A 57,671-nucleotide genomic window follows, 5' to 3' on the forward strand; every position below is an offset into this window, starting at 1 on the left:
GACTCACGGACCAGACGTCGTACGTGGGCGCCGTCGGCGCGTACGGCGAGGTGGTCGTCCTCGATGCCGCCGGCCAGCAGGACCGCGAGCCGTCGCACCTCGTCGGGGCCGGGGTGGGTCGGCAGGTCGGCGATGCCGCCCCAGCGCTGCGGCTGCTCCAGGCCCAGGACCTGACCGAGGCCCCAGAGCCGGGCCTGGCCCGGGTGGGTCAGGGGTTCGTCGGGGTGTACGGCGACGGCACCGCTCGTCACGCACCACAGCGGGGCCGGGACACCCCGGGTGTCGAGTGCCCGCAGGAGTTCCAGGGTGGCGGTGAGGGTCGCCGTACGGCCGGACGCGGGGCGTTCGTCCAGGGCCAGCAGGGACAGCACACCGGTGTCGGCGGGGGTGACGGCCTCGCTCACGGCGCGGTAGGTGTCGCCGGGGGCGGCCGGGTCCGTGACGACGGTCTTCACCCGGGCCCCGCCGAACCGCAACGCTTCCAGGCAGGCACCGGCCTGCGGCGCTTCCGCGTGTCCTTCGGGCACGACCACCAGCCAGTCGCCGGTGGGTGCGGCGGCGGGCGGTTCGGGCAGCGGCTGCCAGCGCAGTCGGTAGCCGAAGGTGTCCAGGGCCCGCTGTTCCTCGCGGGCCCGGCGCCAGCCGGACAGGACGGGCAGCACCTCGCGCAGTGCGGGACCGAAGCCGTCGGGGGCGTCGCCCGGGTCCGCGCCGAGGGCGGCGGCCAGCCGGGCCGGGTCGCCCTCGGCGACAGCCGCCCAGAAGGCGCCGTCCACCGGTCCGTCCGCCTGCGCGGCACGGCCCGGGCTGGGCAGCCAGTAGCGGGTCCGCTGGAAGGCGTACGTGGGCAGGTCGACCCGCTGAGCGCCGGGGGCGCTGTGCAGCAGCAGCCGCGGCCAGGCCACCTCGGCGCCGGCGGTCCATGCCTCGGCGAGCGAGGTGAGCAGCCGGTCGGGGCCGCCGTCGTCGCGCCGGAGGGTGCCGACGGCGGTGGCGGGGCGTCCGGCGCGGTCGGCGGTGCCGTCGACGCCGGCGGTGAGCACGGGGTGTGGGCTGGTCTCGACGAACAGGTCGTGTCCGTCGGCGAGCAGCCGGTCGGTGGCGCGGTCGAAGGCGACAGGTTCGCGGAGGTTGCGGTACCAGTAGTCGGCGGTCAGCCGCGTTCCGTCGATCCGTTCGCCGGTGACGGTGGAGTAAAGCGGCACGTCGCCCGGCCGGGGCCGTACCCCGGCCAGGGCGGTGAGCAGGTCGTCGCGCACCTGTTCCACCTGGGCCGAGTGGGCTGCGTAGTCGACCGGGATGAGCCGGGCGCGCACGCCTTCCGCCTGGCAGGCGGCGACCAGGGAGTCCAGTGCGGCGGGCTCGCCCGCGACCACGAGGGCGTCGGGGCCGTTGACCGCGGCCACGCAGACCCGGTCTCCGAAGGGGGCCAGGAGGGCGCGGGCCCGTTCCTCGCCGACGGCGAGGGAGGCCATGCCACCCGCCCCGGACAGCCGGCGCAGCGCCCGGCTGCGCAGCGCCACGATCATCGCCGCGTCCTCGAGGGTCAGAACGCCGGCCACGCAGGCGGCTGCGATCTCGCCCTGGCTGTGTCCCACCACGGCGTCCGGTCGCACCCCGGCCGCCTGCCACTGCGCGGCGAGCGCGACCATCACGGCGAACAGGGCGGGCTGGACGACGTCGACCCGCTCCAGGTCGGCGGCGCAGCCCAGGACTTCCCTCAGGGACCAGTCGACGTGCGGGGCGAGGGCCCGCTCGCACTCGGCGATCCGCGCGGCGAACTCCGGTGCGCTGTCGAGCAGTTCGACGGCCATCCCGGCCCACTGCGAGCCCTGCCCGGGGAAGACGAACACGGTCCTGCCGGCACCGCGGGCCCGGCCCTGCACGGGGGCGGCCGGTCCGGCGGCCAGCCCGCCGAGGGCAGCCAGCAGCCGGGTACGGTCCGCGCCGATCACCGCGGCGCGGTGGGGCAGCGCGGCACGGGTGGTCGCGAGGGTGTGAGCGACGTCGGCCGGGGCGAGCTCGGGGTGCGCGGTCAGGTGGTCGCGCAGGCGGCGGGCCTGCTCGCGCAGAGCGGCCGGGGTGCGGGCGGACAGCAGCCAGGGCAGCGGGGTGGAGGGGGCTTGTGCCGGCGCGGCGGCCCGCGGCGCGAGCTGGGGAGCGGACGCAGCTTCCGCCGGGGCCGAAGGCCCCCGCTCCGTGTGCGAGGCGTCCGCCTCTGCCGAGGCGTGGGGCGTGTTGCCCGCCGCCTCTGCGACCGCCTGCGCGTCGGCCGCCGCCGAGCCCACAGGGATACGGTCGGCCGCCACCGGCGAGGCAGGACTGCTGCCGCCCGCCCCGGCGACCACGTTCGCATCGGCCCCCACCGCCGAAGCCACAGGCGGACCGTCAGCAGCCTCCACCACCGCGCTCACATCGTCCGCCACGGCCGAGGTGTGGGGCGTGTCGCCCGCCGCCTCTGCGACCGCCAGCGCGTCGGCCGCCGCCGAGCCCACAGGGATACGGTCGCCCGCCACCGGCGAGGCAGGACTGCTGCCGCCCGCCCCGGCGACCGCGTTCGCATCGGCCGCCACCGCCGAAGCCACAGGCGGACCGTCGGCAGCGTCCACGACCGCGTTCGCGTCGGCCGGCATCTCCGAGGCCGCGGGCGTGCTGTCGGCGACCGCGTGCGTGTCGGCCGCCAGCGTCGAGGCCGCAGGCCCACGGTCGTGCGCCGCGCCCGCTACCGCGTGCGCATCGGCTGCCACCGCCGGGACCGCAGGCGTACGGTCGGCCGCCTCCGCCACCGCGTTCGCGGGCTCCGCCGACTCCAGGACCACATGCGCGTTGGTGCCGCTCATGCCGAAGGCGGAGACGCCGGCACGGCGGGGGCGGCCGGTGTCCGGCCAGGGGCGTGCGCGGTCCAGGAGACGGACGGTACCCGTCGACCACTCGACCTGCGGGGTGGGCGTGTCGGCGTGCAGCGTGCGGGGCAGCAGGCCGTGCCGCATGGCCAGGACGGTCTTCATCACTCCGGCGACGCCGGCGGCGGCCTGGGTGTGTCCGATGTTCGACTTCAACGACCCGAGCCACAGCGGTCGTTCACGCCCCTGCCCGTACGTCGCCAGCAGCGCCTGGGCCTCGACGGGATCGCCGAGGGCCGTGCCGGTGCCGTGCGCCTCGACCGCGTCCACGTCCTCGGCGTGCAGGCCCGCGCTGGTCAGTGCCTGGCGGATGACCCGCTGCTGGGCCAGCCCGTTGGGGGCCGTCAGCCCGTTGCTGGCGCCGTCCTGGTTGACGGCGGTGCCGCGTACGACGGCGAGGACCGGGTGGCCGTTGCGGCGCGCCTCGGAGAGCCGCTCGACCAGGATGACGCCCGCTCCCTCGCCCCAGCCGGTGCCGTCGGCGCCGTCCGCGAACGAGCGGCAGCGGCCGTCGGCCGAGAGGCCGCCCTGCTTGCCGAACTCCAGGAAGACGTCCGGGGCGGCCATCACGGCGGCGCCGCCGACGAGTGCGAACGAGCAGTCGCCGGAGCGCAGGGCCTGCCCGGCGAGGTGCAGGGCCACCAGTGAGGAGGAGCAGGCGGTGTCCACCGTGACCGCCGGGCCTTCCAAGCCCAGGGTGTAGGCGATGCGGCCGGACGCCACGCTGGTGACGTTGCCGCTGAGCAGATGGCCCTCCACCTCGTCGACGGCGGCAGCGGGCCCGGTGCCGTAACCCTGGGAGGCGACGCCGACGAACACGCCGCCCCGGCTGCCGCGCACGGAGAGGGGGTCGATGCCGGCGCGTTCCAGCACCTCCCAGGAGACCTCCAGGAGCAGCCGCTGCTGCGGGTCCATCGCCAGCGCCTCACGCGGCGAGATCCCGAAGAAGGCGGCGTCGAAGTCGCCCGCCTCGTCGAGGAAGCCGCCTCCCGAGGTGGGAAAGGCCTCGGCCGCCTCCCAGCCCCGGTCGGCGGGGACGGGGCCGATGGCGTCCACCTCATCGGCCAGGAGCCGCCACAGGTCCTCGGGGGTATGCACGCCGCCCGGGAAGCGGCAGGCCATCGCGACGACCGCGAGGGGGTCTCCCGCGAGGTCCGCTTCCCGCACTTCCACGGGAGGCACGGCATCGGCATCGGCATCGGCATCGGCATCGGCATCGGCATCGGTGCCGGTTCCCGTGAGATCGGCGTGGATGCGGTGCGCGAGGTCCGTCCCGGTGGGGTGGTCGAAGAGGGCGGTGACCGGCAGGTTCAGGCCGGTGGCCCGCACGAGACGGTTGCGCAGTTCGACGGCCGTGATGGAGTCGAACCCGATCTCGCGCAGCGGGCGTTCGGGATCGACGCGGTCGGAGGAGGTGTGGCCCAGGATCCGTGCCGCCTCCTGGCTGACGAGTTCGACGAGCAGCCGCCGGCCCTCCGCCGCGGGCAGGGCGGCCAGTCGCTCCTGCCAGGACTGCGTGTGTTCCTGCGGGCCACTCGCCTGCTCCGGCTCGACCGTCACCGGTTCCAGCAGCGGGCTGGGCCGCGCGGAGGTGAACACCGGGACGAACCGCGCCCAGTCCACGTCGGCCACCACGGCGTGGGTCTCGCCCGCGCCGAGGATCCGGCCCAGCGCGCCGAGCGCGAGGGCGGGCGGCAGTCCGGTCAGGCCGTGGCGGCTCAGCGCACGGCCCGCCTCGCCCGCCGCCATTCCGGTGCCCTGCCAGGGCCCCCAGGCGACGGAGGTCGCGGGCAGGCCCGCGGCCGTACGGCGGGCGGCGAGCGCGTCGAGGTGCGCGCTGGCGGCGGCGTACGCGCCCTGGCCGCCGCTGCCCCAGGTGCCGGCGATGGAGGAGAAGAGCACGAAGGCGTCGAGCGGTGTGTCCGCGAGCAGGTCGTGCAGGTGGTCGGCGCCATCGGCCTTGGGGGCGAGTTCGGCGCGCAGTTGTGCGGGGGTGCAGTGCTCGATGCGGGTGTCGGTGACGGTTCCGGCGGCGTGGAACACCGCGCGCGGTGTGTCGCCGTCCGCGCGGAGCCGGTCGAGGAGCGCGCCGAGGCGGGAGCGGTCGGCGACGTCGCAGGTCTCGATCGTCACCCGGGTTCCCGAGGCCTGGAGTTCCGTGCGGAGTTCGGCCGCTCCCGGGGCCTGCGGGCCGCGCCGCCCGGTCAGCACCAGATGCTCGGCACCCCGCGCGGCCAGCCAGCGGGCCACCTGAGCGCCGATCCCGCCGGTGCCGCCGGTGACGAGTACGGTGCCCTGCGGCGCCCAGGTGGACAGGGCGGCCGGGGCCGAGGGCACGATCCGGCGGCCGAGCGGACCGCTGCGCCGTAGGGCGATCTGGTCCTCGGGGCCCGCCTCGCCGCTCAGGCAGGCGCAGAGTGTGCGCAGGGCGGCGGCGTCGGGACGCTCGGGGAGGTCGACGAGACCGCCCCAGCGGTCGGGGTGTTCCAGCGCGGCGACCCTGCCCAGGCCCCACACCTGTGCCTGCTCGGGGTCGGGTGCCTCGTCCGGGCCGGTGGCCACCGCACCGGACGTGGCGCACCACAGCCGGGCCCGGCTGCCGTGGTCCGCGAGGGCCTGGAGCAGACGCACCGTCAGCGGGAGTCGCCCAGTGAGGGAGAGGACACCTGTGACGCCGTCCGAAAGGTGCTCGGTGAGTTCCGGCCCTGTGATGTCGGGTGCGGTGTGCAGGACGGTCACCCGAGCGCCGTTCTCGCCGAGCGCGCGGCCGCAGGAGGCGACGAGTTCGGCGTCGGCGTCGTCGGGTGCGACCAGCAGCCAGGTGCCGTCGAGGCGGCCCGCGGCGGGGGTGGGCAGCGGCTGCCAGTCGACGCGGTACTGGTGGCGGGCGGCCTCGGTCTCCTCCTCGTGCCGGGAGCGCCAGGCCGTCAGCGCGGGCAGGACCTCGCTCAGGGGCGCGTGCTCGGTGACGCCCAGCGACTCGGCGACGGCCGGGGCGTCGGCCCCGCCGATCAGGTCCCACAGGGGGTCGGTGCCGCCGGGTGGCGTGGCCTGCGGCCAGAACCGTTCGTGCTGGAAGGGGTAGGTGGGGAGGTCGACGTGCGGGGCGGACGGCGCGCTGCCGGCGCCGGCCGGCCAGTCCACGGCCACGCCCCTGACATGGAGCCGGGCCAGGGCGTCCAGGACGGCGGGGCCCTCGGGACGGTCCTTCGGCAGCAGAGGGACCGCCTCGCCGCCCGGAAGGCACTCGGCCAGCAGGGCTGAGAGAGCGCCGCCGGGGCCGGCCTCCACGAAGGTCGTGGCGCCCGCGTCCGCCAGCGCCCGGACACCGTCGAGGAAGCGCACGGTGCCCCGCACGTGCCGCACCCAGAAGTCCGGGGACGCCAGTTCCTCCGCGGTGGCGGGCCTGCCGGTGAGGTTGGAGACGACGGGGATGCGGGGTTCGCCGTACGACAGTCCGGCGGCGACCTCGCGGAAGGCGTCGAGCATGCCGTCCATGCGGGGTGAGTGGAAGGCGTGGCTGACGGGCAGGCGCCGGGTGCGGCGGCCCCGGGCGCGGAAGGTCTCGGCCACGGCGAGGACGGCGTCCTCGTCGCCGCTGAGCACCACGGACCGTGGCCCGTTGACGGCGGCGACCGCGACCGCGCCGTCCAGGTGGGCGGCGACCTCGTCCTCGGCGGCCTCGACGGCCACCATGGCGCCGCCGTCGGGAAGCTGTTCCATCAGTGCGCCGCGTGCGGCGACCAGGGCGCAGGCGTCGGGCAGGTCGAGGACTCCGGCGACGTGGGCGGCGGTCAGTTCGCCGACCGAGTGCCCGAGCAGCAGATCCGGTACGACGCCCCAGTGGCCGAGCAGCCGGAACAGGGCGACTTCCAGGGCGAACAGGGCGGGCTGGGTGTAGCGGGTGCGGTCCAGCAGGCCCGCCTCATGGCTGCCCTCGGCGGCGAAGAGGAGGTCTCGCAGGGGCACATCGAGGTGCGGTGCGAAGTGGGTGAGCACCTCGTCCAGGGCCTCGGCGAACACGGGCTCGTCCCGGTAGAGGCGGGCACCGGTGGCGGGCCGCTGGCTGCCCTGGCCGGGGAAGAGGAACGCGGTGCGGCCGGTGGCCACGGTGCCCGTGAGCAGTGCGGTGGCCGGTCCGCCGGCGGCCAGGGCGTCGAGGGCGGCGCGGGCCGCGGTCCGGTCGGCGGCGGTGACGGCGGCGCGGTGGTCGAGGGCCGAGCGGCCGACGGCCAGGGCGCGGGCCACGTCGGGCAGCGGGAGGTCGGGGTGGGCGTCCAGGTGGGTGGCGAGCCGGGCGGCCTGGGCGCGGAGGGCGGCCGGGGTGCGTGCGGACAGCAGCAGCGGCAGAGGCGGTACGGACTGTGAGCCGGCGGACTGGGGCCGTACAGGACGGGAGTCGACGAGCTGAGGGCTGACGGGCCGGGGCTGCCCGTCGGCCGGGCTGATGGGCGCCTGCTCGACGATCACGTGGGCGTTGGTGCCGCTGATACCGAACGAGGAGACGCCCGCGCGTCGCGGCCGGCCGGTCCGCGGCCAGGGCGTCGCCTCGGTGAGCAGCCTCAGGCCCGCGGTGTCCCAGTCGACGTGGGGGCTCGGTTCCGCGGCGTGCAGGGTCGCGGGCAGGACGCCGTGGCGGAGGGCGAGGGCCATCTTGATGACTCCGGCGACACCCGCGGCGGCCTGGGTGTGACCGATGTTGGACTTCACCGAGCCGAGCCACACCGGCCGGCCGGCGCCCCTGCTCTCGCCGTACACGGTCTGCAGGGCCTGGGCCTCGATGGGGTCGCCGAGCCGGGTGCCGGTGCCGTGTGCCTCCACCGCGTCGATGTCGTCGGGTGCGAGGCGGGCGTCGGCGAGCGCGGCGCGGATCACGCGCTGCTGCGCCGGTCCGTTCGGGGCGGTGAGCCCGTTGCTGGCGCCGTCCTGGTTGACGGCGGTGCCGCGCAGCACGGCGAGGACACGGTGTCCGTGGCGTTCGGCGTCGGACAGCCGCTCCAGGAGGAGCATGGCGACACCCTCGGCCCAGCCGGTGCCGTCGGCGCCCGCGCCGAACGCCTTGCAGCGGCCGTCCGGGGCGAGGCCGCGCTGCCGGCTGAACTCGACGAACAGCTTGGGTGTGGTCATGACGGTGACCCCGCCGGCCAGGGCCTGGGCGCACTCGCCGCGCCGTAGTGCCTGGGCGGCCAGGTGCAGGGTGACCAGCGAGGAGGAGCACGCGGTGTCGACGGTGAGGGCGGGCCCGTCCAGGCCTAGCGCGTAGGACACCCGGCCGGACATCACGCTGGCCGTGTTGCCGGTCAGGGCGTGCCCCTCGGACACGTCGGGGGCGCCGTCCAGGCGCAGCGGGTAGTCCTGGCCGTTGGTGCCGACGTACACGCCGACGGGCCGGCCGCGCAGGGAGGCCGGGTCGATGCCGGCGTGCTCGACGGTCTCCCAGCAGGTCTCCAGCAGGAGCCGCTGCTGGGGGTCCATGGCCAGTGCCTCACGCGGGGAGATGCCGAAGAACTCCGCGTCGAAGCCGCCGACGTCGGTGAGGAATCCTCCGCTGCGGCTGTAGGTGGTGCCGGGCCGGTCGGGGTCGGGGTGGTAGAGCCGGGCGGTGTCCCAGCCTCGGTCGGCCGGCCAGTCGGCGATGACGTCGCGCCCCTCGCGCAGCAACTCCCAGAAGGCTTCCGGGCCGTGGGCGCCGGGGAACCGGCAGCCGATGCCGATGACGGCGATCGGTTCGTCGTGCGCGTCCGTCGTGCCGGTACCGGCGGTGTGGTCGCCGGTGTCCGGCCCTGCGTCGCCGGGGGCCAGTTCGGTGAGCAGGTGGGCGGCCAGGGACTGGGGCGTGGGGTGGTCGAACAGCACGGTCGCCGGCAGGCGCAGTCCGGTCGCGGCGCCGATACGGTTGCGCAGTTCCACCGCGGTGAGCGAGTCGAAGCCGAGCTCGGCGAAGGCCCGGGCGGCCGGGATGTCGGAGCCGGCCCGGTGCCGCAGTACGGCCGCCGCATGGGTGCGGACGAGGTCGGTGACGTACCGGACGCGCTCGGCGGCGGGCAGGGCGGCCAGTTCGCCGCGGACCGGGCGCTCCTGCGCGGCCGGGGCCGACTCAACCGTGCCGGAGGGCAGCGCGCTCAGCAGCGCGGTGCCGGGCAGCGCGACGGCCTGCTGGAAGCGGTCCCAGTCCACGTCGGCGACGACGGCCAGGTCGTCGCCGTCCGCCAGGGCAGCGGAGTAGGCGCGGACGGCATCCTCGGGGTCCATCGCGGCGATGCCGAGGGACTTCAGGCGCTCGGCGGTCTCGGCCTCGACCAGGCCGCCGCCGGCCCAGGCGCCCCAGGCGATGGCCGTCCCCGGCAGCCCGGCCGCCCGGCGCTGTGCGACCAGCGCGTCGAGTGCGGCGTTGGCGGCGGCGTAGTTGCCCTGGCCCGCGCTGCCGAGGACACCCATGAAGGAGGTGAAGACCACGAAGTCGGCGGGCTCCAGCGCGGCGGTGGCCTCGTGCAGTGCGCGGGCGGCGGTGACCTTGACCCGCATCAGCGTGGCGAGCCGGGCGTTGTCGAGGGTGTCGAGGGTGCCGTCGTCGAGGACTCCGGCGGCGTGGATCACGGTCGTGAGGGGCGACTCGGCGGGGACGGTGCCGAGCAGCGCCCGCAGGGCCGTCTCGTCGGCCACGTCGCAGGCGGCGATCGTCACCCGGGCGCCCAGCTCGGTGAGTTCGGCGTGCAGGGCGTCGGCTCCGGGGGCGTCCGGGCCGCGCCTGCTGACCAGCAGCAGGTGGTCGGCGCCGCGTGCGGCCAGGTCACGGGCCACATGGGCGCCGACGCCGCCGGTTCCGCCGGTGACGAGCACGGTGCCGTGCGGGGCCGGGCTGCGCGTGACCTCACGGCGCCCGGTCACGGGCAGGAGCCGCCGCCCGAACACACCGGAGGACCGCACCGCGACCTGGTCCTCGTCCGTCACCTGGGCCAGCACCGCGCAGAGCCGGCCGCCGGCCCGCTCGTCCACCTGGGCGGGCAGGTCCACGAGTCCGCCCCACTGGTCCGGGCGTTCCAGGGCGACGGTCCGTCCGAGCCCGGCGACCGCGGCCTGCGCCCACGCGCCGGGCTGCTCGCCGCCGCCGACGGCGACCAGGCCGCGCGTCGCGCACCACAGGGGCGCCGAGATGCCGCTGTCGCCGAGTGCCTGGACCAGGGCGAGGGTGAGTGCCAGGCCGCCCGGCACGTCGGGGTGGGCCGGGTGCGGGCGCTCCTCGTCGGCGAGCAGCGACAGCACTCCGGCGACCGGGCCGTCGGCCAGGGCGGCGCGCAGTGCCTCGGTGAGGAAGGAGCGGTCGTCGTCCGGGCCGGACGCGGTGATGACGACCGGGTCGGCGCCGGCGGCGGCCAGTGCGTCGACCACGTCCTGCCCGCCGGTGTGTGGGGGACGTACGACGATCCAGCGTTCGGGGAGTGTGGCCGACGCGGCGAGGGAGAGGGGCCGCCACCCGATGCGGTACCGCAGTGCGTCGGCACGCCGCTCGCGCAGCCGTCGCTCCCGCCAGGCGGACAGGGCCGGCAGTACCTCGCCGGCGGCGTCGGGTGCCACGCCGAGGGAGCGGGCGACGGTCCCGGTGTCCTCGCCCTCGATCTCCTGCCACAGCCCGGCGTCGGCCGCATCGGCGGCGGGTCCGGGATCCGCGGCGGTGGGCGGGTTCAGCCAGTAACGGCTGCGCTGGAAGGGATAGGTGGGGACCTCGACCGTGCGGGCTCCGGTGCCGTCGAACAGGGGCTGCCAGTCGACGGGGACGCCGTGGGCGAACGCCTCCGCCAGCGAGCGCACGACGCGCTGCATGCCGCCCTCGCCGCGCCGCAGGGTGCCGAGCGCGACTCCGCCGGTGTCCTGGACGGTCTCCGAGACGCCCATGGTGAGCACCGGGTGCGGGCTGACCTCGACGAAGGCGGTGAACTCCGCGGCGGCCAGGGCACGTACGGCGGGTTCAAAGCCGACGGTCTCGCGCAGGTTGCGGTACCAGTAGTCCGCGTCCATGCCCTCCGTGTCGAGCCATCCGCCGTCGGCGACCGTGGAGTACAGGGGGATACGGCTCTTGGCGGGCCGCAGTCCGGCCAGAGCACCGAGCAGCTCCTCGCGGATCTCCTCGACGTGGTCGGAGTGGGAGGCGTAGTCGACGTCGATACGCCGGGCGCGTACGTTCCTTGCCTCGCAGTCGGCGAGCAGGGCGTCCAAGGTGGCCGGGTCGCCGGAGACGACGGCGGCCGTCGGGGCGTTGAGAGCGGCGAGCGAGAGTCCCGGGCGTTCCACGACGAGTTCGCGCACCTGGTCGGGCGGCAGGGCGAGGGAGACCATGCCGCCGCGTCCGGCGAGCGCACCCAACGCCCGGCTGCGCAGGGCGACGACCCGTGCCCCGTCCTCCAACGACAGCGCACCCGCCACCACGGCGGCCGCGATCTCCCCCTGACTGTGCCCCACCACCGCATCGGGAACGACCCCGTACGACCGCCACACCTCCGCCAACGACACCATCACCGCGAACAGAGCGGGCTGGACCACGTCCACGCCCTCCCAAGCACGCCCCGACCGCACCGCCTCCGTCAGCGACCAGTCCACGAACGGCGCCAACGCCGCCTCGCACTCGGCCATCCGCGCCGCGAACACCGGCGAGGAATCCAGCAGTTCGGCCGCCATTCCCGCCCACTGCGACCCCTGCCCCGGGAACACGAAGGCGACCGAGCCGGTGACAGCCGCCTCGCCCTCGGCCACGTCCGGGCTGGGGGAGCCTGCGGCCAGCGCGGTGACCGCGTCGACGATCGTCTGCCGGTCGGTTCCGCACACGACGGCACGCCGGTCGAAGAGGGGGCGTGTGGTCAGCAGGGAGAAGCCCAGGTCACGCAGGGCGTTGCCGGGCTCCCGGAGGAAGGGGAGGAGGCGGCTCGCCTGGTCGCGCAGCGCTTGCGGCGTGCGGGCGGAGAGCACGAGCGGTACAGGCCGGTCGTCCGGGGCGACGAGTTCGGGGGAATCAGCGGGAGCGGCCTCTTCGACAGAGGCATCTTCGAGAGGGGCCTCTTCGAGGATGACGTGGGCGTTGGTGCCGCTGATCCCGAACGAGGACACACCCGCCCGGCGCGGACGCTCCCCCTCGGCCGGCCACTCCCGCGCCTCGGTCAGCAACTCCACACGCCCCGCCGACCAGTCCACATGCGGCGTCGGCTCCTCCACATGCAACGTCCGCGGCAACACCCGCCGGCGCATCGCCTCGACCATCTTGATCACACCAGCCACACCCGCAGCCGCCTGCGTATGCCCGATGTTCGACTTCAACGACCCCAACCACAAAGGCCGTTCACGCCCCTGCCCGTACGTCGCCAGCAACGCCCCCGCCTCGATCGGATCACCCAACCGCGTCCCGGTCCCGTGCGCCTCCACCACATCCACCCCGGACGCCGCAACCCCCGCAGCCGCCAACGCCTCCCGGATCACCCGCTCCTGCGCCCGACCACTCGGCGCCGTCAACCCGTTCGACGCCCCGTCCTGATTCACCGCCGACCCACGCACCACCGCCAACACCCGATGCCCAAGCCGCCGCGCATCCGACAACCGCTCCAGCACCAGCACACCCACACCCTCGGACCAACCCGTACCGTCCGCCGACGCCGAAAACGACCGGCACCGCCCATCCGCCGACAACCCCCGCTGCCGCGAAAACTCCACAAACGTCCCCGGCGACGACATCACCGTCACCCCACCCGCCACCGCCAGCCCACACTCCCCCGCCCGCAACGACTGCACCGCCAAATGCAACGCCACCAACGACGACGAACACGCCGTATCCACCGTCACCGCCGGACCCTCAAGCCCCAGCACATAACTCACCCGCCCCGACAACACACTCGCCGCACCACCCGTCAGGCGCTGGCCGTCGACGCCTTCCACGGGGAGGTGCAGGGCGCGTCCGTAGTCGTGGTACATGACTCCGGCGAAAACGCCGGTGCGGCTGCCCCGCAAGGACAGCGGATCGATGCCGGACCGCTCCACCGCCTCCCACACCGACTCCAGCAACACCCGCTGCTGCGGATCCATCGCCAACGCCTCACGCGGCGAAATACCGAAGAAGTCCGCATCGAACTCCCCCGCGTCATGCAAGAACCCCCCAAAACGCGTGTACGACGTCCCCGGACGGTCAGGATCCGCATCGAACAACGCCTGAAGATCCCACCCCCGATCCACCGGAAACCCCGACACCCCCTCCCCACCCGAAGCCACCAACTCCCACAACCCCTCCGGCGACACCACCCCACCCGGCAACCGGCACGCCATCCCCACCACCGCAACCCCCTCACCGGCGCGGGCCTGGAGGCTGTGGTTCTCCCGGCGCAGGCGGGCGGTCTCCTTCAGGGCGTCGCGCAGGGCCGCGACGACTTCCTGGTTGGCTGGTGCGTGGGTCATGACTTCCCTCTCCCGGTCCTGGTCAGGGCTCGATGCCGTGGCGTGCCATGCGGACGAGGTCCGCCACGTCCATGGCGTCGATCAGGTCGTCGTCGGTATCGCTCGCGGGGGGTGGAGGTGACGGCTCGTCGTCCTGGGGCGGGCACAGCTCCGATGCGAGCCAGGCGGCCAGGGCGTCCGGGCTGGGCTGGTCGAAGACGACGGTCGGTGACAGGCGCAGGCCGACCGCCTTGCCGAGCCGGTTGCGCAGTTCGAGGGCGCTGAGCGAGTCGGCGCCGAGTTCCTTGAACGAGCGGCGGACGTCGACCGCGCGGGCGTCGTCGTGGTTCAGCACGGCTGCCGTCTCGGCCCGTACGAGGGTGAGCAGTTCCTTTTTGCGGGCGTCGGCGTCGAGGCCGGTCAGCCGGTCCGCGAGGCTCGGGGTGTGCTGGGCGGCGGGTTCGGCGCCGGGTTTCGCCGTGGCCGGGGGCCGGACGAGGCCGCGCAGCAGGGGTGGGGCCGCCGGGCCGGCGGCTCGCAGCGCGGCCGTGTCCAGGGCGAGCGGGACGAGGGCCGGTTCGGGGCGGGCCAGTGCCGCGTCGAGGAACCGCAGCCCCTGCTCGGGGTCGAGAGGCCGTATGCCGGCCCGGGTGAACCGGCGGAGGTCGGCCGACCCGAGCTGGTCGGCCATGCCGCCCTCGGCCCAGGGGCCCCAGGCCAGGGAGGTGGCCGGCAGTCCGAGGGCCCGGCGGTGGTGGGCCAGGGCGTCGAGGAAGGTGTTGGCCGCGGCGTAGTTGGCCTGTCCGGCGCCGCCCAGCAGCCCCTGGATCGAGGAGAAGACGACGAAGGCGTTCAGGTCCAGTGCGCGGGTGAGGTCGTGGAGGTTCCAGGCCGCGTCGGTCTTGGGCCGCAGGACGGTGTCGAGCCGTTCGGCGTCCAGGGTCTCGACGACGCAGTCGTCGAGGACGCCGGCCGCGTGGACGACGGCCGTCAGCGGGTGGTCGGCCGGGACGGTCGCGAGCAGGTCGGCGAGCGCGGTGCGGTCCGAGGTGTCGCAGGCGGCGAGCGTCACCTGTGCGCCCAGTTCGGTGAGGTCCGCGCACAACGCGGCGGCGCCGGGTGCGGCCTCGCCCCGGCGGCTGACCAGCAGCAGGTGGCGCACGCCGTGTGCGGTGACGAGGTGGCGGGCGACCCGGGCGCCCAGCGCTCCGGTCGCGCCGGTGATCAGCACGGTGCCGTCCGCGCGCCATCCCGGGGGTGCGGGTGCGGCGGCGGCACGCGTCAGCTTCGGGGCCAGCAACGCCCCGTCACGTACGGCGAGTTGGGACTCGCCCGACACGTCGAGCACCGCCGCGAGGGTACGGGGCGTGAGGGGTTCGGCGTCGAGGTCGAGCAGGGCGAAGCGCTCGGGGTGTTCGGTCCGTGCCGACCGCAGCAGGCCCCACACCGGGGCGTGGGCCAGGTCGGTGACGTCCTCGTCCGGCCGGGTGGCGACCGCGTTCCGCGTGACGACGACGAGCCGCGAACCCGCGAACCGCTCTTCCGCCAGCCACCGCCGGACCAGCGTCAGAGCGCGGGCGGCGGCAGCCCGGGCCCGGTCTGCCATGTCGCTCTGTTCGCGCGCGGACGTCTTCGGCTCGTCGGCGAGGTACGCCAGGACCACCGCGGGCGGTTCGGCGGCGGCCAGGCCCGCGAGTTCCTCGTGGACGGGAAGATCCACGTCGGCCCAGCCCGCCTCACCCGCGATCGCGCATGACGGCCGCACCGTGTCACTGCCGCTCACGGCGGCCGGAAGCGGCGACCAGTCCATCCGCAACAGCGGTTCCCGCCGCCCCGTCGTGAGCTGCCCGGCGTCGACCGGGCGCCTGGTCAGGGCGGCGACCGAGGCGATGAGCTGTCCTGCGTCGTCGGCGAAGGCCAGGGTGAGCGTGTCGGGGCCGGCGGGTGCCAGGCGGACCCGGGCCGTGCGCGCCCCGCCGACGGCCAGGCGCACACCGGTCCAGGCGAAGGGCAACCGCGTGGTGTCGTCCCCCGGCAGCGCGCCCAGTTCGATGGCGTGGAGGGCGGCGTCGAGGAGGGCCGGGTGCAGCCCGTATCCGTCGGCCGGCTCCGGTACCGCCAGTTCGGCGAAGACCTCCGTGCCGCGCCGCCACGCGGTGCGCAGTCCGCGGAACGCGGGGCCGTATCCGAAACCCTGGTCGGAGAGCGTCTCGTACCAGCCGGACAGGTCCACCGGTTCGGCGCCGGGCGGCGGCCAGTGCTCGGCGAAGGCGACGTCCGCCGGCGTGGCGGATGCGGTCGGGGCGACGAATCCCGAGGCGTGCAGGGTCCATTCGGCATCGGCATCGGCATGGGCGCCGGATCCGGCCGGCCGGCTGTGCACGGTGACCGCGCGCCGTCCGTCGGCGTCGCCGCTCGCCGCCTGTATCTGGAGCTCCACGGCACCGTCGTCGGGCAGTACCAGGGGCGTTTGCAGCGTCAGTTCCTCCAGCTCCGGACAGCCGGTTTCCCGGCCGGCGTGCAGGGCCAGCTCGACCAGCCCCGCGCCGGGGAACAGCACGTTGCCCAGCACGGAGTGGTCGGCGAGCCAAGGGTGGGTGAGCGAGGACAGCCGGGCGGTGAGGACGAGCGTGTCGGAGTCCGCGGGGCGTACGGCGGCGCCCAGCAGAGGGTGGCCGCCCGTCGCGAGCCCCAGGCCCGTGGCGTCCGCCGGGCGGGCCGTGACGGCGTGCTCCCAGTAGCGCCTGCGCTGGAACGCGTAGGTGGGCAGTTCTATCCGCCGGGGCCGGTGGGCCTCGTACACGGTGGTCCAGTCGGGTACGACACCGCGCACATGGAGCCGTGCGAGTGCCTCGGACACGGTCCGCTCCTGGGAGTGCCCGCGACGCAGCAGCGGCACGAACTCCGCCGGTTCGCCGTCATCGGTCAGGCAGTCGCGGCCCATGGCGGTCAGTACGGCGTCGGGGCCGATCTCCAGGAACGTGGTCACCCCGTCCGCGCGCAGCCGGCGCACCGCGTCCGCGAACCGTACGGTCCGGCGAGCGTGTTGCGCCCAGTACTCCGGGCCCAGCGCGTCCGCCGTGTCGAGCGGCGCCCCCGTCACGGTGGAGACGATCGGCAGGGCGGGAGCCGCGAAGCCCAGCCGGGTGGCCGCCCGGGTGAACTCGTCGAGCATGGGGTCCATCAGGTGCGAGTGGAAGGCGTGGCTGACCCGCAGCCGTCGGGTGCGGTGCCCGCGGGCGGCGAGCGTGTCGGCGATGTGCGTGACCGCGTCCTCGTCGCCCGACAGGACACAGGAAAGGGGGCCGTTGACGGCGGCGATCCCGGCCCGCCCGCCCGTTTCCGCCACCAGTTCGGCGACCTCCTCCTCGGCCGCCTGGACGGACACCATCGCCCCGCCCTCGGGCAGGGCGTCCATCAGCCGTCCCCGCTGCCCGACGAGTTCGACCGCGTCGGCGAGGGACAGCGCCCCGGCCGCGTGGGCCGCGGCGATCTCCCCTACGGAGTGCCCGGCGAGCCGGTCCGCCCGGATGCCGAAGGTCTCCACGAGCCGGAACAGGGCGACTTCGAAGGCGAACAGGCCGGCCTGGGTGAAGACGGTCCGGTCCAGCAGCGCGGCCTTGGCCGAGTCCGGTTCGGCGAAGACGATGTCCCGCAGCGGGCGGCCCAGGCGATCGCCGAACGCGTCGAAGAGCTCGTCGAGGGCGGTGGCGAAAGCCGGGAAGCGGGTGTGCAGTTCGCGGCCCATGCCGGCGTACTGGCTGCCCTGCCCCGTGAAGAGGAAGGCGGTGCGGCCCGGCACGGGGGTGCCCCGCACCGTCCGCGAGGACGGGCTGCCGTCCGCGAGTGCCTTCAGATCGGCGAGCATCCGGTCCCGGTCGTCTCCGACCACGACCGCGCGGTGGTTCAGGGCGGCGCGGGTGGTGGCGAGGGCATGACCGATGTCGCCCGGCCGCGCTGCGGGGTCGGCGTTCACGTGGGCGAGCAGCTTGCGCGCCTGGGCGTGCAGCGCCGCTTCGGACCGGGCGGAGAGCGGCCACAGGACGGTGCCGCCGGGCCCGGCGCCCGGGGACGCCTCTGCCCCGGTGTGCTCCTCCTCGGTGAACTCTTCGAGGATGACGTGGGCGTTGGTGCCGCTGATCCCGAACGAGGACACACCCGCCCGGCGCGGACGCTCCCCCTCGGCCGGCCACTCCCGCGCCTCGGTCAGCAACTCCACACGCCCCGCCGACCAGTCCACATGCGGCGTCGGCTCCTCCACATGCAACGTCCGCGGCAACACCCGCCGGCGCATCGCCTCCACCATCTTGATCACACCAGCCACACCCGCAGCCGCCTGCGTATGCCCGATGTTCGACTTCAACGACCCCAACCACAAAGGCCGTTCACGCCCCTGCCCGTACGCCGCCAGCAACGCCCCCGCCTCGATCGGATCACCCAACCGCGTCCCGGTCCCGTGCGCCTCCACCACATCCACCCCGGACGCCGCAACCCCCGCAGCCGCCAACGCCTCCCGGATCACCCGCTCCTGCGCCCGACCACTCGGCGCCGTCAACCCGTTCGACGCCCCGTCCTGATTCACCGCCGACCCACGCACCACCGCCAACACCCGATGCCCAAGCCGCCGCGCATCCGACAACCGCTCCAGCACCAGCACACCCACACCCTCGGACCAGCCCGTACCGTCCGCCGACGCCGAAAACGACCGGCACCGCCCATCCGCCGACAACCCCCGCTGCCGCGAAAACTCCACAAACGTCCCCGGCGACGACATCACCGTCACCCCACCCGCCACCGCCAGCCCACACTCCCCCGCCCGCAACGACTGCACCGCCAAATGCAACGCCACCAACGACGACGAACACGCCGTATCCACCGTCACCGCCGGACCCTCAAGCCCCAGCACATAACTCACCCGCCCCGACAACACACTCGCCGCACCACCCGTCAGATGGCGACCCTCGGAGCTGTCGGACGGTGTGCCGCTCAGGTGGGGGTCTCGAAAGCCGAAGACTCCGGCGAAGACGCCGGTGCGGCTGCCCCGCAACGACAGCGGATCGATGCCGGCCCGCTCCACCGCCTCCCACACCGACTCCAGCAACACCCGCTGCTGCGGATCCATCGCCAACGCCTCACGCGGCGAAATACCGAAGAAGTCCGCATCGAACTCCCCCGCGTCATGCAAGAACCCCCCAAAACGCGTGTACGACGTCCCCGGACGGTCAGGATCCGCATCGAACAACGCCTGAAGATCCCACCCCCGATCCACCGGAAACCCCGACACCCCCTCCCCACCCGAAGCCACCAACTCCCACAACCCCTCCGGCGACACCACCCCACCCGGCAACCGACACGCCATCCCCACCACCGCAACCCCCTCACCGGCGTCGCCGAGTGCCGTGAGATGCCCGGCTTCGGCCGGGGCGGGAGCGGTGGTGTCGCTCAGGTGGCGGATCAGGGCGTCGGGGGTGGGGTGGTCGTAGACGAGGGTGCTCGGGAGCCGCTCTCCCAGGGCGCCGCCGAGGAGTTCGCAGAGTTCGACCCCCATGAGGGAGCTGAATCCGAGTTCCTTGAAGGTGCTTTCGGTCGGGATCTCGTCGGCGGAGTCATGTCCGAGGACGGCCGCGACACTGCTGCGGACGAGTGCCGCCGGGTCGAGGTCGGCGTCGCGGTCAGGGGGCGGACCCGCGGCGGCGACGGGGGCCGGCGGAACCGGCAGAGGCGCGCCGTTGCCCTCCAGCCAGTACCGCTTGCGCTGGAAGGGGTAGGTGGGCAGGTCGAGGTGCGGGACCGGGCGCCCGTCCGTCAGTCGCCGCCAGTCGACGGGGATGCCGTGGACGTGGAGTTCGGCGAGTGCGGTGGCGAAGGTCTCCGGCTCGTCGCGGTCGGCCCGGATCGCGGCCACGTGGGCGGCGGCGGTGCCATCGGCGGCGCAGTCGCGGGCCATCGGCGTGAGTACGGCGTCGGGGCCGATCTCCAGGTGGACGGTGACGCCGTGGGCGGGCAGGGCCCGTATTCCGTCGAGGAACCGGACGGCGTCGCGGGCGTGGCGTACCCAGTGGTCCGGCGTGCGCAGTTCGTCGGCGGTGGCGGTGGTGCCGGTCAGGTTGGAGACGACCGGGATCCGGGGCGTGTGATAGGTGAGGCTCTCGGCGACCTGGCGGAAGTCGTCGAGCATGGCGTCCATGTGCGGTGAGTGGAAGGCGTGGCTCACCTTGAGCCGTCGCGTCCTGCGCCCGCGTTCGCGCCAGCGTCCGGCGACCGCGAGGACGGTCTCCTCGTCGCCGGACACGACCGTGGAGGTGGGTCCGTTGACCGCCGCGATCGACACCTGGGAGGTCAAGTCGGCCAGGTCGGGGAGCAGTTCGGACTCCGACGCCTCCACGGCGACCATGGCTCCGCCTTCGGGCAGGGCCTGCATGAGCCGTCCCCGGGCCGCCACGAGCGCACAGGCGTCGGGCAGGTTCAGCACTCCGGCCGCGTGTGCCGCCGCGAGTTCGCCGACGGAGTGGCCGGTCACGACGTCCGGGCGCACTCCCCAGTGCTGGAACAGCCGTTGGAGAGCGGTCTCGAAGGCGAAGAGCGCGGGTTGGGTGTACCGCGTCCGGTGCAGCTCCGCGGTGTCGGCGTCGCCGAGGACCAAGTCCCGAAGGGGACGGTCCAGAAGCGGGTCGAGGTGGGCGCACACCTCGTCGAAGGCCTCGGCGAAGGCCGGGTGAGCTGCGTACAGCGCGGCGCCCATGCCGGGCCGTTGACTGCCCTGTCCGGTGAACAGGAAGGCCAGTCGGCCGCTGTGGACCGTGCCCCGCACGAGGCGCGGTGCGGGCCTGGCCGCGGCGAGGGCGGCGAGCGCGGCGAGGAGGTCAGCACGGCCGGTCGCGACGACCGCGGCCCGCGTGCCGAAGTGGGTGCGGGTCGTGGCGCAGGCGGGCGCGAGCTCGGTCGGCCCCACCCCGGGGTGCTCGGTGAGGAACCGGCCCAGCTGCTCGGCCTGTTGGCGCAGGGCCGCTTCGTCGCGCCCGGACAGGACCACGGGGGCGGGCCGATCGACGGCGGCCGGCCCGGTGGGGAGGACGGACGCGGGCGGCTCCCCTTCTCGGGGCGATGCGGGCGTCTCGCCCGGACTCGTCGGCGTACCGGGTTCGTGCCAGTCCGCCACCACCAGGTGGCAGTTCGTGCCCCCCATGCCGAAGGAGCTCACCCCGGCGATGCGGGGCGTGTCGCCGGCCGGCCAGGCGGTGAGGTCGCGCTGGACCGCAAGGCCCAAGTCGTCCAGCGGAGTCGAGGGGGTGGTGTGGTGCAGGCTCGGCGGGAGGGCCTGGTGCGTGAGGGAGAGGATCACCTTGAGCAGGCCGACGACGCCCGCGGCGGCCTCCAGGTGGCCGACGTTGGTCTTGGCGGAACCCACGGTGAGCGGCTGTCCGGACGTGCGCGGGGTGCCGAGGGCCGCGCCGAGTGCCGTGGCCTCCACGGGGTCGCCCACCTTGGTGCCGGTGCCGTGGAGTTCGACGTAGTGCACGTCGTCGGGCCGGGTTCCCGCGCGTCGGTGGGCGAGGTGGATCACCTCGCGCTGGGCGCCCTCGTCGGGCACGGTGAGCCCGGCGCCCGCGCCGCCCGCGTTGTTGACCGCGCCGCCGAGGATCAGACAGCGCACCGGGTCGCCGTCGGCGAGGGCCCGGTCGAGGGTCTTGAGCAGGACCAGGGCCCCGCCCTCGCCCCGTACGTATCCGTTGGCGCGGGCGTCGAAGGTGTGCGACCGCCCGTCGGGGGAGAGAGCACCGCTGCCCGCGACGACGAGTGCGCTGTCCGGAGCGAGGTTGAGGTGCACGCCGCCGGCCAGCGCCGTCGTGCACTCCCCGGAGCGCAGGCTCTGGCAGGCGAGGTGCACGGCGACCAGCGAGGAGGACTGCCCGGAGTCGACGGTCTGGCTCGGTCCGCGCAGCCCCAGGAGGTACGACAGCCGGTTGGCGATCATGCTGCGCTGGGCGCCGGTCGACGAGTGCCTGGTGATGCCGTCGGCCCCGAGCCGGGCGCGCAGGAGAGCGTAGTCGTCGGCGTCCGCGCCGACGAAGACGCCGGTGTGGCTGCCCGCGAGGTCGCCGGGGACGGTGCCGGCGTGTTCCACGGCCTCCCAGCCGAGTTCGAGGACGAGCCGCTGCTGCGGGTCCATGGCGGTCGCCTCGCGCGGGGAGATCCCGAAGAATCCGGCGTCGAAGAGGTCGACCCGGTCCAGGAACGCGCCCCAGCGGGCCCGCTCGGCGTCGGGCACCGTCGACGTACGGAGCGCCTCGGTGTCCCAGCGGTCGGCCGGCGCCTCGGTCACGGCGTGCCGGCCCGCGGCGAGCAGTTGCCAGAACGCCTCGGGGGTGCCGGCGCCGGGGAGACGGCATGAGTAGCCGGTGACCGCGATCGCGGTACGCGGGTCGATCCCGTTCCTGAAACCGTCTTCGACGGGCATTACTTCCGCTTCCGCCTTTCACGCGCGACGGACGCAGCTTCCCCGGGGAACCGGCGGTCTCCCCCGCATACGCGGCGGGCTTCCCGGGCAGACCGGGCAAGGGAATTGCGAGAGGCCATGAGAGGACTCTGACACCCGCGGATATCGTCTCCATAGCGTCTCCCGCGACAGCCGAACGACCGTCATGGCGCCCCGCAGAAGCCCTCTTTCAAGAATGCCGGGACGTCGGTACCGTGACTCGGCAAGAGCACGTGTCGGCCGCCGCTTGAAGGCAGTCCGACCGAGTCCACCACGGTCTTTTCGGCCATTCTCGGCTTGGAGATAACGGTGTCTTTGGGTTTTCTTTTCGGCGGTGGCGTCGGCACCGAAGTACGCGGCACCGAGATGTACCGCTCCTATCCCGTGATGCGTGATCTGTACAAGCAGATTTCCGACTGGACCGGTCTGACGGTGGGCCAGATCCTGGAGGAGGAACTGCCGACCGCACAGGAGGAGCGGCAGAGCGCGGGGACGATCCGGGAGACCGCGCTGGCGCTGGGCATCCACGACGTACTGGTGGAGCACGGGCTGCGGCCGTCGGCGCTCGGCGGGCTCAGTCTGGGAGCGATGACGGCGAGCTGTCTGGCCGGTGCGATCGGGCGCAGGGAACTGTTCGAGATGCTGGCGCACACCCGCCACACCCCGGAACTGCCGCCTGAGGCGCCGGAGCAGGGGCTCGCCCTGGCCTTCTCCCCCGTCGAGGGCGACCTGGTCGCCGCCTACCGGGGCGAGGGCCGGCCAGGGGTTCATCTGTCCGGGATCTTCGGCGTCACGGCGGACGGCGCCATGCAGATCCTGATGCTCTCCGGGGAGCGCTCGGCGTTGGAGGAACTGGCGGCCGAACTGCCGCCGGGCACGATGGTCCCGCTGCCGGACCGGCCGATCGCGGTGCACTCGCCGTTGCGCGGCCACCACCGCGAGTTCATGGCCCCGTACATCAAGGCGATGCCCTTCACGGCGCCCGAACTGCCGCTGTTCTCCTGTCTGGAGCAGAAGAAGCTCACGACCGCGGAAGAGGTGCGGGACCTGTTCGACCGCAACTCCACGGACGCGATCAGCCTGGTGGACGTGTGCGCCGGCATGAAGGAGGAGGGTGTCCGGCTCGCGCTCGTCATGGGCGGCTCGATCCCCGACGGCATTCTCCGCTTCCCGTTCCCGGTGGTGCACGTCGACCAGCCGGAGCACATTCAGCAGGTGCTGACCAGCGCCTTCGAGCTGGGCATCGACCTGGCCCCCGCACAGACCGGGCGATGACGTTGACTGCCCACACAGCCATCGAGTCCCGGGCCACGGAGTGCGACGCGCTCGTCCGGGGCTGGCTCGACACCGATCTGGACGCCTGGACCCGCCGGGTGGTCGCCCGGCACTTCGATCCGGTGACCGGCAGCCCCTACTGGCTGCGCCGGGCGGCCGAGCTGGACTTCGACCCGCGCGACCTCACCCGCTACGACCAGCTCACGGCCTTCGGCCCGTTCCCCGTGGAGGTCCTGCGCGGCATGGACCCCACGGACCTGGTGCCGCTTTCCGTGCCCCGGCCGCTGACCGGGCGGATCTGGGACACCGGGGGCACCACGGGCACGCCCTGCCGGCTCTTCTACACCCCCGACATGCTGCTGCACCGAGGTGCCTGGCGCCGATGGTCGTTCGTCACCGAGGGCTTTCTGCCGCACCGCACATGGCTGCAGGCGACACCCACCGGGCCGCATCTGATCGGCAACGGCGTGTGGGAGACGGCCGAGCTGTACGACGGCCGGACGTATGCGATCGACATGGATCCGCGGTGGGTGAAGCGGCTGATCCGGGCCGGGCGGCTGGCTGACGCCCAGGAGTACACCACGCACCTTCTGGAACAGATCGCGGACGTACTCGCCCCGGGCCGGGTCGACTACGTGAACACCACCCCGGCCGTCTTCCAGGCGCTGATCCGCCGCTTCCCCGAACTGGTCGCCCCACTGAAGGGCGTACGCCTGAGCGGCACCCAGCTCAGCGCGGACATGTACCGCGACTTCACCGCGGCCATGGACGACGGCATCTGCGGGCGCAGCTACGGCAACACTTTCGGAAACGCGGCGGGGCTGCCCGTGCAACAGAACGCAGAATTAATGCCGTATGTCCCGAATTTCCCCCAGGTGACGATGACGGTCGTCCACAAGGGGGACTGGCCCAAGGTCATTGAATACGGAAAGACCGGCCAGGTTCGTTTGACGGTACTCCACGATGACCTGTTCCTGCCGAACATCCTCGAACGGGACCAGGCCCTGCGCTACGATCCAAAAGGAAAGTGGCCGTCCGACGGAGTGGCCAACGTCACCCCCCTGCAAACAACTTCATCCGCCCCCGAAGGGCTTTATTGACGGCTTATTGATGCCGTTACGAACATTACTGAACAGAAACTTACCGGCGAGTTCCAAGGCAAGGTCGGTTGTGTTACAGCAAGACGTAAGCACCCGGTTGGTCGAGCGAGAGGCCACCCTCTCGGAATTGGACAACTCGCTCGTCGCCTCACGCGGGCGCGCCGGCCGCATCGTGCTCCTGAGCGGCGCGGTGGGCATGGGCAAGTCGGAAGTCCTGTATACCTTCGCCGAGAAGGCCTCGGCTTCCTGTCTCTGGCTCGGGGCCGTGGGCCACGAGCACGAGCGCGACGTCCCCCTGGGCGTGGTCCGTCAACTCGTCCGCGGCCTGCGGCCCCCGCCGTCCCTGAATTCCCAGATGGCCCTGCTGGAGAGTCTGTTGGCGGCAGGGCCGCCCACCTCCCGCCACGCCGTCGTGCTCCAGGCCCGGGTGGCGCACGGGCTGTGCAGCACCCTGTTGGGTCTCGCGGGCACCAACCAGCTGCTGATCGGAGTGGACGACATCCAGCATGCCGACGAGGCGTCGCTGGCCTGCCTGCTTCATCTACTGCCGCACATCCGGACCGCGCCCGTGATGCTGGTGATCGTCCAGCCCGAGGGTGGCAGCCGGCACCCTCTGCTGGACGAGGAACTGCGCCGCCATCCGCACTGCCGGCGCGTACGCATGAACGGGTTGTCGCCCGAGGGCACCGTGGCCCTCACCGAGCAGCGGCTCGGCCCGGAGGAGGCTCGCCGGCTGGGCCCCGTCTACCACTCGCTCAGCGGAGGCAGCCCCCTGCTGTTACGGGCCCTGCTGGAGGACCGGCACGGCCGCTTGACCCGCCCGGGAGGCGCCCCGGACGGGCCGTATGCGGACGAGGAGTTCCGGCACGCCGTCCTCGCCTGCCTGCGCCGCCATGATGCGCTGGTGTCGGGCGTCGCCCGCCTGCTCGCGGCCCTGGAGGACACGGCGACACCGGAACGCCTCAGCCGTCTGCTCGGCACGAGCGCGACGACGGTCCAGCGCGCCCTGACCCAGCTGGAGGCTTCAGGGCTCACGCTCGGAACCGGCTTCCGTCACCACGCGACGCGGGAGGCGATCCTGGAGGATGCGCCCCCGGACGCCATCTGCGCGGCTCACGCTCGCGCGGCACACCTCCTGCACCAGGAAGGGGCCCCTTCCCTCCTGGTCGCCCGGCATCTGGCGGCCGCGAGACACGCCCATGACGGCTGGGCTCGCTCGACGTTGCTGGACGCGGCCGAGGCGGCGCGGCTGTGCGAAGACCTGCCGTTCGCCGTCACCTGTCTGGAGCTCGCCCTCGGCAGCACGGACGACCCCGACGCCCGCGCCGTCACCACGGCGCAGCTGATCCAGCTGGAGTGGCGGATCAACCCCGCGGCGGCCGAGCGGCGCCTCGACTCGATGGTCGAGGCGCCGCTCGACGGCCGGCTGCCGCAGGTTTCCGCGACGTCACTCGTCAAGTCGCTGCTCTGGTTCGGCCGTTGCAGACAGGCCGTAGCCCTGCTCGACCTGCTCAGCGCCTCCGATGACACGTGTCCGCTGCTCCTGAGACAGCTGCACGCCTGGCTGCGTTTACGACATCCGTCCATACTCCCGCGCCCGTCCCTCGCCCCCGGCTCGGAGCCCGCCTCTCCGGGCCAGGAGGCAGCACCGGACGCCGCCGGCTCCGCCGACGCCCTGCTGTCGCTCACTCTGCAGGGCGCAGGCGGGGAATCCACCGCCCGCAGCGCGGAGCGGATCCTGAGTTCATGCCGATTGGAGACCATGGGCGACGTCGACAGCGTGGAGTCGGCGCTCCTCACTCTGCTCTACACCGGCCGGCAGGACCGCGCCGCCCACTGGTCCGCCAGGCACGCGGCGGCCGTGGCCGCCCGCAGTGCGCCGACGTGGCAGGCCAGGCTCAACGCCATACAGGCGGAGATCGCCCTGCGCCAGGGCGACCTGACGACGGCGCTGCACCACGCGCGGTCCGCCATGAGCCTTGTTCCGCCGCGCAGTTGGGGACTCGCCGTGGGGCTGCCACTGAGCGCGCTCGTCCTGGCCGCGACCGCGACGGGCGCGCACGAGGTCGCCGAGGAGCAGCTCCAGTTCCCCGTACCGGAGGAGATGTACGGATCCTGGTACGGGATCCACTACCTGTACGCCCGCGGCCATCATCACCTTGCGTCGAAACGGCTGGACGCCGCGCTGGGGGACTTCCTGGCCTGCGGGGAAAAGGCGAGCGCCTGGAACATGGACCTGCCCACGTTCGTAGGATGGCGCAACGCCGCCGCCACCGCCCATCTGGAACTGGGGCAGCGGGAGGAGGCGCGCAAGCTCATCGAGGAGGAACTGGCCCGGCCGGGCCCGGCGAAGTCCAGCCCTCGGGGGGTGGCGCTGCGTCTGCTCGCCGACCTCGCCGATCCGCGGCGCAAGGTGGCGATTCTCAACAACGCCGTGACGCTCCAGAGGCTGACCGGAGACCGGCTGGAACTCGCCCGTTCACTCGCGGCACTCGGCTCCGCCCAGCGGGCCGTCGGCGAGACCGGTCCCGCCCGGCAGGCGCTGTACCAGGCGCTGCGGCTGGCCGAGCAGTGCGGCGCCACGCCCCTGCACCGCTCCCTGCTGAGCAATGATGCGGACGCCTCCCCTGTGCCACCTGCCGAGGAGGCGGAGGATCCGCTGACCGCAGCGGAACGCCGGGTCGCGTCGCTGGCTTCCTGGGGGCACTCCAACCGGGAGATCGCTGACCAGCTGTGTGTCACCGTGAGCACGGTCGAACAGCATCTGACCCGCATCTACCGCAAGCTCAACGTGACGGGACGGGCCGAACTGCCCGCCGTCTACCAGGATTTCGCCGAGGAGGGCCCAGGCCCGCAGCTGCCCCGGTCCAGCTGACAGGCCCAGCAGACAGGCCCAGCAGACAGGCCCACGGCACGATCGCGGAGGATCCCGGACTCCGCCATCGTGTGTTCGCCGTGGCAAGGGCGGCCGGGAAGCGGGACCAGTCCCTCTTCCCGGCCGCCCTGTGGGTGGTGGCGACCCTGCCGCCGATGGTCAGACGCAGAGGAGGACGATCAGGCCGTTGCACTCGTTGTCGCCGTCGTCACCACCACCATGGCCACGGTGACCTCTTCCCGCACCGTGGCCTTGTGCCGAGCTCGGCTCGGCAGCGGTCGTCTTTGCGGTGAGCTGCACGGCGGGCGTCGCGGTAGCGGCGGAAGCGGCGGGAGCCGCTCCGGCCGCGCAGGCAATGCCCAGCACGGCACTCACCGCGAATATTCGCGGAAGTCGGAAAGCGATCTTGTTGGCACGGCCGGGGCGAGCGGGGTTGTTCCCCTGTGTTGTGTTCATGCAGCCACCTTGCACACCCCTGCGGCCAATTTCGCTCCGAGCGCGGCCGATTGGGTGAGCCATGCGGAATGGGGCACTTCGCCGTTCCGGGGCCGCTTCCCGGGCGCTCCTCCGGAATGACGAACTCGCCGTCCGGAGGCCGGACTTGCGCGCCCCCTCTCAGGCGACAGGAGTGTCCAGGGGGCGCAGCTCGTCCGCGTACGAGACGGAGATGCGGCGCATCAGGCCGTCCGTGGAGATGTCGTACTGGCCCAGGCGCCACAGCGGCGGGGAGTAGGCGTGGAGAGAGACGGCGTCGTCGGTGGCGCCGGTGAGGCGGTGGATGTGTTCCGGGCCGAAGCAGAAGGACGTGCCGGCGTCGACGGTGACGCGCAGATGGCTGCCGCCGATGCGCGGGGTGGACTCCTCGAGTGCGCCCTGTACGACGCTGACGGCGCCGGCGGAGAGGTCGTGGTCGTGCCAGCCGGTGTCGTTCTGCCGGGTCCAGCACAGCAGCCAGACGTCGACGTAGGCGTCGCGGTACAGGGAAGCGTAGTGCCGCTCGTGGTCGGAAAAGGCCACGTGGGCGCGCCAGAGGTCCGGGCGGGCGGCAAGGTCCGTGACGAGTGCCTGGAGTTCGTGCTTGTCGAGGGTCCGCTCGGGCAGGGACTCGTACGTCATGGGTGGCTCCTTTCGGGGCTGCGTCGGGCTCGGGGCACGGTGATTCAGCTGCGGCCGTGCAGCAGGCGGGCGGGGTTGACGGTGCACAGGGCGTGGACGGCGGCGTCCGCGCCGAGGTCGGGGACGACAGGCGGTGCGTAGGGGCGGTCGCTGCCGTTGACGACCACGTCGATGCCGACGGCGCGCACGAGTGCGTCGACGGCCCGGGTGCCGTAGGAGGAGGTCTCGTAGAACACGTCGAAGTCGATCTCGCCGCGTCCGCCGCCGCGTGCCGCGAGCCGTTCGCCGTGCAGGGGCGCGAGGCCCGCGAGGGCGGCGAAGCAGACGCGCAGGGTCGGGTGGCGGGGGCGACCGAAGGCGCGGAAGGCGAACCAGGAGGCGTGCAGCTGCTGCACGTACGGGACCAGGGCCGGCCACCACGGCGGGGTGTCGTCGGCGGGCGGGGCCGCGCCCGGGTGGACGAAGAGGGGCTTGCCGTGGCCGGTGAGGACGTCGAGGAGGGGTGCGCAGTGCGCCCAGCCCGTCGCGTCGAGGAGGGCGGTGGCGGGGAGTTGGAGGCCGACGCAGCCGCGGCGCAGTTCGCGTTCCACCGCTTCGGGATCCGGTGCCGTCAGGCACGGTGAGGCCCAGACGGCGAACGGGGCCGGGAGCGCCAGGGCGCCGTCGTGGAACGCGGTCAGCAGGGGGTCGGCCTCGGCGGGCGGCAGATATTCGATGCCCAGGGGGCTGGAGAGGGACACCAGGGCCAGGTCGAGGCCGTCGGTGGCGGCGAGGCGCGTGCGGGCCTCGGGGTCGTGGTCGGCCGGGTCGACCGCGTAGGGCGGTTCCCCGGCCAGGTGCAGGGTCCAGGCGTCGAGGTACGGAGCGGTCGTGCGGGAGCGCAGCAGCTCGATGAGGCCGGGCGGCCAGATGTGCTGGTGGACGTCGGTGGGCACGCGGCGGTCCTCGCTGAGGATTGCTTTGTTAAGCGTTTCACTGATGCGATTAACTTAACCGCTTAACAACGAGGTGTGTCAACGGTGTCCAGCACGCGGGCCGGGCGCTGCGACCATGTGGCGCAGGCACCCCGGTAGGCTTCCCCGCATGGCCAGGCCCAACAAGCGCACCACCCTCCGGGAGGTGGCCGAGGCCACGGGCCTCTCCACCGCAGCCGTCTCCTATGCCCTGCGCGGCACCCACGTCTCCAAGGAGACCGAGGAACGGGTGCGCAGGGCCGCGGCCGAGCTCGGCTACGAGGCCGACCCGATCGCCCGTGCCCTGGCCAGCGGCAGGACCAGCATGGTCGGCGTCCTCGCGGGCGACCTCCAGGACCTGTGGCAGCAGCAGCTGATGGCGGCCATAGGGCGGGAGCTGCTGGCCGGCGACCGTTACGCGCTGATCCTGGACGCGGGCGGCGACCCCGACCGCGAGCTGGTGCTCGCCAAGCAGCTGCGCGACCAGCGGGTCGACGCGCTGCTGGTGTCGCCCGTGGACCCCTCCGCGAAGGGCTGGGCCGATATCGCCGACGCGCTGCCGGTGGTCGCCGTCGGCGACTCGCTGAGCCGGGCCCGCACGGCCGGGCAGGTCATCTTCGACAACCGGGCCGGCATCGACGCCGTACTGGAGTATCTGCACGGGCTGGGCCACCGCCGGGTGACCGTCCTGACGCCGACCCGGCCCAGCACACCGGACCGGCCGGCCGACGTGTACGTGGGCGAGGCGGCCGACCGGCTCGGGCTGCGGGCCGAACTGGTGCCCTGTCCACAGGAGTTGGGCGAGGCGACAGCGGTGGCGCGGCGCGTGCTGCAGGGGGCGCACTCGCCGACGGCGGTGTTCTGCTTCTCGGACTCGCTGGCGTACGGGGTGTACGCGGCCGCGGCGGAGGACTCCCTGGAGGTGGGCCGGGACGTCTCCGTGGTCGGCTTCGACGACCATCCCGTCTCACGGGTGCTCACGCCGCCGCTGACCACGGTGGACTGGGGGCTGAGCGAGATCGCGGCCCAGGCGGCGCGGCTGACGGTTGCGGCGATCGAGGGCAGGCGGGTGCGCAGGAAGCGGGTGCTGTGTGCGCCGCGGATGCGGGAGCGCGGATCTACCGTGCGGGCCTGAACTCCGGGTGAACCGAAGATAGACTCACGCGGCATGACCGTCTCCCACCCGTATCTGTGCTACGTCGCGATCGGCGACAGTCTGACGGAGGGCATCGGCGATCCGGGTCCGGCGGGCGGGCACCGCGGCTGGGCCGACCGGTTCGCCGAGATCCTCGCGCAGAAGCAACCGCGTCTCACGTACGCCAATCTCGCCGTCCGCGGCAAGACCAGCACGCAGATCAGGGCCGATCAGCTCGGTCCGGCGCTCGCGCTGCGGCCGGATCTGGTGACGGTGACGGCGGGCATGAACGATGTCGTACGGCCGCGCTACGACCCGGAGGCGGTCGCCGCGAACATCGAGGAGACGTTCGCCCGGCTGACCGCGTCGGGCGCGCGCGTCGCCACCATGACCTTTCCGGACCTGGGCAAGGTGTCACCGGTCGCGCGGCGGGTACGGCCCCGCATCCTCGACCTCAATGCGCGGCTGCGGGTGCTCGCGGCTCGGCACGGGGTTGCCGTCCTGGACGTCTTCCCGCATCCGTTCACGGCCGACCCCCGGCTGTGGAGCGACGACCGGCTCCATGCGAGTCCGATCGGGCACGCCCGGATCGCCGCCGGCATGGCCCATACGTTCGACCTGCCGGGGCACGACGACTGGGCCGAGCCGCTGCCTCCGCTCTCCCCGGTCCCGGTGCTGCGTGCCGTGGGGGCCGATGTGCGCTGGGCCGTGGACCATGTCGGGCCCTGGCTGTGGCGGCGGCTGCGCGGCCATGTGCCGGGAGACGGATTCACGGCGAAGCGCCCCGAGCCGACCCCGGTGATGCCGCAGCAGGCGGCCTGAACTGCCTTTCCATCGCCGGGCGTTCGGGCTGACTCGGCGGCGTCCGGCGATGCGGGAGCGTGCCGTCGGTTCCGCCCCAGGTCGCCCTCGGCGGCGGGCGCGGCGGCCGCCAACTGGCGTCCTCCACCAAGACCGTCACCGTTCCCTCGCCGACTCTCAGCCTGCCTCCGGAGCGATCGCACTTTCTTGCCGTGTGCGTCTGCCTCGAACAGCCCGCCTCATCTTCGAACGCGTGCACGCCCTGGGTCGTTGGACGGCTCGATGTGGCAGGTATGCCACCGACCGCGCCGGGTGCGCTGTCACCGGTGAGCCGTACCTACGGCTCGGTACGGCCCGCAATGCCCCCTTGTGCCGGGCCGTTGCCCGCCGGGGCGGGCAGGTGAATCCCCCGTCGCCAGCCGCCCTGCGCTCTCCTTGAGCGGCCGGGCCCGGGAGATCAGGTCGGGTCTGCCGGTTCGGCCCGCACGCGCTGGGCCACGTCGCGCAGTTTGATGTTGTGGTTCTGGGAGATGCGGCGCAGCACGCTGAAGGCCTCGTCGGCGCTCAGCTTGTGGCGTTCCATGAGGATGCCCATGGCCTCCCCGATGGCGTGGCGGGTTTCCATGGCGTGCTCGAGCTGGTCGATGGTGCGGGCGTCGGCAAGGGCGACCGCGGCGTGGGAGGCCAGCAGCCAGCCGGCGGTCTCGATGTCCTCGCCGAAGGCACCGGGCCGGCGGGCGTAGAGGTTCAGCGCGCCGAAGTCGTCGTTGTCGGTGTAGAGCAGTAGCCCCGTCATGCTGCCGACGCCCAGCGGCCGGGCCCGCGTTGCGAACCGCTCCCAGGTCGGCTGGGGCCGGGTCATGTCCGCGATGCGGTAGATGCGTTCGCCGTCCTTGCGGCGGGCCAGATCGAAACATGGGCCCTCGCCGAGCTCACCCTGCAGGCGGTCGCATTCCTGCACCGCCCTTCCGCAGGCGGCCAGGGTCACGGCCCGGCCCTTGCGTACTGCCAGGATGCCGGCCGCGTCACAACCGTCCACCAGCTTCACCGCGGACGCGGCTATAGCATCCAGCGTCGCCTGAACCGAGTCCTGGGCCAGCAGATCCCGCGCGAGCAGCGCCATCCGCTCGGCATAATCCCGCCACTCCACCGCCACCACCCGCCTCCGCCTGCCGGTGCAGCCACCGTACGCGACCTGGCCGCATCCCGGCACTGAGCAGCGTGCCCGCGCACCGCCCAGCAGTGCCACGGGCGAAAGGTCCGGTCAGCCGGGGCCATCCTCGATGCTATTCCACGGCCCCATCCACGGCCCCATCCACGGAAAGGACCATGCACGATCGCTTCCTTCAGGCATCCGAAATGTAACGTGCGGAAGGAGATTTCGGCACGTGCCCGAATAGGCCGCCATATTTAGGTGCTTCAGATCAGGGTGTAACACGGCAGTGCTCGTCGGACGCTGACGTAGGGAGAATCGGGCCACTGGGCGAGGTTGAATCTCGGCGCCTTGGAGGGCCTGCCGACAGCGCATGCACAGATCGGAATTCATTGTGAACAGCACCGACCCGGCGTCCGGATACCAGGCATACGACCGGCCTCCAGCGCCCGACCGCCCCGCACGTAACCCTCACACCGCGCGGCGGGCGGCTCTCGCGATCTGCACGATCGCCGACGTCGCGGCCGCTTTCCTGGGACTGTGGATCGTGCTCTACCTCCTGGACGCCAACCAGGCGAACCCGTTCGTTGAATTCGTGCACGGAACGGCGGACTGGCTGTCCGGATGGGCACAGGACATTTTCACAATGGACACGGAAGGTCTGCGCGTCGCCCTCAATTATGGCCTCCCTGCCGTCATCTATTTGGCGATCGGCCACGGGATCGCAGCCCGGCTCAACCGGGCCTGACAGCCCAGCAGACCGCACCCGAATCCGGCGTGAACAACCAGACGCGGAAATCCCAAAGACGGGGGCGCGGGTTTCACCGCACGACTGGTGAGCCGGCGGTACCGGGCTGAATAGATCACCACAGTGGAAGGACCAGCGCCATGGCACCCACCCCCAGTGAAGCCGATCAGGCACCGATCTATGAAGACCTGGTGCGAGAACGAGGTGACGTCGTGGCGGAGGCCCAGACGTCCGCCGAGCACACCCAGCACCGGGCAGCACAGCTGCTGAGCAGCAACCACGCCGAGCCTGCCCACCGGCACCAGGCGTAACAGATGGTGGAAGCGCCGCCTCCGGACGACAAGGCGCCCTCCGAATCGCCTTCGCGCCTTCGATGGACAGGAGCTCTTGGCAACCTCACCGAGGGGCTGGCCGGCACGCCTGGCTGAGCCGGGCGGAGGCTCGGGAAGGGCTCGGGCAGACGCATCCGCCCGGTACCGGGCGCACGCGAGGCAGACGAGGCGAAAGGACTCGGACCGGCGCGGAGGTGTGTGACAGTCACGCTCGAGTGCACCGAGTGGCCCGCCGCTTTCCCCCGCTGCGACGGGCGACCCCTGTTCAGCGCGCGAGGGTGACCTCGGCAGGACTGTTCGGGCAAGCGCTGAGGAGGCCGGTGAGCGCGGACCGTTCGACAGGGCCGATCGCCAGGCCCCAGCGGCTCTTGACGGCCACCCAGTCGGTGACGTAGGTGCAGCGGTAGCAGTCGGCAGGCGGCTGCCACGTGGCCGGATCCTGGTCGGCCTTCGAGCGGTTGGAGGCGGCAGAGCCCGCGATCAAGGCGCGGGATCCTGCTGGCTTGTTCAGTCACGCGGCGAGGGAGAGGTCGCGACGGGTCAGGTGGCTGCCGCGGGTGCGGTCGAGCGGGTGGCCGTTCCACCAGGCATCAAGGCGAATGAGGTTGAGTGCAACGGCGGAGAAGGCGGGCGACCCATGTCGGCAGCTCAGGCACGTCCCGTGCCGTTGCCGGACCGTCCTCAGGGGCGGGGTGGGGCCAGGACCGCGACCTCCCAGCCGAAGCCCACCACCAGTCGGCCGTCCGGGGAGACCTCCACCGCGCGGACCGGCCCGGGGAACACCAACTGCCCGGCGGGCCGCCCGGAGGGCAGGTCCCATACGTGCACCATCCCGTCCTGGCTGCCGCTGACGGCGATCGGACGGCCGTCCACCACTCCCGTCGCCACCGCTCGCACCTCGTCGGTGTGGCCGGTGAGTGGTTCGCCGACCGGACGGCCGGTGGTCAGGTCCCAGATCCGCACCGTGGTGTCCCAACTGCCGGTGACCGCGACCGGGCGGCCTTCCACCACCGCGGTCGCCACCATCACGCCTATTACCTTCACCAGGCCGATGTGGCCGGTGAGTGGTTCGCCGATCTGGCGGCCGGTGGTCAGGTCCCAGATCCGCGCCGTGGTGTCCCAACTGCCGGTGACCGCGACCGGGCGGCCTTCCACCACCGCGGTGGCCACCGAGCTCACCAGGCCGTCGTGGCCTCTGAGGGGTTCGCCGACCGGCCGGCCGGTGGTCAGGTCCCACACCCGCACCGTCCCGTCCATGCCGCCGGCGGCGATCACCGGAGTTCCCTCGACCACCCCCGTCGCCAGCGACCACACCGGGCCGGTGTGGCCGACGAGGGGCTCCCCGACGGGTCGGCCCGTGGAGAGGTCCCACACCCGGACCGCCCCCTGCCAGCTGCTGGTGAGGACGACCGGACGGCCGTCCAGCACGGCGGTGACCACCGACACCGACACGTGCGAGTGGGCGATGACGGGTTCGGCGGCGAGTCGGCCGGTGGCCAGGTCCCACACCCGCACCGTGGTGTCCCGGCTGCCGCTGATCGCAACCGGGCGGCCGTCCACCTCTGCGGTCGCCACGGCTCGCACCTGATCGGTGTGTCCGGTGAGGGGCTCGCCGACCGGGCGGCCGGGTGACAGGTCCCACACCCGCGCTTCTCCGTCCTCGTTGCCGCCGGTGACGGCGACCGGACGGCCGTCCACCACTCCGGTCGCCACTGCCCACACTCCGTCGACATGGCCGGCGAGGGGTTCGCCGACCAGTCGGCCGGTGGACAGGTCCCACACCCGCACCATTCCGTCGCTGCTGCCGCCGACCGCGACCGGGCGGTCCTGTACCGATCCCGTCGCCAGCGCGTACACCCCTTCGGGGGCGCCGGTGAGCGGTTCGCCGACCGGGCGGCCGGTGGACAGGTCCCACCTCCGCACCGTCTTGTCCGTGCTGCCGGTGACGGCGACCGGGCGGCCGTCCACCACCGTGGTCGCCAGGGCCCACACCCCTGAGGTGTGGCCGACGAGTGGTTCGCCGACCGGGCGGCCGGTGGCCAGGTCCCACACCCGCACCGTCCCGTCCCAGTTGCCGACGACGGCGACCGGGCGACTGTCCATGACCTCCGCCGCCAGCGCCTCCACCCAACCGTTGTGGCCGGTGAAGGGCTTTCCCACGAGCTGACCGGTCGTCAGGTCCCACACCCGCACTGTCCCGTCCCGGCTGCCGCTCACGCCGAGCGGGCGGCCGTCCAGCACCGCCGTCGCCACCGCTCTGACAACTTCGGTGTGGCCGACGAGGGGGTGGCCGACGAGATGGCCGGTGGGCAGGTCCCAGACCCGCACGGCGCCGTCCCGGCAGCCGCCGACGACAACCGGGCGGCCGTCCACCACCCCCGTCGCCACTGCACAGACCTCGCCGTCGTAGCCGGTGAGCGGTTCGCCGACCGGGCGGCCGGAAGACAGGTCCCACACCCGCACCGTGCGGTCGTCGCTGCTGAAGGTGACGGCGACCGAGCGGCCGTCCAGCACCGCCGTCGCCACCCCGCGTACCCGCTCGGTGTGGCCGATCAGGGCCTGCCGGAACCGGTGGTCGACCGTGCTGCCGGTGGCCCAGTCCACCCCCCATCGCCGGTCGGCACCGCCGTCGACCGGCACGGCGGTGATCCGTGCCGACAGGCCCAGGTCCCCGTAGCGGGCGGCGTCCAGCGCGAGCATCTGCCGACGCACCCCCGCGCCCGCATGCCGGTGCAGATGAGCCGATGCCCGGTACACCGCCCCCTCCAACCGCCCTGCGGCCCAGGGGGCCGTCGCCAGCAGTTCCAGCACCGCCTCCGGGTCTGCGTTCACCAGGAACTCCGGATTGGACAACTCCCCCTCCATCGCAGCAGATCCAGCGTCGGCATCGTCGACGCCCAGCTCATCGGACAGGCCCGGCGCGGCCACGCGCTTGCGGCGCAGGAGGAGATGCGCGGGCCGCCACAGGGCGCAGGCCAGGCCGAGCCCGAGCGGGATCTGCAGGAACCGTTGGACCACCGGAGGGCCGGGAGCGCCGCCCCGCGCGGCCGGGGCAAGCCCCTGCGGGTCGACGGTCACTGTGTAGATGCCGCCGACCGCCCAGTCCCACTCGACGAGGGTGCCGCCCGGTATCGGAGCCTGCGGGGGACCGTCGAGGACGGACACGGTGTAGGAGCCGACGCCCGCATCGCCCATGCCGTCGTCGGACTCCTGTATCTGCAGGACTTTGACGTGTTCGGTGCGCCCGTGCAGGTGCAGCGCCTGCTGGCCCAGCTCGGACCGCTGCAGGACCAGCATGCCCAGGAGGCACAGCACACCCAGGACCCACCGGAAGCCCAGGAAGCGGCAGACATCCGGCAACCAGCACGAGAGCAGGAGCACGAGCATGCACAGGGAGTCCACCCATGGGGCGCCCCCGAAGAAGGAGGTACGCGCGATCAGGCGCATGACCGCCCACAACCCGCACGCTCCCCCGACGCTTGCCGCAACCGGACCCAACCGCCGGACCAACGTCCTCGCAGTGGAGGGCTGTTGACCCGAGCCGCACCGCACGCCGTCCTCTTCCCCCGCGCCCATGACCGTCTCCGTCCTCGACGTGCCCCTCCGTGGTCCGCGGCAGCCGCCGCGCGAGGCATCTCCCGCACACGGTATGGATTGTTCAACGATCCTACAAGAGGGCATTCTTCCGGCCGGCACCACAGTGCCGCTGCCGGTATCCCTTGAGCAGGCCCAGTAGTCCCAGCTCGAACACCAGCCGCAAAGGAGCGTTCAAGGGTTCGTGACCACGGACTTCTTGGGCTGGCGGGGCAGGGTCTTCGCGCAGTCGAGGTGGCCGTACACCGTCGAGCGGGGCACGCTGAACATGTCAGCGATCCGCTGGACGGTCTTTTCCCGCTCGCCGTAGAGCAGTTGGGCAAGCGGCCTGGCCTCGGTGAGCTTCGGCCGGCGCCTTCCGACACGGCCACGGGCCAGCGAGGAGGCGAGCCCGTCGTTCGTATTCGCCACACAACTCCCGCTGGAGCTCGGCCAGTACGACCAGCATGCCGAACATCGCACAGCCCTCCATGGCGGCGCAGAACGGTCACGGTCCGGCACTCATCGAACTGCGCAGAAGACTGGCCACCGGGCCGGCCCTGGCCCGGCCGAACCAGACACAACTCGCCCCCAGGGCGAAGCCGGGGCGTACCACCGCGTCGGAGGCCTGACAGGTACAACGCAAAGGAACTGCATGGTCTAGACCAAGAAGCCGTCTGGTCTAGTCCAAAGCATGGACGCGGTCACGGTCCGGCAGGAAGCTGGGGCACTCCCCCACCCCCATCGGAGGCACACCGTGAGACGTCTTCGTGCATGCCTGGGCGCAGCCGCCGCCGTAGGACTCACCGCCGCAGGAACCACAGCCCTGGTAGCGGGCCACGCCTCGGGCGCGACCGCCGCGCTCAGCAACCGCTGGTACGCGGCGGCCCCGTACCTGATGCCACTGGACAACGACCCGCCGGACCCGGCCGGCATCATGGACGCCACCGGCCTCAAGGCCTTCCAGCTCGCCTTCGTGCTCGCCCCGAGCGGCGGTGGCTGCTCGCCCACTTGGGGCGGCACCGCCCCCGTTTCCTCGGACACAGCCGTCCAGTCCGTCATCAACACGATCCGCGGCAAGGGCGGCGACGTGTCCGTCTCCATCGGCGGGTACGGCGGCACGAAGCTCGGTCAGGTGTGCTCGGACGCGGCGGCGACGGCGGCCGCGTACCAGCAGGTCATCACCAAGTACGGCCTCCACGCGATCGACTTCGACCTGGAGGAGCCGGAGTACGAGAACACCGCCGCCATCAAGAACGAGATCGGCGCCGCGAAGATCCTCCAGCAGAACAACCCCGGGCTGTACGTCTCCGTCACCACGGCCGGCACGGCCGACGGCACCGGCTGGTTCGGCAAGCAGATGCTGCTGGAGGCGAAGTCGCAGGGCTTCACGCCGAACAACTTCTCCATCATGCCCTTCGACGGCGGCTTCAACGGCGCGTCCTCGCAGACCAGCGCACTCACCAACTTCAACGCCATCCTCCAGTCGACGTTCGGCTGGGACCAGGCGACGGCCTACGCCCACGAGGGCTTCTCCGGGATGAACGGGCGCAGCGACAGCGGCGAGATCTTCAGCCAGGCCGACTTCCAGACCGTGCTGGACTATGCCACCAGCCACAACATGGACCGCTTCACCTTCTGGTCCCTCAACCGCGACCGGCAGTGCACTCCGCCCGACAACGGCGGGCGCACCTCCGGCACTTGCTCCAGCGTGGCGCAGAACTCCTGGGACTTCGCCAAGTACTCGGTGAAGTTCGCGGGCGCCACCCCGCCGGACTCCACTCCCACTCCCACTCCGACGCCCACCCCGACACCCACGGCGTGCAAGACCGCCTGGAGTTCGAGCGCCGTCTACACCGCCGGCGACGAGGTCTCGTACAACAAGCACAACTGGAAGGCCAAGTGGTGGACCCAGAACGAGACCCCGGCCGCCACCGACTGGGGGCCCTGGCAGGACGAGGGGGCCTGCTGAGCGTCGTCCCCGGCTGAACCGGCTCATCGGTGGACGGCGCCTACAGGTCGACGGCGCCGTCCGCCGCGCAGGCCCGCGCGGCGAGCCCCTCGGTGTCCGGGTCCGGCCGCAGCATCCGGGCGACGATCTCGGCCGTGGCCCGGTGCCAGTCGCCGCTGCGGCGGAGCATCGCGTGGTCGCCGCCCCGGACCAGCACCAGGCCGGCCCGGGCTCCGGCCTCCCGGGCCCGGCGCACGTAGTCCGCCGACTCGGCGGGCGGCGTCACACGGTCGCGGTCACCGTGCAGGACCAGCAGGCGCACACCGTCGAGGTGGCGGGCGGAGTCCACGGGCGGACACCACGGCGCCAGCGCCAGCACGCCGCGCACCAGCGGGTGCGCCGCGGCCCGCAAGGCCGCCCTGGCTCCCATCGAATGCCCCAGGAGGACGGTGGGCACCGGTCCCGCCAGCCGGTGCAGTTCGTCCAGCGCCCGCAGTGCGTCGCGGGCGGGGTCGGCGTCGTTCCAGCCCTGGTGCCGGTAGCGGACCTGCCCGAGCAGGACGTCCGGGGGCGAGGCCGCTCCGGCCGCCCGCAGGACCGGGAGCATACGGAGCGCGGCCGGCTGCCAGGGGTGCGCCGTCCGGCGGCTCAGCTCATGGCCGCCGTGCAGCGTCACGATCGCCGCGGCCACGCCTTCGGGCGGCGCGTGCCGCACGATCAGCGCGGACCCACTGCGCTGCGCTGCCCCACGGTTCCTCACCAGTACCGCACCTCTCCGCTCTGGATGCCTCATCCTCCCCCGAAGCTCCGGGGCGGCGCCGCGGAGGGGGGCGCATTCAGTAGATCAGTGAGCCCTGTACGCGCCTCCAGGCAGATGGGGAGAATGCGCCGGGTCGGCGCTGTCGTGGCCGAGACACCGTGCCCCTCCGCTCCAGGTCGTCGAGAAAGCAGGTCGGCTCCGTGCTGCTACGTCTGCCCGAGTCCGTGTCCGAAGCGCAGGAGTGCCTCGCCGAGGGAGCCGTACCCGTCGGCGGGGCGACGCTGATCTGGGCCGGCTGGCAACGCGACGGGTTTCCCGAGCAGGCCGTGTCGCTGCGCAGGCTGCCGGAGGCCAATGTGATCGGGGGCGGGGTGCTGGGCGCGGCCGTCGTGCTGAACACCGTCGACGAGCGCGTGCCCGAGGTGCTGCGCCGTGCGGCCGCCGCGGTGGGGACGGGAGCCGTGCGCCGGACGGCCACCGTCGGCGGCAACCTCGTCGGGAGCACGCTGCGCTGTCTGCTGCCGGCCGCGCTGGTGCTGAAGGCCTGGGCGACGGTGCTCGACCGGGACCGCGTCTACGAGACGGACCTCGCCGAAGTCCTTGCCAAGCACCACCTCCTGCTCAGCCTGCACTGGCGTGAGCCACTCGCCAGCAGCTACCGCAAACTGCCCGGCGAGGCGGGTGGGCAGCCGCCCTTCGTGATCGCCGCCGCGGTGCATGCGCATGACGGCGGAGCGGCACGCCTGCATGTCGCCGTACGCGACGGCTACGAAGTGCTCACGGCCGAGGCCTCCTGTGACGCCGGGAGTGCCGAGGTGATCGTCACGCTGAGCGACACCGCGCTCGGCTCACTCCACTCCGTGGCGTGGGAGGCCGTTCGGGAACACGTCTCCCATCTGCTGGCTCGCCCGGTCAGTCGGTGAGGCCCTTCGCATCCAGCACCTCGGCCGCCTTCGGGGCCTGGACGTCCAGGGGTTCGTCGAAGTCGCGGAACGACGTGGTGGTGCGGTACTCGGTGCCCTTGTAGACGGTCCTGAGCAGGTACGGCTTGCCTTCCGAGGCCACGTAGAAGATGCATGTGCCGCCCTTGTCCGTCTTGTCGGTCACCGTCACCGCAAGAGCGTCCCTGCCGTCGATGCGGGTGGAGTCGCCTTTCGTTGCCCTGCCGAAGGAGTCGAAGGGTTGTTCACAGGAGACGAGCCCGTTCTCGGGCTCCTTCGACTCGCCAACCCGCGCCTTCACCCAAAGACCTTGGCCGCTCGGGGCGTTCTTGTCGCCGTTCCATTTATGGAGGTACTTGCGGTCCGGGCGCACGTAGTCCGTTGTGCCAATCCGGATCTGTTCGAAGGTGCCGCCCTTGGTCGCCTCGCTGGTCGAGTCGATCCTGACGGATTTCAGCCCGCGCATCGTTTCGTTGGCGTCGTCGAGTATGGCGTCGGCCGACCGCTCGCCGGAGGCTCCGCATCCCGATACGGCCGTCCCTGTCACCAGGCACATCAGCGCGAGTGTCACAGCAGTGACCAGGTTCCGCATGGATCCCCCCGTCCAGTCCATGATCAGCCCGGAGGGCCTACCAACCGCTCTGCGACTGGGAGGCAGGGCCGGCGTTGCGGGCGAGGTCGGTGCCGGGGAGGGAACCGGGGTTGCCTACTCCGCCGTCTTGCGGGCCAGCGCGTTGTTGTCTATCGAGTTGTGCACGCTGAAGCTCACGGCGTCCGAGCGGTAGCGGTCGTCCGACCACTCCACCGGGCGGCCCTCGCGGGTGGTCGTGACGCGGCGGACGCGCAGCAGGGGGCTGGTGCGGCGGATGCCGAGGAGTTCGGCGTCCTGCGCGCTCGCCGCGACCGCGTCGATGACGTGCTCGCCGTAGGCGAAGACCAGTCCCGTGCTGTCATACAGAAGTTGGGTGACGGAGGGGGCGTACGGGTCGATCGCCTCGACGGCGGGTGAGATCCAGTCGGCGTACACGGTGCGCTCGACGAGGACCGGTTCGCCGTCCAGGCCGCGGACCCGCAGCACGTGCAACACCCGTGCACCCTCGCGGAGTTGGAGACGGGCGGCGTCCTGCGCGGTGGCGGGCAGGTACTCCTGGGCCACGACCCGGCCGGTGGCCTCGCGGCCCATGGCGCGGGCCCACTGGGCGAAGCTGCGCAGTTCGGCGAAGCTCTGGCTGCGGCGGCTGGCCAGGACGACCCGGCGGGCACCCTGGCGGGAGCCGATCAGGCCCTCGGCGGTCAGCGCGGCCACGGCCTGGCGGACGGTGCCGCGCGAGACGCCGTAGTGGGCGGCGAGTTCCGTCTCGGCGGGCAGCCTGCTGCCGACCGTGTACTCCTCACGGTCGATCGCCCGCCGCAGCTCGTCGGCGATCTCCTCGTGTCGTGTCGCCACCGTATCCCTCCGAGTCAGCTGCTGTGCACAGCGTGACCAGCCTAATCGAGACGGGCGGGTGATCGCGCTTGCCCCGAACTGTGCAGGGAATGGGAGGTCACAATTTCGCCACTGTTTACGAACTGGTCACCACAGGCGGCATTACTGAGGCCAACTTGTTCAGACAAGTTCTCAGCCTTGTGCGTCCTCCCCTGCGCCCCTTTCTGGAGTCACCGTGTCCCAGCCGAGAACAGCCGCCCTGGCCGGCTCCCTCGCCGTCGTAGCCGCACTCGCCCTGAGCGCCTGCGGCGCCGCTCCCGACAACGCGTCGACCACCGCCGACGGCAAGAACGCGGCCACCGCCACCTCCGCCGCCGACTTCGGCGGCCTCGACGCCCTGGTGAAGGCCGCCAAGAAGGAGGGCACGCTGCACGCCATCGCGCTGCCCCGCGACTGGGCCAACTACGGCGCCCTGATCGACGGCTTCAAGAAGAAGTACGGGATCAAGGTCGAGGTGGAGAACCCGGACGGCACCAGCCAGGACGAGATCAACGCCGTGACCTCCCGCAAGGGCCAGGACCGCGCCCCGGACGTCCTCGACCTCGGCAGCTCCTTCGCGCTGAGCGCCGCCCAGCAGGGCCTGCTCGCGCCGTACAAGGTGGCCTCGTACGGCGACCTCCCCGCCGGGCAGAAGGACCCGCAGGCCCGCTGGTACAACGACTACGGCGGCTACATCTCCATCGGCTGCGACGCCAAGCGCGTCAAGACCTGCCCGACCACCTTCAAGGACCTGCTGAAGCCGCAGTACAAGGGGCAGGTCGCGCTCAACGGCAACCCCACCAAGTCGGGTTCGGCCTTCGGCGGCGTGTACGCGGCGGCGCTCGCGAACGGCGGCTCGTTCGACAACATCCAGCCCGGCCTGGACTTCTTCGCCAAGCTGAAGAAGAACGGCAACTACACGCCCGTCGAGTCGACCCCGGCCACCGTCGAGAAGGGCGAGACGCCGATCAGCATCGACTGGGACTACCTCAACGCCGGTTACGCCGACGAGTTCAAGTCCAAGGGCGTCGACTGGAAGGTGGCTGTCCCCTCCGACGGCCAGTTCTCGCAGTACTACTCGCAGGCCATCAACAAGGACGCCCCGCACCCCGCGGCCGCCCGCCTGTGGCAGGAGTACCTCTACAGCGCCGAGGGCCAGAACCTGTGGCTCAAGGGCTATGCCCGTCCGGCGCTGATGACCGCCATGGAGAAGGCCGGCACCCTCGACAAGACCGCCGCCGCCAAGCTCCCGGAGGTCTCCGGTACGCCGTCCTTCCCGTCCGAGGCCCAGCAGAGCAAGGCCAAGACGGTCATCGCGCAGGGCTGGGCAAAGGCCGTCTCCGGATGACGGCCACCCTCACGGGCGTGGACGTGGCGCCGCCGCTCGCTTCGGTGAAGCGGCGGCGCCGGGTCCCCGGCTGGCTCGCCGTCGTCCCGCTGCTCGTGTTTGTCGCGGTCGCCTTCGGGGTGCCCGCGATCGCCATGCTGAACGGCGCGTTCAGCGTCAAGAACCAGGCCACCGGCGCCAGTTCGTACAGCACCGAGAACCTGACCACTTCCCTGCAGGGCGCCTATCTGACCGCGCTGCTCGGAAGTGTGAAGCTGTCCGCCGTCTCCGCCGGGATCGGAACCGTACTCGGGCTGCCGCTCGCGCAGGCCGTGGTCTCCTCCCGCTACCGGGTGCTGCGCGAGGCGGCGCTGACCGCCTCGGGTGTGCTGGCCAACTTCGGCGGCATCCCGCTGGCCTTCGCGTTCGTCGCCACGCTCGGCAACGCCGGTGTGCTGACGAAACACCTGGGCCTCACGGACAAGGGCTGGGACCTCTACAGCTTCTGGGGCCTGGTCATCGTCTACCTGTACTTCCTGATCCCGCTCATGGTCCTCACCATCACCCCCGCCCTGGAGGGTCTGCGCTCCCAGTGGCGCGAGGCCGCCCAGAACAACGGCGCCACCGCCCTGCAGTACTGGCTGCACGTCGCCCTGCCCGTGCTGCTGCCGTCGCTGCTCGGCGGGTTCGTGCTCCTCTTCGGCAGCGCGTTCGCCGCGTACGCCACCGCCGCGGCCATGGTGGGCAGTTCGGTCCCGCTGGTCACCCTGCAGATCGCCGACGCCATCTCCGGCAACGTGCTGGTCGGCCAGGAGAACGTGGCCCTCGCCCTCAGCCTCGACATGGTCCTGGTCGCAGGGCTCGTCATGGCCGTGTACCTGCCCCTGCAACGACGGAGCGCGCGATGGCTCGACGCCTGAACCCGTGGCGGTGGGTCGTCCTCGGCCTCGCCGCCCTGTACTTCCTCGTCCCGCTCGCCGCGTCCGTGGTCTTCACGGTCGACGTACCGGGACAGGGCGTCACCTTCGACGCCTACAGCCAGATCGTCTCCACCGACGGCTTCACCTCCAGCCTGCTGCTCTCGCTGGAACTGGCGGCCGCCACCATCGCGATCGTCCTCCTGCTGATGGTCCCTGCCATGGTCGCGCTCAGGCTCGGCGCGCCCCGGCTGCGGCCGGTCGTCGAGGTGGTGTGCTCACTGCCGCTGGTCGTGCCACCGATCGCGTTCGTCGCCGGGATCGCCACCGTGCTGAAGTGGGGCCCCGAATACCTCTCGCGCACCCCGCTGTTCGAGACGTTCGTGGCCGTCCAGAACCAGAACTTCCCGTTCGTGCTCGTCCTCGCCTACGTCGTGATGGCGTTGCCGTTCGTGTACCGGGCGCTGGACTCGGGGCTGCGCGCCATCGACGTACGCACCCTCGTCGAGGCCGCCCGCAGCTGCGGGGCCCCCTGGCCGCAGGCGCTGGTGCAGGCCGTGCTGCCCAATCTGCGCGGGGCGCTGCTGAACGCCTCGTTCCTCACGCTCGCGCTGGTGCTCGGCGAGTTCACCGTGGCCCAGCTGCTGGGCTTCCAGCCGTTCGCCGTGTGGATCTACAGCGTCGGCGGCTCGCAGGCCCAGCTGTCCGTCGCCGTGTCCGTGCTCAGCCTTGTCGTCACATGGGCCCTGCTGCTCGCGCTCGCCGGCCTCGGCGGGCGCAACCGTACCGCTTCGTCCCGGGGATGAACCATGACCGTCACCACGCTTGAGACAACAGCCGTCGCCAAGGCCGCCACGGTCGAATTCCGGGGGCTTCGCCGGGAGTTCGGGGCGACCGTCGCCCTGGACGGACTCGACCTGACCGTGCAGCCGGGAGAGTTCCTGGCGCTGCTGGGCCCGTCGGGCTGCGGCAAGACGACCGCGCTGCGCATGCTCGCCGGGTTCGAACACCCCGACTCCGGTGAGGTCCTGGTCGACGGCGAGGACGTCACCCACGTGCCGGCCCACCGCCGCGACGCGGGGATGGTGTTCCAGTCGTACAGCCTCTTTCCGCATCTGAGCGCCCTCGACAACGTCGCCTTCGGGCTGCGGATGCGCAAGGTGCGTACGGCCGAACGCCGCTCGCGCGCCGCCGAGTTGCTGGAGCTGGTCGGTCTCGCCGACAAGGGCGACCGTTTTCCGCACCAGCTCTCCGGCGGCCAGCAGCAGCGCATCGCGCTCGCCCGCGCCCTGGCGCTGCGGCCCCGCGTGCTGCTGCTGGACGAGCCGCTGTCCGCGCTGGACGCCAAGGTGCGCCTCACGCTGCGCGAGGAGATCCGGCGGCTGCAGCAGGAGCTCGGCATCACCACCCTGTTCGTGACGCACGATCAGGAAGAGGCCTTGTCCGTGGCCGACCGGGTCGCCGTGATGCGGGCCGGGCGGCTCGAACAGTGCGCGGAACCGGCCGAGTTGTACGGGCGTCCGGCCACCGCCTTCGTCGCCGAGTTCGTCGGCACGATGAGCCGCATCCCCGGGCACCTGTCCGGGACGACCGTGGACGTCCTGGGCCTGCGGCTGCCCGCCGAGGGCACCCTTCCCGCGGCGGCGGAGGTGGACGTGCTGGTGCGGCCCGAGGCCGTGCACGTCACCGGGGACGCCACCGGTGACGCCCAGGTGATCGCCACCGCGTTCCTCGGTGCCGCCACCCGCGTCACCGTACGCCTGGCCGACGGCACCGAGGTCAAGGCCGACCTGCCGACCCACGAGGCCGCCGCGCTGGGAGCCGGAGCCACCGTACGGGTCTCGCTGCCCGAGCGCCCGGTGCTGGTCGCCGAGCGGGCGGCGTGAGACGCCGGACACTCCCCGTAGGAAATCCAGGAAATCCCCCCACACGAAAGAAGAGACCGTGACCCGACCCCCGCTCCAGGCCGTCCTGTTCGACATGGACGGCACGCTCGTCGACACCGAGCGGCTGTGGTGGGAGGCGGTGCAGTACGTGGCCACGGGCCTCGGCCGGCCGCTGACCGACGCCGACCAGCCGGAGGTGCTCGGCAGGCCGGTCGAGCACACCGCGGCCTGGCTGGGCGAGCTCACCGGGACCCCGGATCTCGCCGACCGGCTGCACTCCGAGTTCGGCGACCGCGTGCGCACGGGCATCGTGCCGCGTCCCGGCGCGCTCGGCCTCCTCGACGCCCTGGCCCGCGAGAGCGTGCCGACCGCCCTGGTCACGGCCTCGTCCCGCTCGGTGGCCGACAGTGTCCTGGCCGTGCTCGGCGCCGACCGCTTCCACGTGTCCGTGACCGCGGACGACACCGAGCACACCAAACCCGCCCCCGACCCCTACCTCGCGGCCTGCCGCGCCCTGGGCGTCGACCCGGGTCGCTGTGTGGCCGTGGAGGACACCTCCACGGGAGTCAGGTCCGCGGAGGCCGCCGGGTGCACGGTGCTGGCGGTGCCGTCGCTGGCGCCCATCGACGCGGCGCCCGGGCGGACGGTCGTGACCAGCCTGGAGGAGGTGACCCCGGACCGGCTGCGGGCCCTGGTGGTCCCCCGGCTGCGGGTGCTGAGCTGGAACCTCTGGTTCGGCGGTGCGAAGGTCGACGACCACCGCGCCAAACAGCTCAAGGTCATCCTGGACACCGAGGCCGATGTGGTGGGCCTGCAGGAGACGGCCGGTACGGCGGCCCGGGAACTCGCCGACGCGTTGGGCTGGCACCATCACCAGGCCGGCGAGAACCTCGGCATCATCAGCCGTCACCCCATCACGGCCCGCCTCGGCGACCCGGACGTCGGCTTCTACGGAGCGGCCGGCGCCCGCATCCGCATCGGCCGCGCACACGAGGTGGACGTGTGGACGGCGCACCTGCACTACACACCGTACGGCCCGTACGAAGCGGCCTTCGACGGGCTGGAACCGGCCGAGCTGATCGCCCATGAAGACGTACGGCTGGCCCAGATGCGGGAGACCCTGCGGCGGATCGCGGAATCGGCGGACGCGACGACACCCGTGATCCTGACCGGTGACTTCAACTGCCCCTCCCATCTCGACTGGCCCGACGTGGCCTGGCCGGTGACGAGGGCCGCCGAGGAGGCCGGACTGCGCGACTCCTACCGCGAGGCCCATCCCGATCCGGTCGGCGCACCGGGCCACACCTGGTCGCCGGTCCACACCCACCACGAGGACGACCGCACCCGCCTCGAACCGCAGGACCGCATCGACTACGTCCTCCACAACGGCCACGGCCTCGAAGTCCTCGACTCCCGCACCGTCGTCACCGGCGTCCCGCGGGCGTGGCCGGACGTCGCGGGCAACGACTGGCCCTCGGACCACGCGGCGGTCCTCACCACGTTCACCCTCAACCACCGGGAGTGACGCATCGAGAGCTCTGTCGTTGCTCCATCCGAGTGGTGTATCCCTGCCGGTGGTCGTAGCGTCGGAACGAGTCCTGGCGTCACGGCGTCATAGCGTCGGCAGGAGACGGCAGCGGGGAGCGGACATGCGCAGGCACACACTGACTACGGCGGTCACGCTCTGTTTCGCGGCCTCGCTCGCGGCAGCGGCGAGTGCGCCCTCCGAAGCCCGGCCGGCGTCTCCGCCCGCCTCGCAGACCGCACGGCCGCAGGCCAGGGTCACCGTGCTCGTCGACTGTCTCTTCCACCCGGAAGTGCGCCCCACCGACTTCATCCTCGCCTGCGGCGACGGCAACAGCCGCCTGGCCGCGCTGCATTGGTCCAGGTGGGGCGCGCGCTCGGCGAGGGCCGAGGGCGTCAACATCGTCAACGACTGCAAGCCGTACTGCGCGGCGGGCAGGTTCCACTCCTACCCGGTCGTCGTCCGGCTCGACCGGGCGAAGCCCTGGAAGAAGCACCCGCACCTGCGGCACTACAGCAGGATGACCCTCGAATACCCCGCCGGCAGGCCGGACACGTTCGCGCCGACGGTGACGTATCCCCTGTGGAACTGAGGTCAGTGCCGGTCGTCCAGCTCCATGGGCGGCCGGCTCTGCGGGTTCTCGCCCGCGGCGAGGTGTTCCAGGACCTCGACCAGCTCCTGGCAGGCCTGTTCCACCGACCGCCTGGTGTTCAGCTGCTCGGTGATCACGGCTGACAGGAGCAGGGCGGTCAGCGCCATGGCGCCGTTGAAGGCCTGGAGTTTGATCATCACTTCGACGCCGGTCAGCCGGGCGAAGGGCCCGACGTGGTCCGTAGCCGCGATGGTGGCCATGACGGAGGCGAAGAGGGCGCACAGCATGCTGCCCGCGAGCTGGAAGCGCAGGGCCGCCCAGATCAGGAGCGGGTAGACCAGAAAGAGCAGGCCCACGGAGCTGTGCACGGCGAAGGGAACGAGGGCGCAGGTGAGGAGGGCCAGGGCCACGGCCTCCCTCCACCGCCGCGCGTATCGACGGCCGCGCGCGCCGTACAGCACCAGCAGGACGGGGGTGACGATCAGGACTCCCATGGCGTCGCCGGCCCACCAGGCCGACCAGACCAGCCAGAAGCCGTCCGTGGCGAGTTTGCCGGTCAGGACGAGCAGGCCGGCGCCGGCGGTCGCGCTGATCAGCGTGGCGGTGAGCGCGGCCAGGAACACCAGCGCGAAGCCGTCCCGCAGCCGGGCGAGGTCGGTGCGGAAGCCGACCTTGCGCAGCAGGTAGTACGCGCAGACGGGCGCGGCGGTGTTGCCCACGAGGGTGCCGGTCACGGCGGGCTGGACCGAGCTGATGGACAGGACGACGAGAAGCGCGCCGAGCGCGATGCCGGGCCAGATGCGCAGGCCGAAGAGCAGCAGACAGGCCACCGCGACGCCGGTGGGCGGCCAGATGGGTGTGACGACGGCGCCCTCCACGACGAGCTGCCGCAGAAGTCCCAGCCGCCCGGCGGCGAAGTAGCAGGCAGCGACGGCCAGCGTCTGGAGGGCACGGACGGCCGGTCGGCGCAGATCCTGGATACCCACCACAGCTGACATGAGACACCGGTGCCACCCGCTCGGCGAGGCGAAAGGCGCCGGGTCCGGCCCTATGGCTGAACGCCGGGACCGTCGTGGGTGACGACCAGGACGGCCGCGTCGTCCTCGTGGCCGACCCGCTCGGCGATCTTCATCACGCCGGCGGCGAGGACGTCGGCCTCCATGCCGGCCACTGCGGCGCTGCCCGCGAGCTGCACCACCCGGGCGAGGCCTTCGTCGACGCTCAGCGAGGGTCCTTCCACCACGCCGTCCGTGAGCAGGACGAGTACACCGCCGGTGGTGAGCAGGTGGCGGGTCACGGGGTAGCGCATGCCTGCCGCGATGCCCAGGGGTGGTCCGCCCTCGTCCTCGGCGATGCCGCACCGTCCGTCCGCCGTGGCCCAGATGTGCGGGATGTGTCCGGCCCGTGCGCTCTCCAGGACGCCGGTGGCCGGGTCGAGCCGTATGAAGGTGCAGGTGGCGAAGAGGTCGGTACCCAGGGACAGGAGCAGGTCGTTGGTGCGGGTGAGGAGTTCGCCGGGCTCGCCGGTGACGGAGGCGAGAGCGCGCAGGCCGACCCGGACCTGCCCCATGAAGGCGGCGGCCTCGGTGTTGTGGCCCTGGACGTCGCCGATGGACAGTCCGATACGGCCGTCGGGCATCGTGAAGGCGTCGTACCAGTCGCCGCCCACATTGAGGCCCTGGCAGGCCGGTGCGTAGCGGACGGCCAAGTGATAGCGGCAGGCGGCGGGCAGGTCGCGGGGCAGCATGCCGCGCTGCAGGGCGAGGGCCAGCTCCACCCGGGAGCGCTGCAGCTCCGCGAGTTCGCGTGCCTGGGCGGTCAGCGACCCGAGTCGGGCAAGCAGTTCGTCGCCGTCCTCTGTCGGACGCTCGAGGGACATTGATCACTCCGGCGGGACCGTGGGCCATGGCCCCATCGGGGCAAATCCCCAGATTATTCGTTTAACGGGATGTTCGCGACACGGCGGTCGGCGAAGTCCGCAGTACGACTTCGCCGACCTGCCCTGCCACCGTCCGGCACCCCGGGCGTGGCGTCCGGATCAGCCGCCGAGGGCCGCCATGACCACGTCCTTGGCCTCCTCCTGCACCTGGCGCAGATGGTCGGGGCCGCGGAACGACTCGGCGTAGATCTTGTACACGTCCTCGGTGCCCGAGGGGCGGGCCGCGAACCAGGCGTTCTCGGTGGACACCTTGATGCCGCCGATGGCCGCGCCGTTGCCCGGGGCCTCGGTGAGCACCCCGGTGACCGCCTCCCCGGCCAGGGTGTCCGCGGTGACCTGCGCGGGTGAGAGCTTGGCGAGCAGCGCCTTCTCCTCGCGGGTCGCGGGGGCGTCGATGCGCGCGTAGGCGGGCTCGCCGAAGCGGGCGGTGAGAGCGGCGTAGTGCTCCGAGGGGGTCTTCCCGGTCACCGCGATGATCTCGGAGGCGAGCAGCGCCAGGATGATGCCGTCCTTGTCTGTGGTCCACACCGAGCCGTCCCGGCGCAGGAAGGACGCCCCGGCCGACTCCTCCCCGCCGAAGCCGATCGAACCGCCGACCAGCCCGTCCACGAACCACTTGAACCCGACCGGCACTTCGACCAGGCGGCGCCCCAGGTCGGCGGCGACCCGGTCGATCATGCCGGACGAGACCAGGGTCTTGCCGATGCCCGCGTCGGCGGGCCACTCCTTGCGGTGGGCGTACAGGTAGGAGATGGCCGCGGCCAGGTAGTGGTTCGGGTTCATCAGGCCGGCGTCGGGGGTGACGATGCCGTGCCGGTCGGCGTCCGCGTCGTTGCCCGTGGCGACCTGGAAGCGGTCGCGCTGTTCGATGAGCGAGGCCATCGCGTAGGGCGAGGAGCAGTCCATACGGATCTTGCCGTCCCAGTCCAGCGTCATGAAGCGCCAGGTGGGGTCGGCGAGGGGGTTGACCACGGTCAGGTCGAGGCGGTGCTGTTCGGCGATCCGGCCCCAGTAGGCGACCGAGGCTCCGCCGAGCGGGTCGGCGCCGATGCGCACGCCCGCGGCGCGGACGGCGTCCAGGTCGAGCACGTGCGGCAGGTCGGCGACGTAGGCGCCGAGGAAGTCGTGGCGGCGGGTGGTCTCGGCGGCGAGCGCCCGGGTGTACGGGATGCGGCGTACGTCCTTCAGTCCGGCCGCGATGATCTCGTTGGCCCGGTCCTGGATCCAGGAGGTCGCCTCGGAGCCGGCTGGTCCGCCGCTGGGCGGGTTGTACTTGAAGCCGCCGTCGGCGGGCGGGTTGTGCGAGGGTGTGACGACCACGCCGTCGGCGAGGCCGGAGGTGCGGCCGCGGTTGTGGGTGAGGATGGCGTGCGAGACCGCGGGGGTGGGCGTGTAGCCGTCCGCGCTGTCGATGAGCACGGTCACCTCGTTGGCCGCGAACACCTCCAGCGCGGTGACCCGGGCCGGCTCGGACAGGGCGTGGGTGTCGGCGCCGAGGAAGAGCGGGCCGTCGGTGCCCTGCTCGGCGCGGTACTCGCAGATCGCCTGGCTGGTCGCGGCGATGTGGTCGTCGTTGAACGCGGTCGCCAGGGACGACCCGCGGTGTCCTGACGTGCCGAACGCCACCCGCTGCCCCGGATCGGCCGGGTCCGGGTGCAGCGCGTAGTACGCGGTGACCAGCCGGGCGACGTCGACGAGGTCCTCGGGGCGTGCCGGGCTGCCCGCTCGCTCGTGCTGCATGTGCCCGCTCCTCCACATCGGTTGACCAAAACGCTTGCCGCCCCATCTTCCCTCGTGATGGCGGCGGCCAGCGAGAGCGGGGCAGCGCCGGGAACGGGCCTGCACCGCGCCCGCGGCGAGGCCCGCCGTGTTCCGGCCGGGGCCCGCGGGTTCGGATGCACCGGCGATCCGGCGCCGTTGCTCGCGCACGATGTTCTTGCCGTAGAGGGCGCCGCCCGCGCAGCACGGCGATGGCGCCGGGGCGCCGACGAGCGGCTCGAGCTGGTCCTGCGGCTCGCTGCCACGCGCTGCGGGAGAGGCGGCGGTGCACGCCGGGGTCTGGCAGAGCGCCGCCATGCGGGTGCAGGCCAAGCCTGTCCCCATGCCCCCGGTGCGGCTCTTCCGGCTGCTGCATACGGCCCAACGGCTCATCCGTCGGCCGGCATCACCTTGAGCACCTTTCCCTGGGGGCTGGCCAGCACATAGCCGGTGGCGTACTTGTCGGCGAGGCAGACCTCGAAGGCCTCGGGGTCGTCGTTGAACTCATTCGGCGGCTGCAGGAGCAGATAGGGGCTCGCCGGCTTGTCGACGCGCAGTTTCTGCTCGGCGAAGGTGAGGAGAGCGGGCAGCTTGTCCCAGCGGTACTTCTTCAGGCTGACCGGGAGCTTGCCCATCAGGGTGCCGGTGCTGGTGCCCTTCTCCACCCCCCTGCCGGGCCGGTAGGTGTAGCTGTCGTGGCGGGTCCGGCTGCCGGGGACCATGGCCTTGACCGACACGTACTCGGGGTAGACGGCGAGATCGCCGAAGGTGTCCCTGCCGGTCTTGTCCTCGATGGCTTTGAGCGCCTTGCGGATGCCGTCGGGGGTGAGCATGCCGGTGGCGAGTTTCGTCGTGGGACTGGGCAGTGGCGTGTCTGCCGGCTTTCCGGAGGCGGGGGTGCTGTGCTGCCCGCCGGTCTTCGTGGACGCCGACGCCTTGTTGCCGCCGTCCGGCCACGCCACCCAGGTGATCCCGCCCACCAGCACGGCACCGGCCGCGACGGACGCGAGTGCGGCCCGGCGCAGGCGGCCCTGGCTGTCGGGGCGGGGCACGACGGTCTCGGAGGGGGCCGGCGCCGGCGCCGGGACGGCGTTCTGCGGGGGCGACAGGGGGTACGAGGTGGCCGTGGGTGCGTGTCCGGCCTCCGCCGCGGCGGCCAGCATGTGCTCGACCGCCTCCGCGTCCGGACGTGCCCCGGGATCACGCACCAGCACTGCGGCGAGCACGGGAGCCAGCGGTCCGGCCTGCTTCGGCGGTGGCACGTCCTCGTGCAGTACGGCGGCCAGCGTGGCCAGGGTTGTTCCGCGCCGCAGTGGATGATGGCCCTCGACGGCCACGTACAGCATCATCGCGAGCGACCACAGGTCCGCCACGGGCCCGCCGTCGCCGCCCGTCACACGCTCCGGGGCCATGTAGTCGGCGGTGCCGATGATCGACCCGGTGGCGGTCAGCGCGGTGGAGTCACGGATCGCGGCGATCCCGAAGTCGGTGAGGACGGGCCTGCCGTCGGTGCGCAGCAGCACGTTGGCGGGCTTCACGTCGCGGTGCTGGACGCCCGCGGCATGCGCGGCGCGCAGGGCGTCGAGCACTCCACGGCCCAGACGGGCGGCTTCGGCGGCCGTCATCGGTGCGCGGGCCAGCCGGTCGGCGAGGGAACCGCCCTCGACCAGTTCCATGACGATCCACGGGTAGGTGCCCTCGCCGCCGTCGACGATGTGATGGATCGTCACCACGTTGGGATGCTGCACCCGGGCCAGGGAGCGGCCCTCGCGCAGGACCCGTTCGCGCAGCATCCGCGCGGAGTCCGGGTCGTACTCGGCCAGGGCCTGGTCTGAGTTCCCCGTCGTCCGCGCGGAGCGCGGGCGCAGCGGCGTTCGGTGCGTGCGATCGGCGTGCGGTGTCGCAGGTCATGTGGCGGAGCCACCTGCCCTGCGGCGCCGTGCGGCGAGCGTGCGTGCCGGGCGTCGGGGCGCAGGCGGGGAACTCAGACCAGGCCCTGGGGTCCGGGTCGGCGGGCCGGACCTCCTTGACGGCCACACCGCGGTGCAGCAGCAGGTCGCGGGCGCGCCACACCGTGCCCATACCGCCACCACCGAGCCGCGACTCCAGCTCGAAGCGGCCGTCGACGACCCGTCCGTCGGTGTCCCCGTCGTTCATGGCGAGGAGCATAAGGTACGGGAAATCCGCCACCGCGCCCCGGCGGGCTCACGTCAGTCGGCGGCTCCGACCAGCGCACGGACCTCGAACTCGTCGTAGGCGTCCGGGACTTCGGGCCGGCTCAGCACGGTGCCGAGCCAGCCGAGGAGGAAGCCGACCGGGATCGAGACGATGCCGGGGTTCTGCAGCGGGAACCAGGCGAAGTCGGCGTCCGGGTAGAGCGAGGCCGGGGTGGAGGAGACGACGGGCGAGAACACGACGAGGAGTACCGAGCACAGCAGGCCACCGCAGAGGCTGAGCAGGGCGCCCGTCGCGGTGAAGCGCCGCCAGAACAGGGTGTAGACGAGGGTGGGCAGCAGGGCGGAGGCGGCGATGGCGAAGGCGAGGAAGGCCAGGGTGGCGGTGTTGGCGCCCCAGGACACGAGGGCGAGCAGCATGGCGAGGATGCCGATGCCGGCCGCGGCGAGCCGGGCGACCAGGAGTTCCTCGGTCTGTTTGGCGCGTCCTTTGCGGATGACCTCGCCGTAGAGGTCGTGGGCGACGGAGGAGGCCGCGGCGAGGGTGAGTCCGGCGGCCACCGCGAGGAGCGTGACGAAGGCCAGACAGGACAGGAGGGCCGTGAGGATGCCGCCGCCGAGTGCGTGGGCGAGCAGGAGCACGGCCGCGTCGCCCTTGTGGTCCATGCGTGCGATCGTGTCCCGGCCCACGACGGCGGTGGCCCCCAGGCCGAGGACGCCGGCGGCCAGGCACACCAGGCCCACCAGGCCCATCGCCCAGACGACCGAGTTGCGCAGCACGGTGGTGGAGCGGGGGGCGAGCAGCCGCATCATGACGTGCGGGAGGGCTGCGAGGCCCAGCACGATGGCCAGTTGCAGGCTGAGGAAGTCGAGTTTGCTGGTGGTGCTTGCGCCGTAGCGCAGTCCGGGCTCCAGGAAGCGTGTTCCCAGGCCGCTGTGGTCGGCGGCCGCTGAAAGCAGGGCGTCGATGTTCCAGTGGTAGTGGTGCAGCACCATCACGGCGGTCACGGTGACGCCGGCGATGAGCATCACGGCCTTGACGATCTGGATGAAGGTGGCTCCGGGCATGCCGCCGAGTGCCGCGTACACGACGACGACCGTGCCGATGACGACCACGCACAGGGTGCGGGTGGCCGCACTGGGTTCACCGGTGAACTGGGTCAACAGGGCGACGCTGCCGACGAGTTGGGCAACCAGGTAGAGGGTGGTGACGGCCAGGGTGCACAGGGACAGGGCGAGCCGGACCGGGCGCTGGCGGGCCGGCATGCGCAGGGCGATGGTGTCGCCGAGGGTGAACCGGCCCGCGTTGCGCAGGGGTTCGGCGATCAGCAGCAGGACCGTCATCCAGGCCACCGCGGTGCCGCCGAGGTAGAGGAGTCCGTCGTATCCGGTGAGCGCGACCAGACCGGTGCTGCCCAGGAGGGTGGCGGCGGAGAGGTAGTCGCCGCACATCGCCAGCCCGTTGCGCAGCGGCGACATGGTGCGGTTGCCGAGGTAGAACTCGCCGATCTCGTCGCGCTGCGGAGCGGTCAGCAACGCGGTGAACAGGGTGACGACGACCACGGAGAGAAAGAGCAGGAACGTCAGCTGCAGACTGAAGCGGTCCACGACGACGGCCGCGGTCGTCACCATGTGCGGTACCCCTCGGTGTGCGGGGAGGCGGGTGACTGGGCGGGACGGCCCGGCTGTGCGGGCTGCCGGCGGCGGGCCTGGGTGCGGAAGCCGCGGGCTATCGGGTCGACGTGTGTGCGCATGTGCACGATGCGGCGTCGCGCGATCAGGGCCATCACCACGAACTGCCCCAGTCCGAGGGCCAGTCCGAGGGTGAGGTGACCGTACAGAGAGGTGTTCATGAGGTCGGGGGTGAAGCTGGACAACAGGACATACAGCAGGAATCCGCCGACGGCGAGGGCCGTCATCCGCACTCCGGATCGCCGGTGTGCACGGCGCAGCAGCTGGAATTCAGCGCTTTCGGATATCTCGCGTCGTTTCGCCTGCTCGACATTCACGCGGGCACACCTTCTCCACTTCCTGGCGCCGCACGCATGCCGGAAAAAGAGTGCCGGAGTAGACCACCGTGCGGACTTTGTGGGGGGTTCGTGAATCTGGAATCGCCACTTTCCGGATTCCTTCGGTCCCGCCGTTGGGTGGGGCGGGAGGACCGGGAGCCGGAGTATTCCAGCGCGCCCGTTGAACTATCAACCGCACGGAAGAGTGAATTTTCGAAGCTGACTCATTCACGCACCTGACCTCGCTTTCATGGGCGCCGCACAGCCCATGAAAGCAAGGCGTACGAGAATAGTCCGTACCTTTTCCGCGGGAAGGCTGTCTCAAATGCAGTGCACAAGGACTGCCGTTGCCGGTCAGGTGCCCGGTCAGGTGCTCGGCGTCATCCGAACATGCCCGGCTGGTAGTCACCGGCGGGCTGCTGGACGATGACGTTGAAGCGGTTGTACATGTTGATCACGGCGATGGTGGCGACGAGGGCGGCGAGCTGGTCCTCGTCGAAGTGCTTGGCCGCGTTCGCCCAGGCCTCGTCCGTGACCCCGCCGGCCGCGTCCGCGATGCGGGTGCCCTGCTCCGCCAGCTCCAGGGCGGCGCGCTCGGCGTCGGTGAACACCTTGGCCTCCCGCCAGGCCGCGACGAGATGGAGACGCTGCGGGTCCTCCCCCGCGGCCAGCGCGTCCTTGGTGTGCATGTCCGTGCACATGCCGCAGCCGTTGATCTGGCTGGCGCGGAGCTTCACCAGTTCCTGCGTGGCGAGCGGCAGCGGCGACTCCGAGACGATCTTGCCCGCCGCGGTGAGGTGCCGGAAGAGCTTGGCCGCGACCGGGTTCTCGAAGAGGTTGAGTCGAGCTTCCATGATGCGCTCCTGTGCCGTTGTCGGTGGTTACACCTCTTTGACGGCACGGCCCGGCAGGTTGTGACACAGCCGGATGTGACCTGTGTCTCCCTCGCTCACCCGGTGCTCAGTCGAGCAGTCCCGCGGCCAGTGTTGCGCCCAGCTCCCAGCAGGCCTCTACGTCCGCTTTGGCGGGCTCCCCGGTGACGGTGACGGGTTTCGCGGTGCGGCGCCAGCCCAGTCCGGTCGTGATCGCCTCGATCCCGCGCACCGCTCCGGTGACGTCGCTGCCGCCATGCACGTAATAGCTGAAGGGCCTGCCCTGCGTCGCATCCAGGCACGGGTAGTAGATCTGGTCGAAGAAATGCTTGAGGGCTCCGGACATGTAGCCGATGTTGGCCGGGGTGCCGAGCAGATAGGCGTCGGCGGCCAGCACGTCGGACGCCGTGGCCGCCAGCGCCGCCCGCCGCACGACCTCGACGCCCTCGATCTCGGGCGCGGTGGCACCGGAGAGTACGGCCTCCAGCATCGTCTGGCAGTTGGGCGACGGCGTGTGGTGCACGATCAGCAAGGTGGGCACACCCGCACCCTAGTTCAGCGGCTCAGCACAGCACCCGCAGCGCTCCCGGCAGCACTCTGACCGTGACGGGCAGGACGGCCTCGACCTCGCCGTCGGCGCCGTAGGGCACATCGCGGTCGGCGGAGATGGTGATCTCCCTGCCGCGCACGATGCGCACCTGCGGC

At 72.3% G+C, this 57,671-nt stretch carries 37 protein-coding genes (2 of these 37 cut by a window edge); 16 read left to right on the top strand and 21 right to left on the bottom strand.

The window, feature by feature from the left end:
* Positions 1 to 13,334, bottom strand: partial view of a type I polyketide synthase gene (locus ACFY1U_RS31220; protein ID WP_390697472.1) — the 5' portion only. Its footprint begins 1,279 nt before the window's first position; only the first 13,334 of its 14,613 coding nucleotides appear in the window; the start codon lies at positions 13,332 to 13,334; its stop codon lies beyond the left edge, outside the window.
* Between the two features lie 22 nt (positions 13,335 to 13,356).
* Complete coding sequence (locus tag ACFY1U_RS31225; RefSeq protein ID WP_390697473.1) at positions 13,357 to 21,771, bottom strand: type I polyketide synthase; 8,415 nt, start codon at positions 21,769 to 21,771, stop codon at positions 13,357 to 13,359.
* Positions 21,772 to 22,098: 327 nt separating this feature from the next.
* Here ACFY1U_RS31225 and ACFY1U_RS31230 point away from each other — a divergent pair, with 327 nt between their 5' ends.
* Genes ACFY1U_RS31230 through ACFY1U_RS31240 form a run of 3 tightly spaced genes read left to right on the top strand, consistent with a single transcriptional unit; the run spans position 22,099 to position 27,039 of the window.
* Positions 22,099 to 23,064: an ACP S-malonyltransferase gene (locus tag ACFY1U_RS31230; RefSeq protein ID WP_390697474.1), complete on the top strand. Its 966-nt coding sequence runs from the start codon at positions 22,099 to 22,101 to the stop codon at positions 23,062 to 23,064.
* Entirely contained in the window at positions 23,061 to 24,164 is a 1,104-nt protein-coding gene (locus ACFY1U_RS31235; RefSeq protein WP_390697475.1) for an arylcarboxylate reductase, read from the top strand. Before ACFY1U_RS31230 ends, ACFY1U_RS31235 begins: the two co-directional genes overlap by 4 nt.
* 10 nt (positions 24,165 to 24,174) lie before the next feature.
* Positions 24,175 to 27,039, top strand: a complete 2,865-nt coding sequence (locus ACFY1U_RS31240; RefSeq protein ID WP_390697476.1) for an AAA family ATPase — start codon at positions 24,175 to 24,177, stop codon at positions 27,037 to 27,039.
* Positions 27,040 to 27,198: 159 nt separating this feature from the next.
* Here the strand turns inward: ACFY1U_RS31240 and ACFY1U_RS31245 are convergent, their stop codons facing one another.
* The 3 genes from ACFY1U_RS31245 to ACFY1U_RS31255 all read right to left on the bottom strand — a co-directional run bounded on the left by ACFY1U_RS31245 (position 27,199) and on the right by ACFY1U_RS31255 (position 29,090).
* Complete coding sequence (locus tag ACFY1U_RS31245; RefSeq protein WP_390697477.1) at positions 27,199 to 27,495, bottom strand: hypothetical protein; 297 nt, start codon at positions 27,493 to 27,495, stop codon at positions 27,199 to 27,201.
* Positions 27,496 to 27,654: 159 nt separating this feature from the next.
* Positions 27,655 to 28,155 (bottom strand): cysteine dioxygenase, encoded by a 501-nt coding sequence (locus tag ACFY1U_RS31250; protein WP_390697478.1) that lies wholly within the window; start codon positions 28,153 to 28,155, stop codon positions 27,655 to 27,657.
* A gap of 44 nt (positions 28,156 to 28,199) precedes the next feature.
* Positions 28,200 to 29,090 (bottom strand): amidohydrolase family protein, encoded by an 891-nt coding sequence (locus ACFY1U_RS31255; protein ID WP_390697479.1) that lies wholly within the window; start codon positions 29,088 to 29,090, stop codon positions 28,200 to 28,202.
* Between the two features lie 148 nt (positions 29,091 to 29,238).
* Here ACFY1U_RS31255 and ACFY1U_RS31260 point away from each other — a divergent pair, with 148 nt between their 5' ends.
* Together ACFY1U_RS31260 and ACFY1U_RS31265 are read left to right on the top strand one after the other, a co-directional pair.
* Complete coding sequence (locus ACFY1U_RS31260; protein WP_390697480.1) at positions 29,239 to 30,243, top strand: LacI family DNA-binding transcriptional regulator; 1,005 nt, start codon at positions 29,239 to 29,241, stop codon at positions 30,241 to 30,243.
* Between the two features lie 33 nt (positions 30,244 to 30,276).
* On the top strand, positions 30,277 to 31,065 hold the full coding sequence (locus ACFY1U_RS31265; protein ID WP_390697481.1) for an SGNH/GDSL hydrolase family protein: 789 nt from the start codon (positions 30,277 to 30,279) through the stop codon (positions 31,063 to 31,065).
* Positions 31,066 to 31,501: 436 nt separating this feature from the next.
* Here ACFY1U_RS31265 and ACFY1U_RS31270 read toward each other — a convergent pair whose 3' ends face one another.
* Positions 31,502 to 32,167 carry a GAF and ANTAR domain-containing protein gene (locus ACFY1U_RS31270; protein WP_390697765.1) on the bottom strand — a complete coding sequence of 222 codons (666 nt, stop codon included), beginning with the start codon at positions 32,165 to 32,167 and terminating at the stop codon, positions 31,502 to 31,504.
* 424 nt (positions 32,168 to 32,591) lie between these two features.
* Here ACFY1U_RS31270 and ACFY1U_RS31275 point away from each other — a divergent pair, with 424 nt between their 5' ends.
* Together ACFY1U_RS31275 and ACFY1U_RS31280 are read left to right on the top strand one after the other, a co-directional pair.
* The gene (locus ACFY1U_RS31275) at positions 32,592 to 32,945 is read left to right on the top strand and encodes a hypothetical protein (protein ID WP_390697482.1); all 354 of its coding nucleotides are present in this window, start codon (positions 32,592 to 32,594) and stop codon (positions 32,943 to 32,945) included.
* Between the two features lie 140 nt (positions 32,946 to 33,085).
* Positions 33,086 to 33,256, top strand: coding sequence for a hypothetical protein (locus ACFY1U_RS31280; RefSeq protein WP_390697483.1), 171 nt, complete (start codon positions 33,086 to 33,088; stop codon positions 33,254 to 33,256).
* Between the two features lie 286 nt (positions 33,257 to 33,542).
* Here ACFY1U_RS31280 and ACFY1U_RS31285 read toward each other — a convergent pair whose 3' ends face one another.
* The 3 genes from ACFY1U_RS31285 to ACFY1U_RS31295 form a co-directional block, all read right to left on the bottom strand.
* A complete protein-coding gene (locus ACFY1U_RS31285) occupies positions 33,543 to 33,761 on the bottom strand; it encodes a hypothetical protein (RefSeq protein WP_390697484.1) in 219 nt (72 codons plus the stop codon).
* A gap of 197 nt (positions 33,762 to 33,958) precedes the next feature.
* On the bottom strand, positions 33,959 to 36,724 hold the full coding sequence (locus tag ACFY1U_RS31290) for a hypothetical protein (RefSeq protein WP_390697485.1): 2,766 nt from the start codon (positions 36,722 to 36,724) through the stop codon (positions 33,959 to 33,961).
* A gap of 321 nt (positions 36,725 to 37,045) precedes the next feature.
* Positions 37,046 to 37,282, bottom strand: a complete 237-nt coding sequence (locus ACFY1U_RS31295) for a hypothetical protein (RefSeq protein ID WP_390697486.1) — start codon at positions 37,280 to 37,282, stop codon at positions 37,046 to 37,048.
* A gap of 35 nt (positions 37,283 to 37,317) precedes the next feature.
* Here ACFY1U_RS31295 and ACFY1U_RS31300 point away from each other — a divergent pair, with 35 nt between their 5' ends.
* Positions 37,318 to 37,482: a hypothetical protein gene (locus ACFY1U_RS31300; RefSeq protein ID WP_390697487.1), complete on the top strand. Its 165-nt coding sequence runs from the start codon at positions 37,318 to 37,320 to the stop codon at positions 37,480 to 37,482.
* A 125-nt stretch (positions 37,483 to 37,607) separates the two neighbouring features.
* The gene (locus ACFY1U_RS31305) at positions 37,608 to 38,822 is read left to right on the top strand and encodes a carbohydrate-binding protein (RefSeq protein WP_390697488.1); all 1,215 of its coding nucleotides are present in this window, start codon (positions 37,608 to 37,610) and stop codon (positions 38,820 to 38,822) included.
* Positions 38,823 to 38,862: 40 nt separating this feature from the next.
* Here the strand turns inward: ACFY1U_RS31305 and ACFY1U_RS31310 are convergent, their stop codons facing one another.
* The gene (locus tag ACFY1U_RS31310) at positions 38,863 to 39,561 is read right to left on the bottom strand and encodes an alpha/beta family hydrolase (protein ID WP_390697489.1); all 699 of its coding nucleotides are present in this window, start codon (positions 39,559 to 39,561) and stop codon (positions 38,863 to 38,865) included.
* Positions 39,562 to 39,761: 200 nt separating this feature from the next.
* Between ACFY1U_RS31310 and ACFY1U_RS31315 the strand changes: the two genes are divergently transcribed.
* The gene (locus ACFY1U_RS31315) at positions 39,762 to 40,484 is read left to right on the top strand and encodes an FAD binding domain-containing protein (protein WP_390697490.1); all 723 of its coding nucleotides are present in this window, start codon (positions 39,762 to 39,764) and stop codon (positions 40,482 to 40,484) included.
* Here ACFY1U_RS31315 and ACFY1U_RS31320 read toward each other — a convergent pair.
* Complete coding sequence (locus ACFY1U_RS31320) at positions 40,474 to 41,094, bottom strand: outer membrane lipoprotein carrier protein LolA (RefSeq protein WP_390697491.1); 621 nt, start codon at positions 41,092 to 41,094, stop codon at positions 40,474 to 40,476. The two genes, ACFY1U_RS31315 and ACFY1U_RS31320, sit on opposite strands and share 11 nt — an antisense overlap.
* Positions 41,095 to 41,208: 114 nt before the next feature.
* Positions 41,209 to 41,949, bottom strand: coding sequence for a GntR family transcriptional regulator (locus ACFY1U_RS31325; protein WP_344401530.1), 741 nt, complete (start codon positions 41,947 to 41,949; stop codon positions 41,209 to 41,211).
* A 214-nt stretch (positions 41,950 to 42,163) separates the two neighbouring features.
* On the opposite strand from ACFY1U_RS31325, the gene ACFY1U_RS31330 reads away from it, so the two are divergent.
* From ACFY1U_RS31330 to ACFY1U_RS31355, 6 genes are all read left to right on the top strand, one after another.
* On the top strand, positions 42,164 to 43,315 hold the full coding sequence (locus ACFY1U_RS31330) for an ABC transporter substrate-binding protein (RefSeq protein ID WP_390697492.1): 1,152 nt from the start codon (positions 42,164 to 42,166) through the stop codon (positions 43,313 to 43,315).
* Positions 43,312 to 44,214, top strand: coding sequence for an ABC transporter permease (locus ACFY1U_RS31335; protein ID WP_390697493.1), 903 nt, complete (start codon positions 43,312 to 43,314; stop codon positions 44,212 to 44,214). Before ACFY1U_RS31330 ends, ACFY1U_RS31335 begins: the two co-directional genes overlap by 4 nt.
* The gene (locus tag ACFY1U_RS31340) at positions 44,199 to 45,017 is read left to right on the top strand and encodes an ABC transporter permease (RefSeq protein WP_390697494.1); all 819 of its coding nucleotides are present in this window, start codon (positions 44,199 to 44,201) and stop codon (positions 45,015 to 45,017) included. The genes ACFY1U_RS31335 and ACFY1U_RS31340 overlap by 16 nt, the downstream gene beginning before the upstream one ends.
* A gap of 3 nt (positions 45,018 to 45,020) precedes the next feature.
* On the top strand, positions 45,021 to 46,097 hold the full coding sequence (locus ACFY1U_RS31345; RefSeq protein ID WP_390697495.1) for an ABC transporter ATP-binding protein: 1,077 nt from the start codon (positions 45,021 to 45,023) through the stop codon (positions 46,095 to 46,097).
* A 58-nt stretch (positions 46,098 to 46,155) separates the two neighbouring features.
* Positions 46,156 to 47,622, top strand: a complete 1,467-nt coding sequence (locus tag ACFY1U_RS31350) for an HAD-IA family hydrolase (protein ID WP_390697496.1) — start codon at positions 46,156 to 46,158, stop codon at positions 47,620 to 47,622.
* Positions 47,623 to 47,746: 124 nt separating this feature from the next.
* Complete coding sequence (locus ACFY1U_RS31355) at positions 47,747 to 48,214, top strand: hypothetical protein (protein WP_390697497.1); 468 nt, start codon at positions 47,747 to 47,749, stop codon at positions 48,212 to 48,214.
* Between the two features lie 2 nt (positions 48,215 to 48,216).
* Here the strand turns inward: ACFY1U_RS31355 and ACFY1U_RS31360 are convergent, their stop codons facing one another.
* From ACFY1U_RS31360 to ACFY1U_RS31400, 9 genes are all read right to left on the bottom strand, one after another.
* Positions 48,217 to 49,212, bottom strand: a complete 996-nt coding sequence (locus ACFY1U_RS31360; RefSeq protein ID WP_390697498.1) for an MASE1 domain-containing protein — start codon at positions 49,210 to 49,212, stop codon at positions 48,217 to 48,219.
* A 50-nt stretch (positions 49,213 to 49,262) separates the two neighbouring features.
* The gene (locus tag ACFY1U_RS31365; RefSeq protein WP_390697499.1) at positions 49,263 to 50,093 is read right to left on the bottom strand and encodes a PP2C family protein-serine/threonine phosphatase; all 831 of its coding nucleotides are present in this window, start codon (positions 50,091 to 50,093) and stop codon (positions 49,263 to 49,265) included.
* Positions 50,094 to 50,252: 159 nt separating this feature from the next.
* The gene (pgm, locus tag ACFY1U_RS31370; RefSeq protein ID WP_390697500.1) at positions 50,253 to 51,893 is read right to left on the bottom strand and encodes a phosphoglucomutase (alpha-D-glucose-1,6-bisphosphate-dependent); all 1,641 of its coding nucleotides are present in this window, start codon (positions 51,891 to 51,893) and stop codon (positions 50,253 to 50,255) included.
* 407 nt (positions 51,894 to 52,300) lie between these two features.
* Complete coding sequence (locus ACFY1U_RS31375) at positions 52,301 to 53,704, bottom strand: serine/threonine-protein kinase (RefSeq protein WP_390697501.1); 1,404 nt, start codon at positions 53,702 to 53,704, stop codon at positions 52,301 to 52,303.
* Between the two features lie 417 nt (positions 53,705 to 54,121).
* Positions 54,122 to 55,717, bottom strand: a complete 1,596-nt coding sequence (locus ACFY1U_RS31380; RefSeq protein WP_390697502.1) for a cation acetate symporter — start codon at positions 55,715 to 55,717, stop codon at positions 54,122 to 54,124.
* Positions 55,711 to 56,094 carry a DUF485 domain-containing protein gene (locus ACFY1U_RS31385; RefSeq protein WP_390697503.1) on the bottom strand — a complete coding sequence of 128 codons (384 nt, stop codon included), beginning with the start codon at positions 56,092 to 56,094 and terminating at the stop codon, positions 55,711 to 55,713. Before ACFY1U_RS31385 ends, ACFY1U_RS31380 begins: the two co-directional genes overlap by 7 nt.
* Before the next feature lie 380 nt (positions 56,095 to 56,474).
* Complete coding sequence (locus ACFY1U_RS31390) at positions 56,475 to 56,948, bottom strand: carboxymuconolactone decarboxylase family protein (RefSeq protein WP_390697504.1); 474 nt, start codon at positions 56,946 to 56,948, stop codon at positions 56,475 to 56,477.
* 106 nt (positions 56,949 to 57,054) lie between these two features.
* Positions 57,055 to 57,507, bottom strand: coding sequence for a flavodoxin family protein (locus ACFY1U_RS31395; RefSeq protein WP_390697505.1), 453 nt, complete (start codon positions 57,505 to 57,507; stop codon positions 57,055 to 57,057).
* Between the two features lie 22 nt (positions 57,508 to 57,529).
* Positions 57,530 to 57,671, bottom strand: partial view of a YegS/Rv2252/BmrU family lipid kinase gene (locus ACFY1U_RS31400; RefSeq protein ID WP_390697506.1) — the 3' end only. 740 nt of this gene lie beyond the right edge of the window; 142 of the gene's 882 nt are visible here — the last part of the coding sequence; its start codon lies off the right edge, out of view; it ends in the stop codon at positions 57,530 to 57,532.

The sequence above is a fragment of the Streptomyces sp. NPDC001351 genome (assembly GCF_042896045.1).
GTDB lineage: Bacteria > Actinomycetota > Actinomycetes > Streptomycetales > Streptomycetaceae > Streptomyces.

Bases quoted from the DNA above. Each gene is read 5' to 3' on its own strand.
- ACFY1U_RS31225 (WP_390697473.1), bottom strand. From the start codon at position 21,771: ATGCCCGTCGAAGACGGTTTCAGGAACGGGATCGACCCGCGTACCGCG.
- ACFY1U_RS31235 (WP_390697475.1), top strand. From the start codon at position 23,061: ATGACGTTGACTGCCCACACAGCCATCGAGTCCCGGGCCACGGAGTGC.
- ACFY1U_RS31240 (WP_390697476.1), top strand. From the start codon at position 24,175: ATGCCGTTACGAACATTACTGAACAGAAACTTACCGGCGAGTTCCAAG.
- ACFY1U_RS31245 (WP_390697477.1), bottom strand. From the start codon at position 27,495: ATGAACACAACACAGGGGAACAACCCCGCTCGCCCCGGCCGTGCCAAC.
- ACFY1U_RS31250 (WP_390697478.1), bottom strand. From the start codon at position 28,155: ATGACGTACGAGTCCCTGCCCGAGCGGACCCTCGACAAGCACGAACTC.
- ACFY1U_RS31260 (WP_390697480.1), top strand. From the start codon at position 29,239: ATGGCCAGGCCCAACAAGCGCACCACCCTCCGGGAGGTGGCCGAGGCC.
- ACFY1U_RS31265 (WP_390697481.1), top strand. From the start codon at position 30,277: ATGACCGTCTCCCACCCGTATCTGTGCTACGTCGCGATCGGCGACAGT.
- ACFY1U_RS31270 (WP_390697765.1), bottom strand. From the start codon at position 32,167: ATGGCGCTGCTCGCGCGGGATCTGCTGGCCCAGGACTCGGTTCAGGCG.
- ACFY1U_RS31280 (WP_390697483.1), top strand. From the start codon at position 33,086: ATGGCACCCACCCCCAGTGAAGCCGATCAGGCACCGATCTATGAAGAC.
- ACFY1U_RS31290 (WP_390697485.1), bottom strand. From the start codon at position 36,724: ATGCGCCTGATCGCGCGTACCTCCTTCTTCGGGGGCGCCCCATGGGTG.
- ACFY1U_RS31300 (WP_390697487.1), top strand. From the start codon at position 37,318: ATGCCGAACATCGCACAGCCCTCCATGGCGGCGCAGAACGGTCACGGT.
- ACFY1U_RS31320 (WP_390697491.1), bottom strand. From the start codon at position 41,094: ATGCGGAACCTGGTCACTGCTGTGACACTCGCGCTGATGTGCCTGGTG.
- ACFY1U_RS31335 (WP_390697493.1), top strand. From the start codon at position 43,312: ATGACGGCCACCCTCACGGGCGTGGACGTGGCGCCGCCGCTCGCTTCG.
- ACFY1U_RS31340 (WP_390697494.1), top strand. From the start codon at position 44,199: ATGGCTCGACGCCTGAACCCGTGGCGGTGGGTCGTCCTCGGCCTCGCC.
- ACFY1U_RS31345 (WP_390697495.1), top strand. From the start codon at position 45,021: ATGACCGTCACCACGCTTGAGACAACAGCCGTCGCCAAGGCCGCCACG.
- ACFY1U_RS31355 (WP_390697497.1), top strand. From the start codon at position 47,747: ATGCGCAGGCACACACTGACTACGGCGGTCACGCTCTGTTTCGCGGCC.
- ACFY1U_RS31360 (WP_390697498.1), bottom strand. From the start codon at position 49,212: ATGTCAGCTGTGGTGGGTATCCAGGATCTGCGCCGACCGGCCGTCCGT.
- ACFY1U_RS31365 (WP_390697499.1), bottom strand. From the start codon at position 50,093: ATGTCCCTCGAGCGTCCGACAGAGGACGGCGACGAACTGCTTGCCCGA.
- pgm (WP_390697500.1), bottom strand. From the start codon at position 51,893: ATGCAGCACGAGCGAGCGGGCAGCCCGGCACGCCCCGAGGACCTCGTC.
- ACFY1U_RS31375 (WP_390697501.1), bottom strand. From the start codon at position 53,704: ATGCTGCGCGAACGGGTCCTGCGCGAGGGCCGCTCCCTGGCCCGGGTG.
- ACFY1U_RS31380 (WP_390697502.1), bottom strand. From the start codon at position 55,717: ATGGTGACGACCGCGGCCGTCGTCGTGGACCGCTTCAGTCTGCAGCTG.
- ACFY1U_RS31390 (WP_390697504.1), bottom strand. From the start codon at position 56,948: ATGGAAGCTCGACTCAACCTCTTCGAGAACCCGGTCGCGGCCAAGCTC.